The sequence below is a fragment of the Marinobacter sp. R17 genome, from assembly GCF_003789045.1.
Taxonomy (GTDB): Bacteria; Pseudomonadota; Gammaproteobacteria; order Pseudomonadales; family Oleiphilaceae; genus Marinobacter_A; species Marinobacter_A mangrovi.
The window spans coordinates 57,544-114,192 of record NZ_RHGZ01000001.1 but is presented as its reverse complement, the minus strand read 5'-3'; the positions used below and the strand labels follow the sequence as shown (position 1 = coordinate 114,192).

General features: G+C 61.7%; 54 protein-coding genes (2 of these 54 cut by a window edge). 27 read left to right on the top strand and 27 right to left on the bottom strand.

Translation table 11 applies throughout. The features are described from left to right. A protein-coding gene (gene asd, locus EB809_RS00545) for an archaetidylserine decarboxylase (RefSeq protein ID WP_123632620.1) crosses the window boundary here: on the bottom strand, nt 1-748 show its 5' portion. 110 nt of this gene lie to the left of the window's left edge; the window shows 748 of its 858 coding nt (coding positions 1-748); the start codon lies at nt 746-748; its stop codon lies beyond the left edge, outside the window. Nucleotides 749-753: 5 nt separating this feature from the next. Next, on the bottom strand, nt 754-1,569 hold the full coding sequence (locus EB809_RS00540) for a sulfurtransferase (protein ID WP_123632619.1): 816 nt from the start codon (nt 1,567-1,569) through the stop codon (nt 754-756). A gap of 249 nt (nt 1,570-1,818) precedes the next feature. Here EB809_RS00540 and motA point away from each other — a divergent pair, with 249 nt between their 5' ends. Both motA and motB read left to right on the top strand, forming a co-directional pair. Then, nucleotides 1,819-2,670 carry a flagellar motor stator protein MotA gene (gene motA, locus EB809_RS00535; protein ID WP_123632618.1) on the top strand — a complete coding sequence of 284 codons (852 nt, stop codon included), beginning with the start codon at nt 1,819-1,821 and terminating at the stop codon, nt 2,668-2,670. A 39-nt stretch (nt 2,671-2,709) separates the two neighbouring features. Beyond that, nucleotides 2,710-3,669 (top strand): flagellar motor protein MotB, encoded by a 960-nt coding sequence (gene motB / locus EB809_RS00530; RefSeq protein ID WP_123632617.1) that lies wholly within the window; start codon nt 2,710-2,712, stop codon nt 3,667-3,669. 26 nt (nt 3,670-3,695) lie between these two features. Here the strand turns inward: motB and rsgA are convergent, their stop codons facing one another. Then, the gene (gene rsgA / locus EB809_RS00525) at nt 3,696-4,730 is read right to left on the bottom strand and encodes a small ribosomal subunit biogenesis GTPase RsgA (RefSeq protein ID WP_123632616.1); all 1,035 of its coding nucleotides are present in this window, start codon (nt 4,728-4,730) and stop codon (nt 3,696-3,698) included. Between the two features lie 137 nt (nt 4,731-4,867). Between rsgA and orn the strand changes: the two genes are divergently transcribed. Beyond that, nucleotides 4,868-5,413, top strand: a complete 546-nt coding sequence (orn, locus tag EB809_RS00520; RefSeq protein ID WP_123632615.1) for an oligoribonuclease — start codon at nt 4,868-4,870, stop codon at nt 5,411-5,413. Here orn and queG read toward each other — a convergent pair. Next, nucleotides 5,407-6,471, bottom strand: a complete 1,065-nt coding sequence (gene queG / locus EB809_RS00515) for a tRNA epoxyqueuosine(34) reductase QueG (protein ID WP_123632614.1) — start codon at nt 6,469-6,471, stop codon at nt 5,407-5,409. The two genes, orn and queG, sit on opposite strands and share 7 nt — an antisense overlap. Nucleotides 6,472-6,578: 107 nt before the next feature. Between queG and EB809_RS00510 the strand changes: the two genes are divergently transcribed. The 11 genes from EB809_RS00510 to EB809_RS00460 all read left to right on the top strand — a co-directional run bounded on the left by EB809_RS00510 (nt 6,579) and on the right by EB809_RS00460 (nt 19,958). Continuing rightward, nucleotides 6,579-8,129 (top strand): NAD(P)H-hydrate dehydratase, encoded by a 1,551-nt coding sequence (locus EB809_RS00510; RefSeq protein WP_123632613.1) that lies wholly within the window; start codon nt 6,579-6,581, stop codon nt 8,127-8,129. Between the two features lie 50 nt (nt 8,130-8,179). Beyond that, nucleotides 8,180-8,704, top strand: coding sequence for a tRNA (adenosine(37)-N6)-threonylcarbamoyltransferase complex ATPase subunit type 1 TsaE (gene tsaE, locus EB809_RS00505; RefSeq protein WP_223807752.1), 525 nt, complete (start codon nt 8,180-8,182; stop codon nt 8,702-8,704). A 37-nt stretch (nt 8,705-8,741) separates the two neighbouring features. Beyond that, nucleotides 8,742-10,088, top strand: a complete 1,347-nt coding sequence (locus EB809_RS00500) for an N-acetylmuramoyl-L-alanine amidase (RefSeq protein ID WP_123632612.1) — start codon at nt 8,742-8,744, stop codon at nt 10,086-10,088. A 92-nt stretch (nt 10,089-10,180) separates the two neighbouring features. Continuing rightward, the gene (gene mutL / locus EB809_RS00495) at nt 10,181-12,070 is read left to right on the top strand and encodes a DNA mismatch repair endonuclease MutL (protein WP_123632611.1); all 1,890 of its coding nucleotides are present in this window, start codon (nt 10,181-10,183) and stop codon (nt 12,068-12,070) included. A gap of 2 nt (nt 12,071-12,072) precedes the next feature. Next, nucleotides 12,073-13,077 carry a tRNA (adenosine(37)-N6)-dimethylallyltransferase MiaA gene (miaA, locus tag EB809_RS00490; RefSeq protein ID WP_123632610.1) on the top strand — a complete coding sequence of 335 codons (1,005 nt, stop codon included), beginning with the start codon at nt 12,073-12,075 and terminating at the stop codon, nt 13,075-13,077. 179 nt (nt 13,078-13,256) lie between these two features. Beyond that, complete coding sequence (gene hfq / locus EB809_RS00485) at nt 13,257-13,505, top strand: RNA chaperone Hfq (protein WP_123632609.1); 249 nt, start codon at nt 13,257-13,259, stop codon at nt 13,503-13,505. 141 nt (nt 13,506-13,646) lie between these two features. Then, complete coding sequence (gene hflX / locus EB809_RS00480; RefSeq protein ID WP_123632608.1) at nt 13,647-14,942, top strand: ribosome rescue GTPase HflX; 1,296 nt, start codon at nt 13,647-13,649, stop codon at nt 14,940-14,942. A gap of 175 nt (nt 14,943-15,117) precedes the next feature. After that, nucleotides 15,118-16,308: an FtsH protease activity modulator HflK gene (hflK, locus tag EB809_RS00475; protein ID WP_123632607.1), complete on the top strand. Its 1,191-nt coding sequence runs from the start codon at nt 15,118-15,120 to the stop codon at nt 16,306-16,308. Nucleotides 16,309-16,310: 2 nt separating this feature from the next. After that, nucleotides 16,311-17,195, top strand: coding sequence for a protease modulator HflC (hflC, locus tag EB809_RS00470; protein WP_123632606.1), 885 nt, complete (start codon nt 16,311-16,313; stop codon nt 17,193-17,195). A gap of 238 nt (nt 17,196-17,433) precedes the next feature. After that, a complete protein-coding gene (locus EB809_RS00465) occupies nt 17,434-18,621 on the top strand; it encodes an ATP phosphoribosyltransferase regulatory subunit (protein ID WP_123632605.1) in 1,188 nt (395 codons plus the stop codon). 38 nt (nt 18,622-18,659) lie between these two features. Further along, nucleotides 18,660-19,958: an adenylosuccinate synthase gene (locus EB809_RS00460; protein WP_123632604.1), complete on the top strand. Its 1,299-nt coding sequence runs from the start codon at nt 18,660-18,662 to the stop codon at nt 19,956-19,958. A gap of 81 nt (nt 19,959-20,039) precedes the next feature. On the opposite strand, the gene cmoB is transcribed toward EB809_RS00460, so the two are convergent. From cmoB to EB809_RS00430, 6 genes are all read right to left on the bottom strand, one after another. Next, nucleotides 20,040-21,026 (bottom strand): tRNA 5-methoxyuridine(34)/uridine 5-oxyacetic acid(34) synthase CmoB, encoded by a 987-nt coding sequence (gene cmoB, locus EB809_RS00455; RefSeq protein ID WP_123632603.1) that lies wholly within the window; start codon nt 21,024-21,026, stop codon nt 20,040-20,042. Nucleotides 21,027-21,047: 21 nt separating this feature from the next. Beyond that, entirely contained in the window at nt 21,048-21,818 is a 771-nt protein-coding gene (gene cmoA, locus EB809_RS00450; RefSeq protein ID WP_123632602.1) for a carboxy-S-adenosyl-L-methionine synthase CmoA, read from the bottom strand. Further along, nucleotides 21,802-22,197 carry a kinase gene (locus EB809_RS00445; protein WP_123632601.1) on the bottom strand — a complete coding sequence of 132 codons (396 nt, stop codon included), beginning with the start codon at nt 22,195-22,197 and terminating at the stop codon, nt 21,802-21,804. The genes cmoA and EB809_RS00445 overlap by 17 nt, the downstream gene beginning before the upstream one ends. 1 nt (nt 22,198) lies before the next feature. Beyond that, nucleotides 22,199-23,212, bottom strand: coding sequence for a serine/threonine protein kinase (locus EB809_RS00440; protein WP_123632600.1), 1,014 nt, complete (start codon nt 23,210-23,212; stop codon nt 22,199-22,201). A gap of 83 nt (nt 23,213-23,295) precedes the next feature. Further along, nucleotides 23,296-23,718 carry a hypothetical protein gene (locus EB809_RS00435; RefSeq protein ID WP_123632599.1) on the bottom strand — a complete coding sequence of 141 codons (423 nt, stop codon included), beginning with the start codon at nt 23,716-23,718 and terminating at the stop codon, nt 23,296-23,298. Between the two features lie 103 nt (nt 23,719-23,821). Continuing rightward, complete coding sequence (locus EB809_RS00430; RefSeq protein ID WP_123632598.1) at nt 23,822-24,763, bottom strand: DMT family transporter; 942 nt, start codon at nt 24,761-24,763, stop codon at nt 23,822-23,824. Nucleotides 24,764-24,883: 120 nt separating this feature from the next. Between EB809_RS00430 and EB809_RS00425 the strand changes: the two genes are divergently transcribed. Further along, nucleotides 24,884-25,990: an NAD(P)/FAD-dependent oxidoreductase gene (locus tag EB809_RS00425; RefSeq protein ID WP_123632597.1), complete on the top strand. Its 1,107-nt coding sequence runs from the start codon at nt 24,884-24,886 to the stop codon at nt 25,988-25,990. Here EB809_RS00425 and EB809_RS00420 read toward each other — a convergent pair. After that, entirely contained in the window at nt 25,983-26,735 is a 753-nt protein-coding gene (locus EB809_RS00420) for a ComF family protein (RefSeq protein WP_123632596.1), read from the bottom strand. The genes EB809_RS00425 and EB809_RS00420 overlap by 8 nt on opposite strands. Nucleotides 26,736-26,804: 69 nt before the next feature. Here EB809_RS00420 and bioB point away from each other — a divergent pair, with 69 nt between their 5' ends. From bioB to EB809_RS00375, 9 genes are all read left to right on the top strand, one after another. Next, nucleotides 26,805-27,872, top strand: coding sequence for a biotin synthase BioB (gene bioB / locus EB809_RS00415; RefSeq protein ID WP_411711034.1), 1,068 nt, complete (start codon nt 26,805-26,807; stop codon nt 27,870-27,872). Nucleotides 27,873-27,880: 8 nt separating this feature from the next. Beyond that, complete coding sequence (bioF, locus tag EB809_RS00410; protein ID WP_123632594.1) at nt 27,881-29,050, top strand: 8-amino-7-oxononanoate synthase; 1,170 nt, start codon at nt 27,881-27,883, stop codon at nt 29,048-29,050. After that, the gene (locus EB809_RS00405; RefSeq protein WP_190294790.1) at nt 29,047-29,784 is read left to right on the top strand and encodes an alpha/beta fold hydrolase; all 738 of its coding nucleotides are present in this window, start codon (nt 29,047-29,049) and stop codon (nt 29,782-29,784) included. The genes bioF and EB809_RS00405 overlap by 4 nt, the downstream gene beginning before the upstream one ends. Beyond that, nucleotides 29,756-30,595, top strand: coding sequence for a malonyl-ACP O-methyltransferase BioC (gene bioC, locus EB809_RS00400; protein WP_123632592.1), 840 nt, complete (start codon nt 29,756-29,758; stop codon nt 30,593-30,595). The genes EB809_RS00405 and bioC overlap by 29 nt, the downstream gene beginning before the upstream one ends. 15 nt (nt 30,596-30,610) lie before the next feature. Continuing rightward, nucleotides 30,611-31,303: a dethiobiotin synthase gene (gene bioD / locus EB809_RS00395; protein WP_123632591.1), complete on the top strand. Its 693-nt coding sequence runs from the start codon at nt 30,611-30,613 to the stop codon at nt 31,301-31,303. A gap of 48 nt (nt 31,304-31,351) precedes the next feature. Then, complete coding sequence (locus EB809_RS00390) at nt 31,352-31,600, top strand: flagellar basal body rod C-terminal domain-containing protein (RefSeq protein WP_123633017.1); 249 nt, start codon at nt 31,352-31,354, stop codon at nt 31,598-31,600. A gap of 25 nt (nt 31,601-31,625) precedes the next feature. Next, nucleotides 31,626-32,282: a putative metalloprotease CJM1_0395 family protein gene (locus EB809_RS00385; protein WP_123632590.1), complete on the top strand. Its 657-nt coding sequence runs from the start codon at nt 31,626-31,628 to the stop codon at nt 32,280-32,282. 221 nt (nt 32,283-32,503) lie between these two features. Continuing rightward, a complete protein-coding gene (locus tag EB809_RS00380) occupies nt 32,504-34,303 on the top strand; it encodes an acyl-CoA dehydrogenase C-terminal domain-containing protein (protein ID WP_123632589.1) in 1,800 nt (599 codons plus the stop codon). 210 nt (nt 34,304-34,513) lie between these two features. Next, on the top strand, nt 34,514-36,304 hold the full coding sequence (locus tag EB809_RS00375) for an acyl-CoA dehydrogenase C-terminal domain-containing protein (protein WP_123632588.1): 1,791 nt from the start codon (nt 34,514-34,516) through the stop codon (nt 36,302-36,304). A gap of 88 nt (nt 36,305-36,392) precedes the next feature. On the opposite strand, the gene EB809_RS00370 is transcribed toward EB809_RS00375, so the two are convergent. From EB809_RS00370 to leuS, 5 genes are all read right to left on the bottom strand, one after another. Beyond that, on the bottom strand, nt 36,393-37,025 hold the full coding sequence (locus EB809_RS00370; RefSeq protein ID WP_123632587.1) for an endonuclease: 633 nt from the start codon (nt 37,023-37,025) through the stop codon (nt 36,393-36,395). Nucleotides 37,026-37,232: 207 nt separating this feature from the next. After that, the gene (locus EB809_RS00365) at nt 37,233-37,502 is read right to left on the bottom strand and encodes a hypothetical protein (protein ID WP_123632586.1); all 270 of its coding nucleotides are present in this window, start codon (nt 37,500-37,502) and stop codon (nt 37,233-37,235) included. 133 nt (nt 37,503-37,635) lie between these two features. Then, nucleotides 37,636-38,646: a DNA polymerase III subunit delta gene (holA, locus tag EB809_RS00360; protein ID WP_123632585.1), complete on the bottom strand. Its 1,011-nt coding sequence runs from the start codon at nt 38,644-38,646 to the stop codon at nt 37,636-37,638. Beyond that, the gene (gene lptE, locus EB809_RS00355; protein ID WP_123632584.1) at nt 38,643-39,221 is read right to left on the bottom strand and encodes an LPS assembly lipoprotein LptE; all 579 of its coding nucleotides are present in this window, start codon (nt 39,219-39,221) and stop codon (nt 38,643-38,645) included. The genes holA and lptE overlap by 4 nt, the downstream gene beginning before the upstream one ends. Nucleotides 39,222-39,257: 36 nt before the next feature. Beyond that, entirely contained in the window at nt 39,258-41,843 is a 2,586-nt protein-coding gene (gene leuS, locus EB809_RS00350) for a leucine--tRNA ligase (RefSeq protein WP_123633015.1), read from the bottom strand. Between the two features lie 247 nt (nt 41,844-42,090). Here leuS and EB809_RS00345 point away from each other — a divergent pair, with 247 nt between their 5' ends. After that, on the top strand, nt 42,091-42,660 hold the full coding sequence (locus EB809_RS00345) for a zinc ribbon-containing protein (RefSeq protein WP_123632583.1): 570 nt from the start codon (nt 42,091-42,093) through the stop codon (nt 42,658-42,660). An 11-nt stretch (nt 42,661-42,671) separates the two neighbouring features. Here EB809_RS00345 and lnt read toward each other — a convergent pair whose 3' ends face one another. From lnt to miaB, 5 genes are read right to left on the bottom strand one after another with little or no spacing between them, the layout of a single operon-like run. Continuing rightward, nucleotides 42,672-44,183, bottom strand: coding sequence for an apolipoprotein N-acyltransferase (lnt, locus tag EB809_RS00340; protein WP_123633013.1), 1,512 nt, complete (start codon nt 44,181-44,183; stop codon nt 42,672-42,674). Between the two features lie 19 nt (nt 44,184-44,202). Further along, complete coding sequence (locus tag EB809_RS00335) at nt 44,203-45,048, bottom strand: HlyC/CorC family transporter (protein WP_123632582.1); 846 nt, start codon at nt 45,046-45,048, stop codon at nt 44,203-44,205. After that, the gene (gene ybeY, locus EB809_RS00330) at nt 45,045-45,518 is read right to left on the bottom strand and encodes an rRNA maturation RNase YbeY (RefSeq protein ID WP_123632581.1); all 474 of its coding nucleotides are present in this window, start codon (nt 45,516-45,518) and stop codon (nt 45,045-45,047) included. The genes EB809_RS00335 and ybeY overlap by 4 nt, the downstream gene beginning before the upstream one ends. Then, nucleotides 45,515-46,504, bottom strand: coding sequence for a PhoH family protein (locus EB809_RS00325; RefSeq protein WP_123632580.1), 990 nt, complete (start codon nt 46,502-46,504; stop codon nt 45,515-45,517). The genes ybeY and EB809_RS00325 overlap by 4 nt, the downstream gene beginning before the upstream one ends. Nucleotides 46,505-46,561: 57 nt before the next feature. Beyond that, nucleotides 46,562-47,902, bottom strand: a complete 1,341-nt coding sequence (gene miaB / locus EB809_RS00320; protein WP_123632579.1) for a tRNA (N6-isopentenyl adenosine(37)-C2)-methylthiotransferase MiaB — start codon at nt 47,900-47,902, stop codon at nt 46,562-46,564. A 189-nt stretch (nt 47,903-48,091) separates the two neighbouring features. On the opposite strand from miaB, the gene EB809_RS00315 reads away from it, so the two are divergent. Next, nucleotides 48,092-48,421 carry a DUF1820 family protein gene (locus EB809_RS00315; RefSeq protein WP_123632578.1) on the top strand — a complete coding sequence of 110 codons (330 nt, stop codon included), beginning with the start codon at nt 48,092-48,094 and terminating at the stop codon, nt 48,419-48,421. A gap of 18 nt (nt 48,422-48,439) precedes the next feature. Continuing rightward, the gene (trmH, locus tag EB809_RS00310; RefSeq protein WP_123632577.1) at nt 48,440-49,177 is read left to right on the top strand and encodes a tRNA (guanosine(18)-2'-O)-methyltransferase TrmH; all 738 of its coding nucleotides are present in this window, start codon (nt 48,440-48,442) and stop codon (nt 49,175-49,177) included. Nucleotides 49,178-49,181: 4 nt separating this feature from the next. Here trmH and EB809_RS00305 read toward each other — a convergent pair whose 3' ends face one another. The 6 genes from EB809_RS00305 to gatA all read right to left on the bottom strand — a co-directional run. Continuing rightward, complete coding sequence (locus tag EB809_RS00305) at nt 49,182-50,210, bottom strand: nucleoid-associated protein (RefSeq protein WP_123632576.1); 1,029 nt, start codon at nt 50,208-50,210, stop codon at nt 49,182-49,184. Between the two features lie 84 nt (nt 50,211-50,294). Then, nucleotides 50,295-51,956 (bottom strand): sulfate adenylyltransferase subunit CysN, encoded by a 1,662-nt coding sequence (cysN, locus tag EB809_RS00300; RefSeq protein WP_123632575.1) that lies wholly within the window; start codon nt 51,954-51,956, stop codon nt 50,295-50,297. A 42-nt stretch (nt 51,957-51,998) separates the two neighbouring features. Then, nucleotides 51,999-52,907, bottom strand: coding sequence for a sulfate adenylyltransferase subunit CysD (gene cysD / locus EB809_RS00295; RefSeq protein WP_123633011.1), 909 nt, complete (start codon nt 52,905-52,907; stop codon nt 51,999-52,001). Between the two features lie 263 nt (nt 52,908-53,170). Then, nucleotides 53,171-53,560 carry a PilZ domain-containing protein gene (locus EB809_RS00290; RefSeq protein WP_223807751.1) on the bottom strand — a complete coding sequence of 130 codons (390 nt, stop codon included), beginning with the start codon at nt 53,558-53,560 and terminating at the stop codon, nt 53,171-53,173. A 239-nt stretch (nt 53,561-53,799) separates the two neighbouring features. Then, on the bottom strand, nt 53,800-55,251 hold the full coding sequence (gatB, locus tag EB809_RS00285) for an Asp-tRNA(Asn)/Glu-tRNA(Gln) amidotransferase subunit GatB (RefSeq protein WP_123632573.1): 1,452 nt from the start codon (nt 55,249-55,251) through the stop codon (nt 53,800-53,802). Between the two features lie 23 nt (nt 55,252-55,274). Then, nucleotides 55,275-56,649, bottom strand: partial view of an Asp-tRNA(Asn)/Glu-tRNA(Gln) amidotransferase subunit GatA gene (gene gatA / locus EB809_RS00280; protein ID WP_123632572.1) — the 3' portion only. The gene runs 74 nt beyond the window's last position; only the last 1,375 of its 1,449 coding nucleotides appear in the window; the start codon falls outside the window, past its right edge — the gene reads right to left on this strand; its stop codon occupies nt 55,275-55,277.

Below are 56,649 nucleotides of genomic sequence, written 5' to 3'. Positions count from 1 at the left end.
CCAGTCGGAAACGGCCCATCTCGTCCCCTTTATCGAACCGGATCGGTTTGTCGGCACTGTAGTCCACGCTGCTGACCCCGTCCGTGCCCGGTGCCACGACGCCGGCCCAGGTGGTTTCCACGCTGCCGACGATCATCGCGCCGACGTGCACCATGGCCATCGGCCCCCATTCCGTGTCGAACAGGGTGACGACCCGCTCGTTGCGGGCGAACAGGTTGGGTACGTTGGCGGCCGTGACGGGATTGACGGAGAACAGCCGGCCCGGCACGTAGGCCATTTCCTTGAGGGTGCCCGCCAGCGGCATGTGGATGCGGTGGTAGTCCTTGGGCGCCAGGTAGATGGTGGCGAACTCGCCGCCGGCAAACGGTTTGGCGCGCTGTTCGTCGCCGCCCAGCAGTTCGGTCAGGTTGAACGACTGCCCCTTGGCCTGGAAGATGCGGCCGTCCTTGATGGCACCGAGTTGGCTGATGGCGCCGTCCACGGGGCTGGTCAAGGCATCCGGCGCTTCATCGACGGGGCGCATCCCGGATTTCAGGGCCCGGGTGAAGAAGTCGTTAAACGTGGCATAGGATGCGGGGTCGGCATCGACCGCTTCGCTCATATCGACGCCATAGCGCTCGATGAACCAGCGGACGACCCGGTTCTTCAGGGCCGGCACCTGATCGTTGTCGGCCAGTCGTCCGGCCAGTCGCGACAGCCCAAGCTGGGGCGTCAGGTACTGGCTCATCACAAAGAGCTTGTCTCGCATCGGTTCTAGATCTCCACAGGTGTGTCAGGATGGTTGCCCCACTCGGCCCAGGAGCCCGCATAGGCGCGCACCCGCGGATAGCCGAGCACCTTGGCCACCAGGTAGGTCAGGCCGGACCGGTGGTGGGTCTGGCAGTGAGTGATCAGGGTGTTGGCCTCGCCGATCCCCTGGGCAGCGAGCAGCGCACGCAGGTCGTCTGACGGGCGCAGGCGGAAGTGGCGTGCCGGATCCATAAGCCGGGTCCACTCCAGATTGCGGGCACCGGGAATATGGCCTGCCTTGGCAGCGGCAATGCGGGTGCCAAGGTATTCCTCCGGTGATCGGGCGTCCCAGATCACCGGGTCATCTGCGTCCAGGCCATTCAGCACTTCCTCCAGCGTCGCGGTGGGTTCCGGATGCACCACAATCGGATAGTGCCCTGGTGTTGGCTCGGGGGCGTCAGTGGACAGCGGGTGGCCCTCCGCCTGCCAGGCAATCCAGCCGCCATTCAGGTAGCTGTAGCGGGTGTGGCCAATGCAGTCGAGCAGCCAGATAAAACGCCCGGCCCAGCCGCCACCTTCGTCGTCGTAGACCACCACATGGGTGTCCGGGGTCAGCCCGATGCGCGTGGTTAATGCCTGCAGCGCCTCGACCGTCGGCAACTTGCCCGGCGCCGGCGGATAGCCCAGCAGGGTCTCCTGAGGATGCACATAGACGGCCCCCGGAAGGTGCCCGCCCATGTAACGCTGGGGGTGGCAGAGGTCGATCAACAGAAGGTTGTGCCCGGACGCCAGCAGGGGTTCCAGGTCGTCCGGTTCGATAATCAGGGGCAGCGTCTGCATACGCGTCTCAGCGGGCCGTTCGGGGTTTGGGCGCATCTTAACAGATTGGCGGCAGGACGGGTGGCGTTGGCGCCGGACACTGAGCAAGGTGTTTTTTTCGCGATACTTTCAGGCTCTTGCTATGATTCCCGAAAATCAGAAACATCTGAAACGTCTTTTACGCGCGTCCTGTTAGGGTTTCGGAGGCAGTCTCCGATGTAGCCGGTTTGTGCCGGCGGGCAGGCAGTTCAGGGAGCAGTTTTTACCGCTATGGCCTTAATACTCGGTGCGATCATCGTTTTTGCCTGTGTGCTGGGCGGCTTCGTCTTGTCCAAGGGGCAGCTGATGGCGCTGTGGCAGCCGCTGGAGGTGTTGATCATCTTCGGGGCGGCAGCTGGCGCGTTCATCATTTCCAACCCGATGCACACCATCAAGGAAACCGTCGCCGGCATCCTGCGATTGCTGACGGGTTCTCCGTTCAATAAAGCCTTTTATCTGGATTTGCTCAGCCTGCTCTATGACCTGTTTGACAAGTCGCGGAAGCAGGGGGTGATGGCCATCGAGGAAGATATTGATAACCCCGCCGAGAGCCAGATCTTCACCCGTTACCCGGCGGTGATGAAATCGTCCAAGCTGCTCGCCTTCGTGACCGACTACATGCGCATTATCAGCGCCGGGAACATGGCGCCCCACGAGCTTGAAGGCCTGATGGACAAAGAGCTGGATAATCGTGAACTGGAACTGAATGAACCGTCCCATGCGCTGGCCAAGGTCGCGGATGCGCTGCCGGGGCTGGGGATCGTGGCGGCGGTCCTGGGGATTGTCATCACCATGAGTCTGTTGGGTGGTCCGCCCGAGATGATCGGGCATAAGGTGGCCGCGGCACTGGTGGGGACGTTCCTGGGTATTTTTATGGGTTATGGTTTCGTGGGGCCGACCTCCACCGCCATGGAGCACCAGGCGCAATACGAGCTGCGTGCTTACGAGTGTGCCAAGGCTGCCATTCTGGCGACCGTCTCCGGGCAGGCCCCGCAGATGGCGGTCGAGTTTGGTCGCAAGGCGTTACCCAGTGACAAACGCCCTGGTTTCCAGGAACTCAACGACCATGTGCGTTCCAAGTAACCGCACCGGATTCGTCGTAACGGGGCACTGAGGTCCGTCGTGGAAGAGCAACCCATCATCGTCAAACGCGTCAAGAAGGTGTCCGGGGGGCATCACGGTGGCGCCTGGAAAGTCGCTTTTGCCGATTTCGCAACGGCGATGATGGCCTTTTTCATGGTGCTTTGGTTGACCATGACCGCAACGCCGGAGGAAAAACAGGCGATCTCCGGTTACTTCAAGGACCCGGTCGGTTACATGGACGCCGCCAGCCGCAATCCGATCGATCTGGGCGGCAGCGCGTCGGTGGTGGATTCCACCAGCGAGGATGTGGCGGATTCCCAGATCAAGCTGGAAGATCAGACCATTGAGGACATGGCCGATACCCTGGAACAGAAACAGATGCAGCAGCTGTTTCAGGACCTCAAGGACCAGATTGAAAGCAGTGAGACGCTGCAGAAGTTCAAGGACCAACTGCTGATCGACATTACTGACGAGGGGTTGCGGATCCAGATCGTGGACCGCTCCAAGCGTCCGATGTTCGACAGCGGCAGCGCCCGTCTCAAATACTATTCCCAGGATATCCTGTTCGAACTGGCCAAGCCGCTGAGCGAGGTCAACAACAAACTCAGCATTACCGGTCACACGGATGCCACGCCATTTGTCGGGCGCCCCGGCTATACCAACTGGGAGCTGTCGGCGGACCGGGCCAATACGGCGCGGCGGGCGTTGGTTGCCGGCGGCGTGCGGCCTGAGCAGATTGGCAAGGTGGTTGGGTTGAGTGATTCGGTGTTGTTCGACAAGGACCACCCGCAGGCACCGGTTAACCGGCGTATCGCGATTATCGTGCTGAACAAGAAAGCCGAGCAGGAAATCCAGTCCGATTCCGGCGCCAATGCCCAGCCGGTGATCGATCTGACGGCGCCGACCGAGGAACAGTCCCAGGAAGCTCAGAAGAAACTGGAATCCGGCGACTGGTTCAAGCAACCCCCCGAGCCGGATGCCGGTGAGGTGAACTGGTAAGGCTCAGGACGCCTGTCAGCGGCGCCTTACCAGTCTGAATTCTCGATTTCGGTATAGATACGGCGAAAGCTCTGCATGCGCTCCAGGCTGATCTCGCCTTTCTCTTCCGCCTCCAGCAGGGCGCAGCCCGGTTCGGACTGATGCCGGCAGTTGCGGAAACGGCAGGTGCCGATCAGCGGCCGGATTTCACGGAAGCCGTATTCCAGGTGCGCCACATCCATATGCCAGAGCCCGAATTCCCGGATGCCTGGGGAGTCGATCAGGTTGCCGCCGCAATCAAGATGGAACAGGCGGGCGGTGGTGGTCGTGTGGACGCCTTTGCCGGTGCTTTCGGACACGGCGCCGATCCGGATGCTCTCATCCCCCAGCAGTCGTCGGATAATGGACGACTTGCCCACGCCGGACTGGCCGACAAACACGCTGGTCTGTTCTTTCAGCAGGTTGTCGATGGTGCGGTCGTCTTCCGGGGCCTTGTGGGCGGACGTCTGCTCGATTCGATAGCCGAGCAGGGCGTATCGGTCGAGTAGCGCCTCGATATCGGCCCGGTTGCCGTCGTGAATCAGGTCGGTCTTGTTGAGCAGCAGGACCGGCGTGATGTCGCAGTTTTCCGCCGCCACCAGGTAGCGGTCGATGAGGTTGTCGTGGGGTTCCGGCTCAGGCGCAATCACCAGGATGATCTGATCGATGTTGGCGGCCACCGGCTTGAGCTGGCCGAACTTGTCCGGGCGCTGGAGCAGGTTGTCCCGCTCCTGCAGCGCCACGATCACGCCAAGATCGTTGGACCCGGGGCACCAGACGACCCGGTCGCCGGTCACCAGTGACCCCAGGTTGGCCCGGACGTGGCAGCGAATCACCTCGCCCCGGTGTTCGCCTTCCAACGCCTCCACATCAATCTGCTTGCCAAAATGAGCGATGATCAGGCCGCTTTGCTCGTCGCCCAGCTCCCCGGCCTGTAGTTGGCGGTCGATGTCTCGATCCCGGCGTGAAGCCCGCGCAGCGCGTTCTTCCTGGATTTTTTCGATGCGCCACTTCTGCTGCCTGTTAAGCCGACGTTTTGCCATGGAGTCCGTCTTTGTCTGCTGGATTTCTGCCTGTCCGGGTAAGTGTGCCATGATAGCAACGCTCCGGTGCGCCGATTATACGGGGCCGCCGGCGACCATTCACACCGTCTTGGCATCTTTTAAGCAGGAGTACCTTCATGGCTGCAACCGATCGGCTGGTCTGGATTGATCTGGAAATGACCGGACTGGATCCCGACAAGGAGCACATTATCGAGATCGCCACCATCGTCACCGACTCCGATCTCAATACCATTGCCGAAGGGCCTGTGATTGCCATCCACCAACCGGACAGCGTGCTTGAGGCGATGGACGAGTGGTGTACCCGGACCCACGGTGAAAGCGGGCTGACCCAGCGGGTCAAGGACAGCGCCGTGTCGGAAGTCGACGCCGAGCAGCAGACGCTCGAATTCCTGGCGGAGCATCTGGAAAGCGGTCAGTCACCGCTGTGCGGTAACAGCATCGGTCAGGATCGCCGCTTCCTCGTGCGCTATATGCCGGCACTGGAGGCGTTCTTCCACTACCGCAACCTGGACGTCAGTACGATCAAGGAACTGGCCCGTCGCTGGCGGCCGGATGTGCTGGAAGGCGTGAAGAAAAAGGGTTCGCATCTGGCTCTGGACGATATTCGCGACTCGATCGAAGAGCTGCGCCACTACCGCGAGCATTTCTTCCGCCTTCAATAAGGCTCGATGTCGTGCCGGCGCAAAGCCCAATGCACGTGCTCGCGAACCAGGGCCGACGGATGGTCGGCCCGCTGTTTCAGCGCCTCGATCACAGGAATGGTTGACGGCGCGTTGCCCAGTCCCACCGCCAGGTTGCGTAGCCAGCCTTCATAGCCGGTACGCCGAATGGCCGAGCCTTCGGTCCGTTTGAGGAATTCTGCTTCCGTCCACAGGAACAGCTCGGCCAGCTCGCTGTTGTCGAGGTGATGCCGTGGCTGGAAGTCATCCTTGTCCGTTGGTTTGCTGAACTTGTTCCAGGGGCACACCAGCTGGCAGTCATCACAGCCGAAGACGCGGTTGCCCATTGTGGCGCGTAAATGCTCCGGAATAGAGCCCTTGAGTTCGATGGTCAGATAGCTGATACAGCGCCGGGCATCGAGCTGATACGGCCCGTCGAAGGCATCCGTTGGGCAGACGTCCAGGCAGGCCGAGCAGCTGCCGCAGTGTTCTGTGGTGAATGGCTCATCGACCGGCAGCGGCGCACTGGTGAAAATTTCCCCCAGAAAAAAGAACGAGCCGGCTTTCGGGTGGATCAGCATGGTGTTCTTGCCGATCCAGCCCAGGCCGGCGCGCTGGGCCAGCGCCCGTTCCAGAACCGGCGCGCTGTCGACGAACGCGCGGTGGTTGTGCCCGGCCAGCGCCTCGTCAATGCGACGGGCCAACTGGGCAAGGCGTTTGCGGACCAGCTTGTGGTAGTCGCGCCCCAGCGTATAACGGGAGATATAGGCTTTCTCCCGATTCTGCAGCACTTGGGCCGGACTGTCCGGGGAGGGCAGGTAATCCATGCGCACGGAAATGACCCGGCGGGTGCCCGGCACCAGCTCATCGGGCCGATGACGTTTGGCGCCATGGTCGGCCATGTAGCTCATCTCACCGTTCATCCCTGCGTCCAGCCAGGCCTTCAACCGCGCGCCATGGGCGCCGGTATCGGCGTCATTGATCCCGACTGCCTGAAAGCCCAGTTCATAGGCCCAGTCGCGGATTTGGTCGGCCAAATTGTCGAGGGTTGTGGTTAACATTGATTAAGTTATGACCTTTCGGTTCATTTTGCTATGCTTAACAGGCATCTGGCCGGATGAGTTCAACCGGATTCTGTTTATCGGATCATGAGGTGATGGATAGCCCCATGTGTGCTGCTGCTAACGCCAGTTTACCAGAGAGCCTGTACGCTGCGGATGGGGTGCGGGCGCTCGATCGTTGTGCCATTGATGAATGGGGCACACCCGGATTTGAATTGATGCAGCGCGCGGCACGCTCGGCCTTTCGTCAGCTGGCCCGGCACTGGCCGGACGCACGCCGGGTGCTGGTGCTTTGCGGCGCCGGCAATAACGGCGGCGACGGTTATCTGGTGGCGGCTTCCGCCCAGCGTCAGGGGCTTTCGGTGCAGTGCCTGGCAGTGGCCGATCCGGCCAAGCTCAAGGGAGATGCCGCGACCGCATACGAGGCGGCCGAGGACGCGGGAGTCTCCATTAAGCGTTACGACGGTTCATCGGCGGCGCTGCTGACCGATGCCATTGCGGAGGCCGACATCGTCGTCGATGCGATGTTGGGGACCGGCATTACCGGTGCGTTGCGGTCGCCCTTCGATCAGGCCATTGCCGCTCTGAACGAGAGTGGCAGGCCGGTACTTGCGGTGGACGAGCCCTCCGGGCTTGACGCGACCACGGGTTGGATTGAGACGGATGCCGTCAATGCGACAGTCACCGTCACGTTTATTGGCCTCAAGGCCGGGTTACTGACCGGTCGTGGGCCGGATGTCGCGGGAGACGTCGTGTTCGACGATCTGGGCGTCGACCCGGCCGTCTACGACCGGGTGCCGGCAGTGGCCCGGCGTGCGGACTGGTGTATCGAGGCCCGATGGCTGCCGGTGCGCCGACGCGGGGCACACAAGGGGGACTGTGGTCATCTGCTGGTGATCGCCGGCGAACGGGGATTTGGCGGTGCGGCCCTGCTGGCGTCGGAAGCGGCGGCCCGCACCGGGGCCGGTCTGGTAACTCTGGCGACGCGGCCGGAGCATGTCAGTGCCGCCCTGACGCGTTGCCCGTCGCTGATGGTGCATGGCCTGACCCACGGCAACGAACTGGATGCGCTGCTGGCCAAAGCCGACGGCATAGTCTTCGGCCCCGGAGCCGGGCAGGGTGCCTGGGGGCAGCAAATGCTGCAGCGCGTCATGGCTTTTGACGGGCCGGTCCTGATGGATGCGGATGCCCTGAATATGCTGTCGTCACGGGCGCCCGGCAAGCACAACAACTGGATTATGACGCCCCATCCGGGCGAGGCGGCCCGGCTGTTGGGCGTGGCCAATGCCGTGATCAACCGCGACCGGCTAAATGCCGTGGCGCAGTTGGAACAGCGCTACGGCGGCGTCATTTTGCTCAAAGGCGCAGGCACGCTGGTTCTGGCCGACGATATGGAGCGGCCGGCTCTGGTTCAGGGCGGCAACCCGGGTATGGCAACTGGCGGTATGGGCGATGTGCTCTCGGGGATCATCGGCTCGCTGGCGGTGCAGGGATTGAGTCCGTCCCGGGCGGCGGTGATGGGAGCCAGTCTTCATGCGGAAGCGGCGGACCGTGCCGCGCAGGACAAAGGGTTCATGGGATTGTTGCCGATGGATCTGATCGATCGGTTGCCAACGGTGCTCGGTGAGGCCGAGGGCATCTTGCCGCACTGTCGTTAAACCGGCCCGGAAATGGTTCATTAAGATACAGATAAAGGAGTTCGCAGGGCGTGAGCGGGGCGGGAAACACGGTGCAGGAAAATGACCGGATCAGCGTGCGACTGCCGGACGAGTCGGCCACCTTGCAGTTCGGTGCACTGGTGGTTCAGGCGGTTCGCTCCGTCGGTGACGGTGTGGTCCTGCACCTGACGGGCAACCTGGGAGCCGGTAAGACGACGTTCAGCCGTGGTTTTATCCAGGGGCTGGGGCATGCCGGCGCGGTGAAAAGCCCCACCTACACGCTGGTCGAACCCTATGAGGAGCTGGAGCCTCCCGTTTACCATTTCGACCTGTATCGCCTGGGCGACCCGGAAGAACTGGAATACATGGGCATCCGCGATTATCTCGCTGAGGGCGCCTTATGCCTGATCGAATGGCCGGAGCGGGGCGCTGGCGTGCTCCCGGAACCGGACGGCGTGATCGAGTTGGCGCTGGCCGGCGAGGGACGCGAAGCCCGGTTTACGGCAACAACGCCGGCCGGACATCGATTATTGGAACGTTTACGCGCCAGTCTGACCAACGGTTGGCTGGCCTGAAGTTATTTTTTAGGGATTGAGCAGGGTGAATCGCGGTATGCAGCATCTCCTGACCAGAATCACAGTATGGCCTCTGCTGGCGGCGCTCTGGCTCGTGGCCGGTCACGCCCAAGCAGAGACCAACGTACAGGGGGCCCGGATCTGGCCGGCGCCGGATCATACACGGCTGGTGCTGGACATGGGGGGCGAGGTGGATCATTCGATCTTCACGCTCGATAATCCCTCGCGTCTGGTCATCGACATCAAGAACACCCGGCTGAAAACCAGCCTCGGTCGGCTGGATCTGTCCGGCAGCCCGATTCGCCGCATTCGCAGCGCGCCCCGCAACGGCGATGACCTGCGCGTGGTGCTGGACCTCAAACATTCGGTGGAACCCCGGAGTTTCCAGCTGGCCCCCAACGATGAATATGGCAATCGCCTGGTCGTGGATTTGCTCGAACCGGGCGGCGGTCAGGACGAGGCGCCCAGTAAACCGGTGTTGTCCGAGGATCCGAACGGCAAGCGGGACATCATCGTGATGGTGGATCCCGGCCACGGCGGGGAAGACCCGGGGGCCAGTGGGCCCGACGGTACCCACGAGAAGGATGTGGTGCTGCCGCTGGCGCGGCGACTGCAGGCGCTCATCTCGGCCCAGCCTGGCTTCACGGCCAAGCTCACCCGCAACGGTGACTATTACATCGGCCTGCGTCAGCGCACGTTGCTGGCCCGTAAGGAAAATGCGGACCTGTTCATCTCCATCCACGCCGATGCCTTCCGGTCGCCCCAGCCGCGTGGTGCCTCGGTCTTCGCCCTGTCACGGCGGGGTGCGACCAGTGAAACCGCCCGCTGGCTGGCCCGCAACGAGAACCAGTCGGACCTGATCGGCGGCGTGGGTGGTGTCTCGCTGGACGACAAGAGCGAAGTGCTTGCCGGCGTGCTTCTGGATCTGTCCATGACGGCCAGCATCAACGCGTCGGTGGGTGTTGGCGATCACGTCCTCGGCAACCTCCGGCGCGTCACGCACCTGCACAAGCCGGGTGTCGAGCAGGCGGCGTTTGTGGTGCTGAAATCTCCGGATATCCCGTCGATTCTGGTGGAGTCGGGGTTCATCTCCAATCCGCAGGAGGAGCGCAACCTCAAGTCGGCCAGCTATCGCAACAAGCTGGCTCATGCCATCTGGGAAGGGGTGTCCTCCTATTTTGAGGATACGCCGCCTCCAGGGACGCTGCTGGCCTGGCAAAAGCGGCATAACGGCGCCATAGCCTCCTATCGCATTCGCCGGGGCGATACCCTGTCCGGCGTGGCGCGGCGTAATTCGACAACGGTCAATCGCCTCAAGGAGCTGAATAACCTGTCCAGCGACCAGGTGGTGATTGGCCAGATGCTCAAGATTCCCACCTCCTAAGACGTAAAGTTATGGCGGCGGGCCTGAGATCTCGGGCCCGTCTTTGCTATGATGTGCCGCTCAGGAATTCATCGAGAGGCGCACCGTTCCCCATGTCCGAGATCCGACTGCTCAGCCCCCGCCTTGCCAACCAGATCGCCGCCGGTGAAGTCGTTGAACGGCCGGCGTCCGTGGTCAAGGAACTTGTCGAGAATGCGCTGGACGCCGGTGCCGAGCGGGTCGAAGTGGACATCGAGCAGGGGGGCGTCAAGCTGATCCGCGTGCGGGATACCGGCTCCGGTATTGCCGAATCCGACCTGCCGCTGGCATTGAGTCGGCATGCCACCAGCAAGATCGTCGATCTGGATGACCTCGAGGCGGTGGCGTCTCTCGGCTTTCGCGGTGAGGCTCTGGCCAGTATCAGTTCCGTTTCCCGCCTTTCCCTGACGTCCCGCACCGAGGGCAACGATGCGGCGGCCCGGGTGGAGGTTGAAGGGCGTGATATGGACGCTCGTATCTCGCCGGCGGCTCATCCCGTCGGCACCACCGTTGAAGTGCGGGATCTGTTTTTCAATACGCCGGCCCGGCGTAAATTCCTGCGCACGGAAAAGACGGAATTCGGCCACATTGAGGAGTGCGTGCGACGCCAGGCTCTGGCCCGCTTCGAGACCGGCTTTACCCTGCGTCACAATCAACGCGCCATCCAGAGCCTGCGGCCGGCCATGACGCCGCTCGACAAGGAGCGCCGGATCGGCGCCCTGTGTGGCCAGCAGTTTATCGACAACGCCGTGGTCATCGATGCCGAGGTCTCGGGGCTGCGCCTGTGGGGCTGGGTGGCGCTGCCGACCTTCTCCCGCAGTCAGGCGGATCTCCAGTATTTCTTCGTCAACCATCGCGTAATCCGCGATCGTCTGGTAGCCCACGCCGTGCGCCAGGCCTACCGCGATGTGCTGTATAACAACCGGCATCCGGCGTTCGTGCTGTATCTGGAGCTGGACCCGGCTAATGTGGACGTGAACGTTCACCCCACCAAGCACGAGGTGCGTTTCCGGGATGGCCGACTGGTGCATGATTTTATCTTCCGCACCCTGCATCGCGCTCTTGGCGAGGTGAAGCCCCAGGATCACATGCACGGCGCCGTGGCCCAGTCGCTGAGTCGGGAGGCCGGTTATAGCGGGACTCCGGATAGCCAGCCAGCGCCTGTTGCCAGTGCTCCCTACGGCGCGAGCGCCGGTGGCCAGGCCTATGGCGGTCAGAAGCCGGTGGCCTGGGAGGCGCAGGACCAGATGGCGTTCTACCAGTCGCTCAATGCCGGCGGGGGCACGGCAGAAGCCGCAGCATCGCCGGCGACCGCTGTGGCTGAGGCGCCCCAGAGCTTTGCCCAGCCCATGCCGACGCCGCCCCAGGACAGCGAAGCGGAGCCGCCCCTGGGATACGCCATCGCCCAGTTGCATGGCATCTACATACTGGCCCAGACCCGCCAGGGTATGATTGTGGTCGACATGCACGCTGCTCATGAGCGGATCACCTACGAGCGCATGAAAACGGCGCTGGATGCCCAGGATCTGAAAAGCCAGCCGCTGCTGGTGCCTGTGACCCTGGCCGTGAGCCAGCGTGAAGCCGGCGTTGCGGAGAGCCACGTTGAGGAGCTGCAGTCGCTGGGCCTGCAAATCGAGCGGATGGGGCCGGAAACCCTGGTAGTCCGGCAAATTCCTGCGCTGCTGCGGGGGGCAGACACCGAGCAGCTGGTACGCGATGTGGTCTCCGACCTCATGGAACACGGTCAGTCCGACCGGGTGAAAGCTGTCACCAACGAACTGTTGGGCACCATGGCTTGCCACGGCTCGGTGCGGGCCAACCGCCAACTGACCATTCCCGAGATGAATACCCTGTTGCGGGATATGGAAGCCACCGAGCGCAGTGGCCAGTGCAACCACGGTCGTCCGACCTGGACCCTGGTCACGATGGGCGAGCTGGACAAACTGTTCCTGCGTGGTCGCTGATCATGGCGGCTGACACCCAGCGGCCCGCCGCGATCTGCCTGATGGGCCCGACGGCGGCCGGTAAGACGGATCTCGCCCTGGAGCTCTGCGACGCCTTGCCCTGCGACATCATCAGCGTGGATTCGGCGATGATCTACCGGGGGATGGACATCGGCACGGCCAAGCCCTCGGCTGAGGAACTTTCCCTCGCCCCGCACCGTCTTATCGACATCTGTGATCCGGCGGACCGCTATTCGGCTGCGGATTTTCGGGCGGACGCGCTTCGTGAGATGGAGGCGATCAGTCGCCAGGGCCGGATTCCGCTGCTGGTCGGCGGCACGATGATGTATTTCAAGGCCCTGTTGCACGGCATGGCGGATCTGCCCTCGGCCGATCAGGCCTTGCGTGCCCAGTTGGAAGCAAAGGCCGAGCGTGAGGGCTGGCCGGCGCTTCACGAGCAGCTCAAGGCGCTGGACCCGGTCGCCGCCGACGCCATTCACCCGAACAATCGACAGCGTGTGCTGCGGGCCCTGGAAGTGGTGCTGGTGTCGGGGCGCCCGATTTCCCAGGCCTGGGCCGGCGACGGTGCCGGAAGTGACGTGGATTACCCGTATTTAACCCAGTGGCAGGCAGACGCGTCGCCGGACCTGCCGTATAATGTTATCCAGCTATCGATTTCACCGGGCAACCGATCGGTCCTGCACGATCGCATTCGGCTCCGATTCCAGAAGATGCTGGAGCTGGGTTTTATCGACGAGGTCCGGGCGCTGCGTGCCCGCGGCGATCTGCACAGCGGTTTGCCGTCGGTACGATGTGTCGGGTATCGCCAGGCGTGGTCATGGCTGGACGGCGATGTGGATTACGAAACGTTCGTCGAGAAAGGGATTGCGGCAACCCGGCAGTTGGCCAAACGCCAGCTCACCTGGTTGCGAAAGTGGCCGGACCTTCACTGGATCGACAGCGAGGCGTCAGGTTCTTTGTCCCGCGCCTTGAAAATCCTCCAATCTCGCACCACATTGATTACATAACGCTGGGCTATTGTGGCCCGGGTTATACATGCCGGTCTTGAAGAGTGGCCGGTTTCATTGTTCAGGGATGGCCAAAGGCGTGCTCATAACCTCCCTGACTGGAATCCCTGCAAGCAGTCAATGCAGCGGAACTCCGCTTCTACCAGACGATCTGCGATTAAAAAAACAGGAGAACTGATATGTCAAAAGGGCATTCGTTACAAGACCCTTACCTCAATGCCTTGCGCAAGGAGCGCATTCCGGTGTCCATCTTCCTGGTCAATGGGATCAAGTTGCAGGGACAGATCGAGTCTTTCGATCAGTTCGTGATCCTGTTGAAGAACACAGTAAGCCAGATGGTATACAAGCATGCCATTTCAACGGTTGTGCCTGCCCGAAATGTACGTATTCCTCAACAGAGTGCAGGCGAGGGTGAGGGCGAAGCCTGAACCTGACGTGCTGCCGGTTTGACCGGTCGGTTCTGATGATGGGGCCGACCGCCAGTCCGCATCGTTTACTGCCCGCCGGGACTGATCGTCCGATCCGTTCCGATGGGTGGATCCCATTGTTATATCCGGAGTTTTCTCTCTTTGTTTGAGCGCCCTGATGTCGGTGAGCGCGCTGTCGTCGTTCACCTTGAGTTTTCGTCCCATAACGAATCCGAAGACCTCGGCGAATTTATCGAGCTGGTTCGCTCGGCCGACGTGGATGCCGTCGAGACGGTGACCGGCAGCCGGAATCAGCCCAGTCCGAGACTGTTCGTTGGCGAAGGCAAGCTGGACGAGATCCGCTCAGCGATCCAGGCCAGTGAGGCGGATGTGGTCCTGTTCAACCACGCCCTCAGTCCCAGCCAGGAGCGAAACCTGGAGCGGGAGCTGAAATGCCGGGTGCTGGATCGCACCGGTGTGATTCTCGATATCTTCGCCCAGCGCGCCCGGACCCACGAAGGCAAGCTGCAGGTGGAACTGGCGCAGCTGGATCATATGGCCACCCGATTGGTCCGGGGCTGGACGCACCTGGAGCGCCAGAAGGGCGGTATCGGCCTTCGGGGTCCGGGTGAAACCCAGTTGGAGACGGACCGCCGGCTCCTCCGTGCCCGCATCAAGGCCATCCACAAGCGTCTCGACAAGGTACGCCGTCAGCGGGAACAGGGGCGTCGTGCCCGCAAGCGGGTGGATATCCCGACGGTGTCGCTGGTCGGTTACACCAACGCGGGCAAATCCACGTTGTTCAACCGCATCACCACCGCACACGTCTATGCCGCGGACCAGCTGTTCGCGACCCTCGATCCGACGCTGCGCCGCCTGGAGCTGCCGGACGTGGGTCCGGTGGTGCTGGCCGATACCGTTGGTTTCATCCGGCACCTGCCGCACAAACTCGTGGAAGCGTTCCGTGCCACCCTGGAAGAGACCACGGAGGCGTCCCTGCTGCTGCACATCATTGACTGCGCCGACGAGCGTCGGGATGAGAACATCGAGCAGGTCGAGGATGTGCTGCTGGAAATCGGTGCCGACGAGGTCCCGGTGTTGCAGGTCTATAACAAGATTGACCTGCTCGACGACTTTCGGCCGCGGGTCGATCGGAATGAAGAGGGCGTGCCTGTCCGCGTGTGGGTGTCGGCCGTTACCGGCGAAGGCATCGATACGCTGTTTGACGCCATTGTCGAGCGTTTGGCCGAGGATGTGCTGAGCCTGTCGCTGCTGCTCGGTCCGCATGACGGTAAATTGCGGGCCCTGCTGCACGAAGCCGGCGGCGTGGTCAGCGAGGAATACCTGGACAACGGCGACGCCCAGGTCGAAGCCCGTCTCCAGTCCCGTGACTGGCATCAGCTACTGAGTCGGGCCGGTGTCCGGCCGGATCAGGTGCGTTATGCATCCGCGGAATAATCCCGTCGTATAACAGAGAGTCACGGGCTTAAGCCTGATACAGTACGTCATGTCTGCCTGACCACGTCTGCAAATGGTTGGTTCCCGGAGCTTTCGGGCCGGGTTGGTATTGCCCGGGGACGCATTAATCCCTAGTATTTGCAGCCATTCGATGAGTTTGCGAACGGAGAAAGCTATGGCCTGGAATGAACCGGGTGGTAACCGGAACGACAACGATCCCTGGGGCAGTGGGGGGCGTCGTGGCAATGATCAGGGGCCGCCCGATCTGGATGAGGCGCTGCGCAAGGGTCTCGACAAGCTGAACAAGCTGCTTGGCGGCAAGAAAGGCGGCAGCAACGGAGGTGGTTCCGGCGGCGACGGCAGCAGCAGCGGCTTCGGTGCCGTCCTGGCCATCCTCGGTATCCTGATTGTCGGCTATGTGATTTACCAGTCGTTCTATACGGTGGATGAGCAGGAGCGCGCCGTTGTGCTGCGCTTTGGTAAATACCACACCACTGAAAATCCGGGCCTGCGCTTCAAGGTGCCCATCATTGACGACGTCACCAAGGTCCGCGTGACCAACGTCCGGACCGCCGAGTCCGAAGGGCAGATGCTGACCCAGGATGAAAACCTGGTGTCCGTTGATCTCCAGATTCAGTACCGGGTGGAGAATGCCCGTGATTACGTGCTGAACGTGCGTGATTCCAACCAGGCCCTGGCCTTTGCCACCGACAGCGCCCTGCGCCACGAGGTGGGCAGTGCTGGTCTGGACGAAGTGTTGACTGAAGGCCGTGCCGCGCTGGCGATCAACGTCGAACAGCGCCTGCAGAGTTTCCTCGAGAAGTACGGCACCGGTTTGCAGATCGTGAAGGTGAACGTGGAGAGCACCCAGCCGCCTTCCGAGGTGCAGGAAGCGTTCCGCGAAGTGCAGCGGGCCAAGGAGGACGAGCAGCGTCTGGTGGAAGAGGCGGAAACCTACCGCAACAAGGTGGTGCCGGAAGCCCGCGGTCGCGCCCAGCGCCTGATCGAAGAGGCGAACGCCTACAAGCAGGAAGTGACCGAACGCGCCAAGGGTGAAACCGCCCGCTTTGTTCAACTGCTGAACGTATACAAGGATGCACCGGTGGTCACCCGCGACCGGATGTACCTGGATACCATGCAGAAAGTGTTCTCCAGCACCAGCAAGGTCCTGGTCGACACCGAAAGCAGCAACAACCTGATGTACCTGCCGCTTGATCGCCTGGCGGGGAGCAGCAAGAGCAGTTCCAGTGACAGTTCCACGTCGGACTATTCCGGATCCAACACCGACATCCAGAAACTGACGGACCAGGTGCTCGACGAGATCCGTCAGCGTAACAACAGCTCAAGTGTGCGGAGGGGGCGTTAATCATGAGTCCTAAAGCTGTTCTCGGACTGGCCGGCGCACTGATTGTTGTGCTGATAGTGTCATCCAGTGTTTACATCATTCCAGAAACCCACCGGGGCGTGTTGTTGCGCTTCGGCGAATTGATCAAGACGGATATCCCGGCGGGCATCCACTTCAAGGTTCCGGTCATTGATAAGGTGCGTCAGTTCGATGTGCGGGTCATGACCAATGACCTGCCGACTCGCCAGTATCTGACCATCGAGAAGAAGCCGCTTGACGTGGATTCCTACATCGCCTGGCGTATTCAGGATGTTGATCAGTTCTACCGAGCCACCGGTGGTGACGAGTTGCGCGCCATCTCGCTGGTGTCCTCACGGGTTGATAACGGCCTTCGGGACGAGTTCGGTATCCGCACTATGCATGAAGTGGTGTCTGGTCAGCGTGATGAGCTGATGGAAAAGCTCGTCGGCCGGATTGATGACACCTTGATCAAGGAATTGGGCGTCAAGGTGATGGATATTCGGGTCAAGGCGATTGAACTGCCGCAGTCGGTCAGTGACAACGTTTATCGCCGGATGCGCACCGAACGCGAGAAGCTGGCCCAGGAATTCCGGTCCCGCGGTAAGGAATTGGCCGAAGGCATCCGCGCTGACGCCGACCGACAGCGCACGGTGGTGCTCGCTGAAGCCTATTCCAAGGCGGAAACCACCCGCGGTGAAGGTGATGGTGAAGCTGCCCGGATCTACGCCAAAGCCTATCAGGGCGATAAAGAGTTCTACCGTTTCTATCGCAGCCTGACGGCGTACGAGAAGTCCTTCGCCGACAAGAGCGACATGATGGTGATCGATTCCAAGAGCGATTTCATGCGCTACATGGAAAACCTGAGCGGTGCCAAGGCGAGCCAGTAACGGCACGATTGGGATCAGCCCGCACGGCGGGTAAAATAAACCGGAGCATGGAGCCATGCTCCGGTTTTTTTGTGCCCCTCAAATGTGTAGAATTGCCGGGTTTTGTGGTTCCTTTTCGTTTGCCCGATGAGGGCCTCCGGAAATCCCGGTGCCCGGCCGTTGGGCGCGGCATACCGGGACCTTCTAAATTCTGAAGTCTGCCTCAGGGCAGGCGCCAAGAACGGATTTTTAGCGACTCATGACTGCTTCCGACCGCTGGTTACTGCCTGATGGTGTGGAGGATATCCTGCCGCCCCTGGCTGGCAGAATCGAATCCCTGCGCCGCGATATCATGGACATTTACCAGCGCTGGGGTTACCAGTTGGTGATCCCGCCCCTGATCGAATACCTCGAGTCCCTGCTCACCGGCACCGGTAATGATCTGGCCCTGCAAACGTTCAAGCTGACCGATCAGCTGACCGGGCGGATGATGGGGGTGCGCGCCGATATGACGCCGCAAGCGGCACGTATTGATGCTCATACCCTTCGTCAGGATAGCGTGACACGCTTGTGCTACGCCGGGCATGTCCTGCATACCCGGCCCCAGCATATGCTGACCGGTCGTACACCGATCCAGGCAGGTTGTGAGCTGTTCGGCAGCGCCTCTGAGGTGGCCGACCAGGAAGTGATCCGGCTGATGCTGGAAACCCTGCGCATTGCCGGGATTCCCCGTGTTCACCTGGACCTGGCCCATGTGGCCATCTACCAGTCGCTGATGTCGGAAGCGGATTTTGACGCACAGACCGAGCAGGCGATTTTCGACGCCATGCGCCGCAAGTCCATCCCCGAGCTTGATGAGCTGTTAGGCGACAGTGCCGCCGCGACGCCGGCTGGCCGCTTGCGTAACCTGGCGCGCCTGAGCGGCGGTATCGAGGTGCTGGATGAGGCGCGTGACGTGCTGCAGGGCGCCTCTAGCCAGGCCTTGAAGGCGCTTGATGAGCTTTCCCGGGTGGCCGGCAGCATATCGAAAAGCTTCCCGGATGTGGATCTGGGCTTCGATTTCTGCGAGCTGCGCGGGTACAACTACCACACCGGTCTAGTGTTTGCGGCCTATGCGCCGGGCCACGGTCAGGCCGTGGCCCAGGGCGGGCGCTACGACGCCATCGGCCGTGATTTTGGCCGGCCACGGCCGGCAACCGGCTTCAGCGCCGATGTCCGGGCCCTGGTGGCGCTGGGTGAGCGCGCCGGTGTACCGGGACGCAACATGATCTGGGCGCCGGTCAGCGATGATCCGGCCCTGGCAGACGCCATTGCGGCGCTGCGTCAAACCGAGACGGTACTGCAGGCCCTGCCGGATGATTCCGGCGCGACGCCAGAGGCGCGGGGCTGTACTCGGCAACTGATTCAACGGGACGGCCAGTGGGTCGTCGAGTCACTTAACGGATAGGGGCGGCCGCCCCGAAACGGGCGTACTGAGAGAACATCATGGGTAAGAACGTCGTTGTACTCGGCACCCAATGGGGTGATGAAGGCAAGGGTAAGATCGTGGATCTGCTGACGGATCAGGCGGCTGCGGTTGCCCGTTTCCAGGGCGGCCACAATGCGGGCCACACGTTGGTGATTGAGGGTAAGAAAACGGCCCTGCACCTGATTCCCTCCGGCATCCTTCGGGAACACGTAACCTGCCTGATCGGCAACGGCGTGGTGCTTTCCATGGAAGCGCTGCTCAAGGAAATGCGCGAGCTGGAAGAGAGTGGCGTCGCGGTACGCGACCGCCTGCGCGTCAGCCTGGCCTGTCCGCTGATCCTGCCGACCCACATCCGCATTGACGTGGCCCGGGAAAAGGCCCGCGGTAACGACAAGATCGGCACTACCGGACGCGGTATCGGTCCGGCCTACGAGGACAAGGTCTCCCGTCGTGGCCTGCGCGTCGGCGATCTGTGCGATGCCGCCAGCTTCGAAACCAAACTGCGCGAGATCATGAAGTTCCACAACTTCGTGCTGACCGAGTACTACGGTGAGGAAGCGGTGGATGTCGATCAGGCGCTGGCCGACCTGCTGGGCCTGGCGAAGGAAATCCTGCCAATGGCGGCGGATGTCACCGATATCCTGCACGACCTGCGCAAGAAGGGCGAGCATATCCTGTTTGAAGGCGCCCAGGGTTCCCTGCTGGATATCGATCTCGGCACCTATCCGTACGTGACATCGTCCAACACCACCGCCGGCGGTACCGCTACCGGCAGCGGCTTTGGCCCGCTGTTCCTGGACTACGTGCTGGGCATTACCAAGGCCTACACCACCCGTGTCGGCTCCGGCCCGTTCCCGACCGAACTGTTCGACGATTTTGGCAAGCATCTGGCTGAGAAAGGCCGCGAATTCGGCACCACCACCGGCCGTGCCCGCCGTTGTGGCTGGTTCGATGCGGTTGCCCTGCGTCACGCCATCCAGATCAACAGCGTATCCGGTATCTGCCTGACCAAGCTGGACGTGCTGGACGGCCTGGAAACGGTCAAGGTCTGCATCGGCTACAAGACGCCGAACGGAGAGATCCAGCGTCCGCCGATCGGCTGCGACAACTACACCGACATCGAGCCGGTTTACGAAGAGCTGCCGGGTTGGAAAGAGAGCACGGTGGGGCTGACCAGCCTCGATCAGCTGCCGGACAACGCCAAGGCGTATATCCGCTTCCTCGAGCAGCAGATCGAAGCCCCGATCGATATCATTTCCACCGGTCCGGACCGTGTGGAAACCATCGTCATGCGGCATCCGTTCGGCGAGAACTGAGCGTCGCCCGTAAACGGGCCATCGATATGAAAAAGGCGAAGCGTCGAGCGCTTCGCCTTTTTTGTGGGCGCGATATCGGGGTCAGCCCTTGGTGGCCACCAGGGTCGCCCGTTTGGGGCCGGGATAGCCTTCGACCGTTCGGGTCGGGTCGTCCGGATCCAGGAAGTCCTGCAGGGACTGGAATCGCATCCAGTCGGTCGAGCGTTGTTCCTCGGTAGTGGTCACGGACACGTTGACGACCCGGGCGTCTTTAAAGCCGGTGCGATCGAGCCAGCGCAACAAGGTATCGCAGCTGGGCAGGAACCAGACATTGCGCATCATCCCGTAGCGGTCCTCGGGCATCAGGCTGTAGCCTTCCGGGCCATCAACCACCAGCGTCTCCAGAACCAGTTCACCGCCGTCACGCAGGGTGTCCCGCAGCTCCAGCAGGTGATCCAGCGGGGAACGCCGGTGGTACAGCACGCCCATAGAGAAGGTAGTGTCGAAGCACGCCAGCTTGGGGGGCAGGTCTTCCAGGCGCGCCGGCAGCATGTGGACCCGGGGTTCACTGATGTAATCCTTGACGCTGAAGAACTGCATCAGGAACAACAGGCCCGGATCGACGCCAATCACTTCCTCGGCGCCGGCACCCGCCATGCGCCACATGTGGTAGCCCGAGCCACAGCCCACATCCAGTACGCGCCGGCCGTCCAGGTCGCTGATATACGGGGCTACGCGGTCCCATTTCCAGTCGGAGTGCCATTCGGTGTCGATGTGGGTGCCGAAAAAATCGAACGGGCCTTTGCGCCAGGGCATCAGGCCCCGCAGTCCCGTTTCCAGATCGTTTTGCTGGGTCGGGTTTAGCGGCGTTTGCGTGCGCAGGGTTACGGCCGGGGCGTTGAGATCCGCTTCCACTTCGTGCAGCACCGGTAACTCCGATAGTGCGGCGTTCCAGCGTTGCATATCACCATGGGGGGTGGATTCGAAACGCCGGTACAGCTGGTCGGCAATCTGGGCGGCCCACTCCTCCTGACCGTTGGATTCCAGGTCGCTGAGCAGGGGCTGGTAACGGTGTTTCCAGTCGAACACGAGGTACGGTCTCCGGCAGGTTCAGGGCCGTTTCAGGGCCAGCAGGGATACGAAGTTGAAGTTCTGGTACCACAGGGTGACGCGGTCAAAGCCGGCGTCCAGCAAGCGTTCACGGTGGGTGGTGATGGTTTCCGGGATCAGGACCTGCTCGATGGCCGAGCGCTTGCGGCTGATCTCCAGGTCCGAATAGCCATTGGCCCGCTTGAAATCGTGGTGGAGATCGGTCTGCAGGGTCTGCTCCCAGTCCATCTCAAAGCGGATCTTCTCCGACAGGATCAGGGCACCACCCGGCTGCGTCGCCCGGGCGATCCGCCCCAACAGCTCCGGACGCTGATCCGGTTCGATGAACTGCAGCGTGAAGTTCAGGGTCGTCACCGATGCGTTCTCGAGCTGGCTTTCGAGGATATCCTCGCAACGCAGCTCCACGGGCGCGGGGTGGTCGTCCAGCGCAATGAAATGATGGCCGCGTTCGATCATATCCGGCGAGTTGTCGATGCCGATCACCTTGCATTGACGGTCACCGACACCATGGCGCATGGCCAGTGTCGATGCGCCCAGGGAGCACCCCAGGTCGTAGCAGAAGGTGCCGTCCTGGGCGAAACGCTCGGTGATGATGCCGATCATCGGAATCAGGGTGGTATAACCGGGCACGGAGCGTCGGATCATGTCGGGGAAAACCCGGGCCACGGCCGCATCAAAGCGGAAATCGCCACCCTCCGATGCCGTGTCGGTGTAGATGCGGTCTGCCTCGAACAGGGGCTCACTGGATTTCGGATCACTGGGTTTGCCCATCGTCGCCTCCTGTGTGGTCAGATGCTTCCGGAGTGGCTGCTTCAGGGGCAACCTGGGGTGGTCGGGGCGCCACCGTGCAGCGGATGCCCCGGTTCTTGTAATCCACCAGCACGCCCTTGAGGGTGATGTCGGTGTCAGAGCCCACAGCCAGGTAGCCGTCGTAGCACTCGGCATGGAGCTCAGAGGGCTTGGGCGACATTCGATAGTCTTCGCGGGGGCCGACATAGACTGCCCTGAATTCACCGACCTGCACCTTGTCCTTGTCGCGGGTGTGGCTGATCAATCCGGCGGTCTCCAGTGTCAGCACCGTACCGAGGATGGCCACAAGGGCGACGATGATCAGGGCCCGGACACTGTAGCGGCGTTCGTCTTGTGCCATATCAGAAGGGCCCACCCGGATTGATCGGCGGCGCCTGCAGCGCAGCAAGCTGTTCTCTCAAGGCCAGCACCTGGTCGGACCAGAATCGGGGCTGGGCGAACCAGGGAAAGAATTTGGGGAAGGCCGGGTCATTCCAGCGGCGCGCGAGCCAGGCGGCGTGGCTGATCTGGCGGTAACAGCGCAGCGGCTCGATCAGGTAGCGCTCGCGGCGATTGAAATCGCGGAAGGTTTCATAGCCTTCCATGAGCTCACTGAACTGCAGGGAGCGCTCGGTCTCGTCGCCGTTAAGCAGCAACCAGAGATCCTGGATGGCGGGACCCTGGCGGCAGTCGTCCAGATCCACAAACAGCATCTGCTCATCACGCACGAGAATGTTACCGGCATGACAGTCGCCATGCAGGCGTACGGTATCGACGGGGCCGGCCTCTTCCACCCGCTGCCTGGCGTGGGTCAGCAGATCCGGAACCAGTGAGTCCCAGGCCGGTCGCAGGTCGGTGGGGATCAGGCCGCTGTCCGTCAGGTAACGGGCTTCCTTCTCCAGGCCCGTCATCAGGTCCAGCGTTGGACGGTGTTGGAACGGCGTCCGCGCGCCCACGTTGTGCAATTGGCCCAGCCATTGCCCCAGACGCCAGAGCATGTCTGGCTCGCTGGTGTCCGGCGCCTGGCCGCCGCGCTGCGGGAAAACCGCAAACCAGAAGCCGTTGTGTTCGCCGATGGTATCGCCGTTTGCGAGTTTCACAGGTGCGACGATGGGCACCTCTGCATCAACCAGCTCGAGCGAAAAGGCGTGTTCCTCGGCAATCTGTTCCCGACTCCAGCGGCCCGGGCGGTAGAACTTGGCGATGACAGACGGGCTGTCTTCAATGCCCACCTGGTAGACCCGGTTCTCGTAGGAGTTCAGGGGGAAAATGCGGCCGTTGATGTGAAAGCCGGCCTCTTCCATGGCGTCCAGCAGGACGTCGGGCGTCAGGTGATCGTAGGGGTGTCCAGTGGTGTCGAGTCCGGTGTCAGACATAGTTCAGGCGGATCGTGAAGTATGGCGTCGCAATATACCACAGGCCAGGCCGCCACACAGGTCTTCGAGCCTGTGCGGATCGTTCAGTAGGCCAGCTTGCCGCGGGGGTCCATTCGCTTCAGGTGATACCAGTTTTCATCCAGTTCCCAGCGGATCTTGTCGATACGGTCGTCGGCAAGGACCAGATTGCCGGCATGGGCCTGGAGGTGCGCAAATTCGCGTTCGGCCCGCTGCCAGTCACGGTGGTCGTCACTGAGTGAACGCATGCTGGGAAACAGGGTTCGCAGCGCATCCTGGGTGCTGACTTCGTAAGACCGGGGCGACGACATGATGGCCGTATCGCCTTCAACCCGGAGCACCCGGAACTGATAGGGATAGCTGCTCAGTTTCGGGTCATCCTGCAAATGGTTATTCAATGAGATCACTTCGATACCGCGCCAACTCAGCCATCCGATAAAGACGGCCGCGACCAGCATCACGATCAGGAACTGCTTACGATCCGACATCTGTACTGCACTCCTTGCCTGCACATCCATTGGCGTCGGCACGTCCGCCGGATGGATTCATCCCAGAGTATACCGGCTTGGCCGCCTGTTGTGTGTGATTATCCTACCTATCGCCTTCCTGCGATCGGGTCAGTCGATCCGCGACGATTTCCGACTTGGGGCGACGGGATGCTGCCAATAGTCCCGCCAAAACCAACAGGCCGCCGACAGCATGATAGCCTTCGATCGACTCGCCCAGCACGGGCACGGCGATCAGCGCCGCAAAAACCGGGATCAGATAGGCGAACAGCCCGGCCATGCCCGGGCCCAGTGTGCGCACGCCGTTGTTCCACAGGAAATACGCGGCGACGCTGGGCAAGGTACCCACGTAGAGCAGGGCGGACATGTTGCCCACGTTGAGGACAAACCCGCCTTCGTTGTGCAGTTCCCACAGGTAGAACGGCAGGATCATCGGCGTCCCCAGCGTAATCAGAATGCAGAGTAGCGGGAACAGCGGGATGTCCAGTGGCCAACGCTTAAGCAGCACCGAATACAGTGCCCAGCTGCTGATGGACAGGATCATCAGCAGGTCGCCGGGATTGAAGTTCACGTTTAAAAGCGTATCCAGGTTGGCGCGGGTCAGGATCGTCAATACGCCACAGAACGCGAGAATCAGCCCTGCCAGTTGGCGATGATGGGGCAGCGTTCGCAGGATGATGGCGGAAAAGAGCACGATCATCAGCGGCATGGTGGAGCTGACCAGGGCGATGTTAATCGCGCCGGTGCTCTGGGCTGCCAGATAGAGAATGGTGTTGTAGGCGCCGACACTGAAAAAGGCGAGGGCAATGACCTGTTTCCAGTGCGCCCGAAGGATAGGGCGATAACGCCGCACGGCCCGGAAGGTGAACGGTGCAAGGTAGATTGTCGGGATCAGCCAGCGCCAGAACGACAGCGCGAATGGAGGGATCGACTCCGACGTACCGCGGGCAACCAGCGCGTTACCGGCCCAGAACAGCGTCGTCAACACCAGGCCGGCCATGGCCCATTGCCGTCCAGAGTTGCTCACATTCCCTCCCTCTATCTCTCATCCGATGAAAGGTAACGGCGCATAGTAGCATTGTCAGGGGGGCGCGCCGATGCTTGTATGGACGCCACGCAAACAGACTTAAGAGGATCGGCCGATTCGATGAGCGTAGAACAGTTTTCCGTGGATGCGGTCGTCATTGGCGCGGGTGTGGTCGGCCTGGCTGTTGCCCGTGAACTGGCGCTGGCCGGCCAGAGCGTCGTGGTGCTGGAGGCGGGCGATCACTGGGGCGAGGGGACCTCATCGCGCAACAGTGAAGTGATTCACGCCGGTCTCTACTATCCGCCGGATTCCCTGAAGGCCCGGCTGTGCATCGACGGCAAACAGGCCCTGTACCGCTATTGCGAGGAGCGCCGGGTTCCCTGTCGTCGCACGGGGAAGTGGATTATTGCCACCGATCCGCAACAGACCGACGTGCTGGTGGACATCGAAATGCGAGCCAGCGCCTGTGGTGTGCCGTTGCAGCGGGGAACAGGCGAGAGGCTCAGGCAGGCGTTGCCGGACGTGTCCGCCGCCGATGGCCTGTTTTCCCCAACTACGGGGATCGTCGATAGCCACGCGCTGATGCTGTCCCTGTTGGGTGATCTGGAGGCCGCTGGTGGTTATGTCATCTGCCGGGCGCCGGCGGTTTCGGTCATCAGTGACGGTGCGCATCGGGTGCGGGTCGGCGGGGATTCACCCTGCGAGTTGGTGGCCCCCAGGGTGGTCAATGCTGCAGGGTTGGGCGCCATTGCGCTGTTGGACCGTTGGGAGGGGTACCCGGCGTCGGTTCGGCCGCAGGCCTGGTTTGCCCGCGGTTGCTATTTCAGTTACTCGGGGCGCCATCCGTTCGACACGCTGGTTTATCCGGTCCCAGAGCCCGGCGGGCTGGGCATTCACCTGACGTTGGATCTGGCAGGACAGGCACGCTTCGGACCGGATGTGGAGTGGATCGATCATCTCGATTACCAGGTTGATCCGGCCCGCCGTGATCGCTTCGCTGAATCCATCCGCCGTTGGTGGCCGGCGCTGGATCCGGCGCGGCTGCAGCCGGCCTATGCCGGTATCCGGCCCAAACTGGCCGGTCCGGGATCGGGTTTCCAGGATTTTCGGGTCCAGGACGAATACGAGCACGGGTTGGCGTGCGTGGTGCAGCTTCTCGGTATCGAATCCCCGGGACTGACCGCCTGCCTGGCTCTGGCCAGGCAGGTTGCGGACCGTCTCAGATAGCACGCTCCGGAATTTGAGGCGTTCGGGCCAGCGCCCAGACCTGCACGCGATTGACTCCGCCCCGCCGCAGGGCGCTGGCCATCTGTTGCACGGTCGCGCCGGTCGTCATGACATCGTCGACAATGGCGACATGGTCCGGGAGGTCGGTGCCGACCTCGAAGGCGCCCCGCAGATTCTGTAACCGCTGGCGCCGGTTCAGGCCGGACTGGGCGCTGGTCTCCCGCCGACGCCGGACCAGTTCTGAGCGCACCGGAATCTTCAAGCGGTCCGACAGCCACAATGCGATTTCCTCAGCCTGATTAAAGCCCCGCTCCCGCAGACGTTGCCGATGCATGGGAACCGGGACCAGGCAGGTCGGGCGATCGACCTGTGCCTGCACCAACTCCGTCGCCAGCATCTCGGCCAGTGGCCGTCCGAAGGTGCGATGCCCACCAAACTTGAATCCGCTGATCAACTGGTTGACCGGGAAACCGTAGAGCCAGGGGGCCGCGGTGGCCTCAAAGGCCGGTGGTCTGGTCAGGCAGGGGCCGCACAGCTCGCTACCGACCAGCACGCCGGGGTTAACCAACGGAAGCGCGCAGCGTCGACAGGCCAGTGAATTGCGGGGCAGGTCGGCGGCGCAATCCGTGCACAGGCCCGGCTCGCGGGTGGTTGCGAGGCAGGTGATGCAGGGATGTCCGGGACGCGGCCAGTTGTTAACCTTTCGTTGTATGAAGGTTGACAGCGTGGTCAGGCAATTTATCATGCGTTCAATCCTTGAACAGAAAATAAAGGGCGGGCCCAGCCTGGCCCTGATGAGAACCATACAGGACCGATTCCCATGACAGCATCACCGATCCGCCACGACTGGACATTGGACGAGATCCGCGCGCTTTTCGATCTGCCGTTCAACGACCTCGTCTTCAAGGCGCAAAGCGTACACCGGGAGCACTTCGATCCCAACGAGGTGCAGGTCAGCACGCTGCTCTCCATCAAGACCGGTGCCTGTCCCGAGGACTGTAAATACTGCCCGCAGAGCGGTCACTACAACACCGGGCTGGAAAAGGAAAAGCTGCTGGAAATCGAAAAGGTGGTGGCCGAGGCGCGCGCCGCAAAAGACAAGGGCGCGTCCCGGTTCTGCATGGGTGCGGCCTGGCGCAGTCCATCCAAGAAGGACATGCCCTACGTCCTGGACATGGTGCGGCAGGTGAAATCCCTGGGTCTGGAAACCTGTATGACCCTGGGCATGCTCCAGCAGAGCGAGGCCGACCAACTGGCCGAAGCGGGGCTGGACTATTACAACCATAACCTCGATACCTCCGAGAAATACTACAACCACATCATCACCACGCGGACCTACCAGGACCGTCTGGATACCCTGGACAACGTGCGCAAGGCCGGCATGAAAGTCTGTTGTGGGGGCATCATGGGGATGGGTGAGGATGAAGACGACCGGGCCGGCCTGATCATGCAGCTGGCCAATCTGCCGCACCACCCGGAAAGTGTCCCCATCAACATGCTGGTCAAGGTGGCCGGCACACCGCTGGAAGACGTCGACGACCTGGATCCGTTCGAATTCGTGCGCACCATCGCGGTGGCCCGGATCGTCATGCCGGAATCCCACGTACGCCTGTCGGCCGGTCGCGAGAACATGAACGACCAGATGCAGGCGCTGTGCTTCCTGGCCGGTGCCAACTCCATCTTCTACGGTGAGAAGCTGCTCACCACCACCAACCCGGAAGCGGATCACGATCGGCAACTGTTCAAGCGTCTGGGTATTCGTCCCGAGCAGCGCGGCGACGCCCACACGGACGAAGAGCGCGAAGCCGGTCTGGTGGATGCGATGGAAAAAGAACGTAACCGCCACCTGTTCTACGACGCCACCGATCGTCAGACCGCTTGAGGTGACCCGTGCGTGATTTTCGGGCCGAACTGGAACGGCGCCAGGCCGATGGTCTCTATCGCTGGCGCCGTGAGGTACAGACGCCGCAGCAACCGGAGATGGTGGTTGACGGGCGGTCCGTGCTGTCGTTCTGCAGCAATGACTATCTGGGGCTGGCCAACCATCCCGACAGCGTCTCGGCGGCCCGTGAGGCGCTGCTGGACACCGGACTGGGTGGCGGTGCCTCCCACCTGATCTGCGGTCATCACAGCGCGCATCATGAACTGGAAGAGACGCTGGCCCGTTTCACCGATCGCGAGGCGGCGCTGTTCTTCTCCACCGGTTACATGGCGAATATGGGCGTCATCAGCGCCCTGGCCGGGCGTGGCGACACCATCTTTTCAGATCGATTGAACCACGCCTCGCTGATTGACGGCTGCATCCTCAGTCGGGCCCGGGTCCGTCGTTATCCCCACGCTGAGGTTGAGTCACTGGAGGCGATGTTGGCGGAAACCGACGGCCACAAGCTGGTGGTGACCGATGGCGTCTTCAGTATGGATGGCGATGTCGCGCCGCTGCCGGAGATCGCTGCGGCTTGTCGGCGTCACGATGCGCTGCTGGTGGTGGACGATGCCCATGGCTTCGGATGTATCGGAACCGGGGGCCGAGGCAGCGTCGATCATTTCGGATTGAGTGCGGAGGACGTGCCCATCGTCATTGGCACGCTGGGCAAGGCATTTGGAACCAGTGGCGCCTTTGTCGCCGGGTCGCAATTGATGATGGACTACCTGGTCCAGAAAGCCCGTACCTACATCTACACCACCGCCATGCCGCCGGCCATAGCAAGGGCCACCTGCACCAGCGTAACGTTGTTGGAGCAGGGCGATGATCGCCGTGATCACCTGGCGCGACTGATCGCCCGGTTCCGTCGGGAAGCGAGCGCCATGGGGTATACGTTGATGCCCTCAGATACCCCGATCCAGCCCATACTGCTGGGCGATGCGTGGTCGGCGCTGGCCCTGAGCCAGGCGCTGGAAACCCGGGGCATCTGGGTCACCGCCATACGCCCGCCGACGGTGCCCGAAGGCGAAGCCCGGCTGCGGGTGACCTTCAGCGCGGCGCACACGGAAGCGCACCTCGACCGGTTGTTGCAGGCGCTGTCCGAATGCCGGGAAACGCTCTCCGGCACGGCCGCATGACGGTACCTGTCGACCGGCTGACGCTGATCAGCGGCTGGGGCGCGCCGGTCGATATGATTCGGCCGCTTGTCGATGGCTTGGCGAGCGAGGTGACGGCGCTTTCCCTTGATGACTCGCTCCTTGCCGGGGTTCCTTCGTTCGATGCCGCCGCCGATGCCCTTCTCGACCGCATCGGTGATCGCACATGGCTGGTGGGCTGGTCGCTGGGCGGTCTGTTGGCCATGGCGGTCGCCCATCGCGCGCCAGAGCGGGTCGCCGGCGTGATCACCCTGTGCACCCACCCCTGTTTTGTCGCCCGCGAGGCGGGTGATACCGGTATGGCGCCAGACACCTTCGCCGGATTTCGGCAGGGGCTTGAGCGTCAGGCTGCCCGCCAATGGCAGCGATTCATGTTGTTACAGGTTCATGGGGTGCCGGCGGGACGGCAGGCACTGGACCCCTGGTTGGCGTCCGGGCCACCGGCCAGCAACGCCGTATTGACCCACAGTCTGGCGTGGCTGGCCGAGGTGGATCAGCGGCAGGAATGGGCCGAAGTAGCCGCGCCGACGGTGCACCTGTTTGGCCGCCGTGACCCGCTGGTCGATCCGGCCTGCGCCGCCTTGTTGCAGTCGCAAGGGCGACCTGTCCGGCTGCTGGAGCATCTTTTTCACTGGCCCTTCGGCGACGCGGCAACGCAAGTCCGTCGGGCAATCGAGGACTGTCTGAATGAATACCGCGCTGGCCAGGCGGCCTGATCTCGACGCGTCCACGGTTTCACGTCGTGGCACCCGGGCGAGCATTGCCCGGGATTTTGGCGCGGCCGCGGCCAGTTACGACCGGGCGGCCCGCCTGCAACGCCACATGGGGCAACGCCTGCTGGGGTTATTGCCGGCTGATCGAGCCGACGAGGTGACAGACCTGGGCTGCGGCACCGGGCTCTTTCTGGAGCCGTTGCAACGAAAGCTGCAACCGGAGGGGCTGAACGCCATCGATCTGTCTCCGGATATGCTGGATTATGCCCGTGCCCATCGGGCGGTGTCGGCACGCTGGCTGGCGGCGGATGCCGAAGCCATTCCGCTGGCGGATGCGAGTCAGGATGTGGTGTTTTCCAACCTGATGATCCAGTGGTGCGACGATCCGGAGCCGGTACTCAGAGAGGCGTTCCGAATCCTGCGGCCCGGCGGCTGGCTGGTGTGTTCCACACTGCTGGACGGCACCCTGCGTGAACTGGACCGGGCCTGGCAGGCGGTGGATCCCGGACAATCCCACATTAATGAATTTGAATCACCTGCAACGATGCACGATGCGCTGGCGCGCGTCTTCGGCGGTGGTGAGGTCCGGCAGGAGCGCATTGTTCTGGACTATTGCCACCCGGCTGACTTGTTGCGGGAACTCAAGGACCTCGGTGCCTATCACAAGGCGCCAAACAGACGGCGCTCGCTGACCGGTGCGCGCCGTCTCAAGCAACTTTACCACTGTTATCCGCGTCAAGACGGCGGGAGTGTGGCCGCCAGCTATGAAGCTGGTTACCTGATCGCCCGTCGACCGTCAGGCGCTGCTGTATAGGATTCAGACCAGACCATGGCCAAACGAACTTTCTTTGTGACCGGCACCGATACCGGTGTGGGAAAAACACTGGTATCCGCCGTTCTGCTGCGCGCAGCGGCAAAAGCCGGGCTGCGTACCGTGGCGATTAAGCCCGTGGCGTCCGGCTGCGAGGTGACGCCCGAGGGATTGCGTAACGAGGACGCCCTGGCGCTCCAGGCGGCCATGACGGAGGAGCTGCCCTACGATCAGATCAACCCGGTGGCGCTGGAGCCGGCCATCGCGCCCCATATCGCGGCGGTGCAGGCGGGGCGTCAGGTTACCGCACAGCGTCTCGTTGGCCTCTGTCGCGGCATGCAGATGCGGCCGGCGGATGTCATGCTGGTGGAGGGTGCCGGAGGCTGGCGAGTGCCGTTGAACGATCGGGAAACCTATTCCCGGGTGGCCCAGGAGCTGAACACGCCGGTGATCATGGTCGTGCCACTGCAGCTGGGCTGCATTAACCATGCACTGCTCACGGCCGAAGCGATTCGTGCCGACGGACTGCCCGTGGCGGGTTGGGTTGCCAACCGCCTGGCGCCGGAGCCGATGCCGGTTGAAGCGGAGAATCTGGCCTATCTGCGCCAGCATTTGCCCGCACCTATGCTGGGTGATCTGCCGTGGCAGGAAACGCTGGATATCGAGGCGCTGACAAATTGTATCGATTTGAAACCGTTGATTGATAATTGAACAGCGCTCTGCTTCAATGCAGTCATGGTTCAATAGGTGGTCACCATGATGATCAGTAACAACAGTTTCGCGATCGGTGTTCAGGGCGTCCAGGACGGCATGGCGGGGATGGAAGCATCCGCCCGAAAAATCGCCCGTGCCGGTACGGATGGCCCCCAGGGCAGCGCCGAAAGCAGTAACGATCTGATTGAACCCATCGTCGATATGAAGCTGTATGCACGCAACGTCGAGGCCTCTGCGCAGGTGGTGAAAACCGCCGACGAGACGCTTGGGTCGTTGCTCGACGTCATGGCCTGATCCGCATAGCTGATGGAGCCCTGCGGTGACCGTTTCTCTCGGGTCTATTGGAACATCGCTTCCTTACGCCACATCGTCGGCGTCCGGACAACGCTCTGGCGCGCCGTCGAATACGGCGGATGCCAGTCCCGCCAAGGCGGATTCTCCCACCGAAGCCATTAAAGCCCGCGCCCAGGGTGCAGAATCGGATGCATCGCTTGATGATTCAGATCTGGCTGAACTGCGTGACCTGAAGTCGCGCGACCGGGAAGTGCGCGCGCACGAGTCGGCACACCAGTCCGCCGGGGGCCAACACGCCGGCGCCGCCAGCTTTACCTACACCCGTGGTCCCGATGGCGCCCAGTACGCGACCGAGGGTGAAGTCCCGATCGATATCTCACCGGTATCCGGTAACCCCCAGGCAACGATCGATAAGATGCGCACCGTCCGAGCGGCGGCTCTGGCGCCGGCACAGCCGTCGTCCCAGGATCGGCAGGTAGCGGCGCAGGCCATGCAGATCCTGCTGCAGGCCCAGGTCGAAAGGGCGGAGGAAAGCGGTCGCGCAACGTCATCAGCGGGCGCGGAGGAGGGTGACACTCCGGCGTCTGCCAGCCATGCCGCCGGGGCCACCTATCGCCGTGTCGAAGGGCTGACCGGCCTCGAATCGGACGAGCCAGCTACGGCATTCCAGGCAACTGCCTGATCCCTCCCTGTAAGGCCTGCCGCCCCGGCAGAGGCACTCTCCAAGGCATGATACGGATCGCATAAATTGCTCACCGGACTCTTGACACGCGCCCACTTACAAACGTATGTTTCAAACAACCGTTTAATTAACGGGTAGAGCGCCTGCGCCTGCCCATGTGCCAAACCAAGGCCAGTGCTCCGCGGATCCCGCCGGACACGACCGAGAATGAGGTGTAACCCATGCCTGAGTACAAAGCGCCCCTGCGTGACATTAAATTTGTGATGTCCGAGCTTCTGGACAGCGAACAGCATTACGCCAACCTGGAAGGTGCCGAAGACGCGACTCCGGATATGGTCGACGCGATTATCCAGGAAGGTGGCAAGTTCTGTGAGCAGGTCCTGTCCCCGCTGAACCAGGTCGGCGACCAGGAAGGCTGTACCTGGAGCGAAGAGGGCGTCAAGACGCCGACCGGCTTCAAGGAAGCCTACCAGCAGTACGTGGAAGGCGGCTGGCCGTCCATGACTGCCGATCCCAACTACGGCGGTCAGGGCCTGCCGAGCTCCATCGGCATCGTGATCAGCGAAATGGTCGGCACCTCCAACTGGTCCTGGGGTATGTACCCGGGGCTGAGCCACGGTGCGACCAACACCATCGAGCAGCACGGTTCCGAAGAGCAGAAGCAGGTCTACCTGACCAAGCTGATCTCCGGTGAGTGGACCGGTACCATGTGTCTGACCGAGCCGCATTGTGGCTCTGACCTGGGCATCCTGCGTTCCAAGGCCGAACCGAACGCCGACGGTTCCTACAGCATTTCCGGCACCAAGATCTTCATCTCCGCCGGTGAGCACGACATGGCCGAGAACATTGTCCACATCGTCCTGGCGCGTCTGCCGGGTGCACCGGAAGGCACCAAGGGCATCTCCCTGTTCATCGTGCCCAAGTTCCTGCCGAGCGAAGACGGTTCCGTGGGCGAGCGCAACGCCGTGTCCTGTGGTTCCATCGAGCACAAGATGGGCATCCACGGTAACGCCACCTGTGTCATGAACTTCGACGGCGCCAAGGGCTGGCTGATCGGGCCGGAAAACAAGGGCCTGAACTGCATGTTCACCTTCATGAACACCGCCCGTATCGGTACTGCGATCCAGGGTTTGGGCGCGGCGGAACTGGGCTTCCAGGGTTCACTGACCTATGCCAAAGAGCGTCTGGCCATGCGTTCCCTGAACGGTGCCAAGAACCCGGATGGCCCGGCGGATCCGATCATCGTTCATCCGGACGTGCGTCGCATGCTGCTGACCCAGAAGTCCGTGGCCGAAGCCGCACGTGCATTGATCTATCTGGCCGCCCAGCAGGCGGACATCGTGCACCAGGGCAAGACCGAGGAAGAGCGCAAGGCCGCTGACGAAATGCTCGGCTTCCTGACCCCGATCGCCAAGGCGTTCCTGACCGAAATCGGTTACGAGTCTGCCAACCTGGGCATGCAGGTCTTCGGTGGTCACGGTTTCATCTCCGAGTGGGGCATGGAGCAGAACGTTCGTGACGCCCGGATCGGCATGATCTACGAGGGCACCACCGGTATCCAGGCGCTGGACCTGCTGGGCCGTAAGGTCCTGATGAGCCAGGGCGAGTCGCTGAAAGGCTTTACCAAGCAGGTTCACGTGTTCTGCAAGGAAAACGCCGACAACGAACAGCTGAAGGAATTTGTTGAGCCGCTGCAGGCGATCAACAAGGAGTGGGGCGATCTGACCATGAAGATCGGCATGAACGCCATGAAGAACCGGGACGAAGTGGGTGCGGCTTCGGTCGACTACCTGATGTACTCCGGTTACGCGGTCTTCGCCTACCTGTGGGCCCGCATGGCCAAGGTAGCGCTGGACGCCATGGCGGAAGGCACCTCCGAGGAAGCCTTCTACAACGCCAAGGTCCAGACCGCGCGCTTCTACTTCAAACGCCTGCTGCCGCGCTCCAAAGGCCATGCAGAGAGCATGCTGGCCGGCGCCGACAGCCTGATGGACCTGCCGGAAGACCACTTCGCGTTCTGATGTAACGCGCAGGTTGTAAGGCAAGGAAAGCCCGCACTCCGAAGGAGGCGGGCTTTTTCGTAGGCTACCGGTTCTTTGGGGCCGGCGACTCATCCAAAACGGTCTTTTCGACGAAGATCAGGCAGTGAGAGCCGGTCCGGTTTTCGGTTAGAATCCCGATCAATAATAACGATTACATCTGTTCACGCCCGTACAGAGAGGAATTGATTGATGGCAGATTATCAGGCACCCCTGCGTGACATCCGATTCGTCATGAACGAAGTCTTTGACGCTCCGGCCCTGTGGGCCTCCCTGCCCAAAGTGGCGGAAAACGTGGACCCCGAGACCGCGGACGCCATTCTCGAGGAAGCCGGCAAGATCGCCGGTGGCGTTCTGGCTCCCCTGAATCGTGAAGCGGACGAACAGGGCTGCAAGTGGAATGACGGCGAGGTCTCTACGCCGGAAGGTTTCAAGGAGGCTTACCAGACCATCGTGGAAGGCGGCTGGAACGGCCTCGGTGGTAACCCTGAGTTTGGCGGCATGGGGATGCCCAAGACGCTGGTCGCCCAGTTCGAGGAAATGATCCAGGCGTCCAACATGGCCTTCGGCCTGGCGCCGATGCTGACTGCTGGTGCCTGCCTGGCACTGGACGCCCACGGCAGCCAGGAGCTGAAAGAGAAGTACCTGCCCAACATGTATGCCGGCACCTGGTCCGGCGCCATGGACCTGACCGAGCCCCACGCCGGCACGGATCTGGGCATCATCCGCACCAAGGCCGAGCCGAACGATGACGGCTCCTACAACGTCACCGGGACCAAGATCTTCATCACCTGGGGCGAGCACGACATGGCGGAGAACATCATCCACCTGGTTCTCGCCAAGCTGCCGGACGCGCCCAAGGGGCCGAAGGGCATCTCCCTGTTCCTGGTGCCGAAGTTCCTGGTCAATGAGGACGGCTCACTGGGTGAGCGTAACACGCTGGCCTGTGGCTCGATTGAGAAGAAGATGGGCATCAAGGCGTCTGCCACCTGTGTCATGAACTTCGACGGCGCCAAAGGCTGGCTGGTGGGCGAGCCCAATAAGGGGCTGGCTGCCATGTTCACGATGATGAACTACGAGCGTCTGGGTGTGGGCATCCAGGGTATCGGCGCCGCTGAGGCGTCCCTGCAGAGCGCCCGGGAATATGCTCTGGAGCGTCTGCAGAGCCGGGCGCCGACCGGTGCGCAAGAGAAAGAGAAAGCCGCGGATCCGATCATCGTGCACCCGGACGTGCGCCGGATGTTGCTGACCATGAAGGGTTATGTCGAAGGCGGTCGCGCCTTCTCCACCTACGTGGCCCAGTGGCTGGACATCGCCAAGTACGCGGAAGACGACGAACGTCGCCAGCACGGCGAAGCCATGGTGGCCCTGCTGACGCCGGTGGCCAAGGCGTTCCTGACCGATCGCGGCCTGGACGCCTGTGTGATCGGCCAGCAGGTGTTTGGTGGCCACGGCTTCATCCGTGAATGGGGCCAGGAGCAGTTGGTCCGTGATGTACGCATCACCCAGATCTACGAAGGCGCCAACGGCATCCAGGCTCTGGATCTGATGGGCCGCAAGGTGGTCGCCAACGGCGGTCGTTTCTTCGAGCTGTTTGCGGAAGATGTGGGCGCGTTCATCGAAGCCAACCAGAACGATGCAGCCCTGCGTCCCTATCTGGAGCCGCTCGCGGCCTCCCTGGAGCGTCTGGCGGATGTGACTGAAAGCGTGATCAAGGCGTCGGCCGAGAACCCGAACGAAGTCGGGGCAGCGTCCGTGGACTATCTCGACCTGTTCGGCCTGACGGCGCTGGCCTACATGTGGGCGCGCATTGTCAAGGCGGCGGCGCCGAAGGCCGAAGGTGATACTTCCGGTTTCTACACGGGTAAACTGAAGACGGCACGCTTCTACTTTGATCGGATGCTGCCAAAGACCGTGTCTCTGGCCGAGGGCATCCGCAGTGGCAGTGCATCAATGATGGACCTGACCGCGGAAGAGTTCTAATCGCTCTTTGAGGTTGACCACATCAAAAGGGCCGCCTGGTGATCAGGCGGCCCTTTTGTTTGCGATCGGGAAAAGGTGTGCTGATGCGTCAGATATTGCTGTCCAGCAGATCGGGTTGGCTGATGAAGGGATTACCGCTGCCCTGAATGTCCGAGATGCGTTGGTTGCGGGCCAGCTCCTGGTCGTCGGGCGGATCGCCCGCATTCCAGCTCGCCAGCACTTGTGGTGAGGCAATCAGCGGCAGATCATAGGTCTTGACCATATAGGCCACGCCACGCGCCACATCGCCCTTGATGGCATCCGGCGGCTCGATATTCTGGAGGCTTTCGCGGATACCGCATTCGTTGACGTCAACGCGCTCACCCAACTGGGCATATTTGGCACTGCGTCGTCGCATTTCCACCTGGGTTTCCACCGGGATCATATTATGCAGATCCGACGCAATGTAGCGGTAGACGTCGCTCTCCCGCTCACACTGGCTGGGAGACCCACAATGCAGGGCGTTACGCACATGACTCAGCGGGTAGATGTAGCCCGCCGACAACAGGAACGACTTGCCATTGAACGGCTTCTGGCGGAAAAAGGTTTTGCCGCCGTCCTGGTAGAGCTTGTTCCAGAAAATATCGTTGGCCACCGCGTCCGGGTCAGAGAACGTGGTTTGTGAGCTGGCCTGGCCACTCAGCACCAGAGCCACGGTCATCAGGATGTGTCGTGTTTTCATGGTGTCTTTTTAACCTTACTCGCCTTTTATTGTCATTGCCGATTGGGCCTCATGTGCCCGAGAGCACCACGCCTTCCATCCGATGGATGAAGACCGTGTTGTGTACAAAGTTTAGGCAAAGCGGTCGCCCCGTCTGTGAGGCGGTACCGCATTTTCTACAAAAATGGGCAGTCGGCATGGAGTTGGCCGGATCGGCCAAGAGGCAGGCTACTGGTCTTTCAGGCGGCTACGGATCCGCTGGTAACCGTCTTTCAGGTCCTCGCCGATGTCATGGGCGGTGCGATAGGCTTCCTCGGAGGCGTCCGAGGCGTCGTGCAGCAGATCGTCCAGCTTGTGCTTGAACTGATTCCAGTAGTCTTCCATGTCGTCCCATTCGTCCCGCACATCCTGGCGGGCGAGGTGGAGCTGCAGGCGGAGCTCATCCCGCTGCTGTTTCAGGGTATCCGAGAGCTTTTGCAGATCATTTTTCCAACCCATCGTTGTTCCTCCGGCTGGGAATATCAGCGTTGGTTAAACGATGCGCCTGAGGTCGACAAGCTGTCAACAGAAGCCGGACACTGACGGGCTATGTACCCATTTATCGGGCAATTTCTTGTCCTGAATCAAAGATTCAGCGGCGGATCGCCGCCAGTTCGGTGGTAAGCGTGCGCAGGTAGTGCCAGGGAGACAGGCTGTCATAGCCCTTGGCGCTGCGATCGATGTCGCTGCAGCGGATCAGCGCCTGGCGAATCTGGGGCGGGCGCAGTCGCCGGGCGGCCTGTTCGAGTTGGCGCATGCGCTGGGGTTGGCGGATGTTGTTGCTGCGGAAAAAGTCCTTGGCGGTTTCCCGGCGTTGCAGGGCGGACTGAAGTCGGCCGGTCATGCGCAGGTCCCGACTGAGAATGGCGAGGAGGCCCAGGGGGCTATCCTCTTCCTGCTGCAGGATACCGATGATCCGATGGGCCTGCTCGGCCTTACCGGACAGGATGTCACCCACCAGCTCGAACACGCTGAAACGGGCGCTGTCCAGAACCGCCTGGTTCACGATCTCTTCGTCGACGGTCTTGTCCGGCGCCAGTAGGGCGAGTCGATCGATCTCCTGACTGGCGGCCAGCAGGTTACCTTCCAGGCGTTCAGCCAGCTCCGTGAGGGCGCCCTGGGTGAGCGTCAGTCCCTGGGCTCGGGCCCGCTGCTGCAGCCAGCCCGGAAATTTGTCCGCGTCGACCGGCCACACCGGCACATGGACGCCTTTGTCCTGGAGCTGTTTGTACCACTTGCGCCGGATTTCAGCGGCATCCAGGCGGATGCTGATCAGGATCAGGATGATGTCGTCGGGAGGCGACTGGAGCACCTGTTCCAGGACCTTGCGGCCATCACCCAGCTTGCCGGTGGGCAGGTGGATTTCGATGCGGCGACGCTCTGCAAACAGGGACAGGGCGTTGAGCTCTTCACCAACCTGGTTCCAGTCCATGCTGCGGTCGTTATGGAAGATCTGACGGTCGTTATAGCCGGCTTCCCGGGCTTTGGCCCGAATCCTGTCGCAGCACTCCTGTACCAGCAACGGCTCGTCCCCGGACACCAGGTAGACCGGTGCCAGCCCGCGGGACAGGACCTGATCGAGCTGGGCCGGGTTGGTCTTCATTGCGACTCCGCGGGCTGCTGGGTCTGGGACTTTTCGTAGTCGTCCCGGATGACTTTCAGGCGCTCATCGGTGAGCGGCGCGAGCCGGAAGATCACCTGCTGGGCCAGGCGCTGGTGGAGTGTCTCGCGAATCGTCTCTTCCTCGCGGCGCTTGGCCAGGACATTGGTGTCGTCATAGCTGTAGATTTCGCTGGTGCGTACTTCCGCGTCTGCCAGTACCGGTATCTGGTCGTGGCTGACGACGTTGACGTTCAGGGACTGGCGCAAGTCGTATTCGGCGGCCGACGCATCCAGTTGGATGGCGCTGGCCCGCCGGCTCTGTTTGAAGCCGTTGAGCTTGACCCGGTAGGCCGCATCGGCCGGTTCAGCCATTTTGATACCGCCATCGTCAAGTTGCTGGCGAACGGTCTCACACAGCTCGTAGGGCACGCTGCCATCGCATTCCAGACTCAGCGGTTGCAGCGCCTCCGCAACGGGTGGCGCGCCCCGCAACTGGAAGCCGCAACCGCTAATCAGCAGTGCGGCGCCCAGTAGCAGTGGCGTGCGAAATGACAGCTTTTCCGATTTCCTTGCCATGACAGCTCCCGGCCCGGCGATGACTGTATTGTCCGATCAGTTGGCGACGATATTCACCAGCTTGCCCGGCACCACGATCACTTTGCGGACGGTTTTGCCGTCGGTAAAGCGCTGGACGTTTTCATCATCCAGGGCCAGGGCTTCCAGGGCATCCTTGGGCAGGTTGGCCGGCACGTCCACCTTGGAGCGCACCTTGCCGTTGACCTGCAGGACCATCTGGATGGTCGAGCGAACCATGGCGGATTCGTCGGCGTCCGGCCAGTTGGCATCCACCACCGCTTCGGGGTGACCCAGGGCCTCCCAGAGGCTGTGGCAGACGTGCGGCGTAATCGGCGACAGCAACAGCACCGCGGTATCCAGGGCTTCCTGGACGACGGCGCGATCCGAGTTCGCTGTCACTTCCAGCTTGCTGACTTCGTTCAGCAATTCCATCACCGCGGCAATGGCGGTGTTGAACGTCAGGCGGCGACTCACGTCATCGCTGACCTTGGCGATGGTTTCGTGCGTCTTGCGACGCAGGTTGCGCTGGGAGTCGGTCAGGTCTTCAACATTCAGGGTCGGAGCGCTGCCGCCACTGGCGTGCTCGTGGACCATGCGCCACAGACGCTTGATGAAGCGGTGTGCGCCTTCCACGCCACTGTCGGACCACTCAAGCGACTGCTCCGGTGGCGCGGCGAACATGATGAACAGGCGAACGGTGTCGGCACCGAACTGGTCGATGATGGCCTGTGGGTCGATGCCGTTATTCTTCGACTTGGACATCTTGGAGATGCCGCCGGACTCGACGGGTTGTCCATCCTGCTTGTGTTTGGCACTGACGGGCTGGCCCTTGTCGTTGCGCTCGACTTCCACGTCGCTGGGTGAGATCCATTCCTTGCCGCCGTTGGCGTCGTCGCGGAAATAGGTCTCGGCCAGCACCATGCCCTGACAGAGCAGGCGCTTGAACGGCTCGGAGCTTTCCACCAGACCCACGTCACGCATCAGCTTGTGGAAGAAACGCGCGTAAAGCAGGTGCAGGATGGCGTGCTCGATACCGCCGATGTATTGATCGACCGGCAGCCAGTAGTTGGCGGCGGCCGGGTCGAGCATGCCTTCCTTGTAGTCGGGGCAGGCAAAGCGGGCGTAGTACCAGGACGACTCCATGAAGGTGTCGAAGGTATCGGTTTCCAGGGTGGCCGGCTGACCGTTATAGGACGTCTTGGCCCATTCCGGATCCGCCTTGATGGGCGATTTCACACCGTCCATTTCCACGTCTTCCGGCAAGCGGACCGGCAGCTGGTCTTCGGGGACCGGCATTTCGGTGCCGTCTTCCAGCGTCATCATCGGAATCGGTGCACCCCAGTAACGCTGGCGGGAAACACCCCAGTCGCGCAGGCGGTAGTTGACTTTACGCTCGCCGATGCCGGCTTTCTCCAGGTGATCCGCGATGTCCTCGAAGGCTTCTTCGCTGGTCAGGCCGTTGTACTTGCCGGAATTGACCAGATAGCCCTTTTCAGTGAAGGCCGCTTCCTGGATGTCGATTTCCTTGTGGTTTTTCGAGGAAATCACCTGACGGATCGGCAGGCGGTATTTCAGGGCGAATTCGTGGTCACGCTCATCATGGCCCGGCACCGCCATCAATGCACCGGTGCCGTAATCCATAAGGACAAAGTTGGCCACGTAGACCGGGATCAGGTCCTGGGTCAGCGGATGCACGGCCTTGAAGCCGGTATCGATGCCCTGTTTTTCCATGGTCGCCAGGTCGGCTTCGGCCACCTTGCTGTTGCGGCAGCTCTCGACGAAGTTGCCGACTTCCCGGTTGCGTTCAGCCGCCGCCTTGGCCAGCGGGTGCTCGGCGGCCACCGCCATGTAGGTCACACCCATCAGCGTGTCCGGGCGTGTGGTGTAGACCCGCAGCTCGTCGTCACGGCCGTCGAGCGGGAACGTCAGCTCGACACCGGTGGACTTGCCGATCCAGTTGCGCTGCATGGTGCGCACCTGTTCCGGCCATTCGTTCATGGCGTCCAGATCGTCCAGCAGCTCTTCGGCGTAGTCGGTGATCTTGATGAACCACTGGGGAATTTTCTTCTGCTCCACCAAGGCTCCGGAGCGCCAGCCGCGACCGTCGACCACCTGCTCGTTGGCCAGAACCGTCTGGTCCACCGGATCCCAGTTGACGGTGGCCATCTTCTTGTAGACGAGGCCTTTCTCGTAGAGCTTGGTGAAGAACCACTGCTCCCACTTGTAATAGTCCGGCGAGCAGGTGGCCAATTCCCGCTTCCAGTCATAGCCGAAGCCCAGCTGGCGCAGCTGGTCCTTCATGTATTCGATATTGGCGTAGGTCCACTTGGCAGGCGCGGACTTGTTCTTCACCGCCGCGTTTTCCGCGGGCAGGCCGAAAGCGTCCCAGCCCATCGGCTGCAGGACGTTCTTGCCCTGCATGCGCTGGTAACGGCTGATGACATCGCCGATGGTGTAGTTGCGGACATGCCCCATGTGCAGCTTGCCGCTGGGGTACGGGAACATGGACAGGCAGTAGTACTTCGGTTTGCCGGGCTCTTCCTTCACCGAGAAGGTGTCATTGGTTTCCCAGAACTGCTGGGCCTTTTTCTCGATTTCCTGCGGGCGATATTGCTCGTCCATTCCTGCCATTACTGAGGTTACCCTGTTGTCGGTCGGTGTTGGCCATATCGGTTCAATACGCGTGACGCTGGCGTTTCCGTCACGGGGAGACCGCGCATTTTAACGCACACGAGGCCCGACAGGTAGCCTGCCGCGTATGATCCGGCTCCCATACCGCAAACGGACCTCGGCAGTCGCGCACAGAGTGTGCCAAACTGAAGCCAGGAAGGGTGTATCCACTGATGGTTTTCCGTGCGAGGAGATGGTCATGAGTGAGAACGACGAGAAACCGGCCTTTACCGGACAGGCTCTGAAAGTCTACAACCGCATGCTCGAGCGCGTGGTGAACCGCCTCAATCAGATGGAGCGCAAGAGCTGGGACAGTTTGCGTGACGCGGTTGATGAGGCGGTGGAATTCGAGAACGGCCTGGAGGAGTTGACCCGGGAGGAGGTTGACTTGCTCGCGGCCTATGTCCGTCGGGATGTCTCCCACCTTATGCACTTCGTGGGTGAAACCGGCGAGGGGGTCGGGGAGTGGTTGCGGCTGGATCTGGCGCTGATCGAGCATCAATTGCTGGATCTGCTGTTTTCAGTGGCCGACAAGACCCGTCTGGATACCCTGGAGCTGGACCACAAGCTGCATCATCAGCCGGGACAATACATCAGTGGCGAGATCGCCACGGCCGGCGTGCTGCGTTGCGTGTCCTGCGGTCACATGGTCTGTCTGGTTGAAACCAGCCACATCAAGCCTTGTGAGGCGTGTGGCTCGCACTACTTCGAGCGGGTGACCGCGCGCTGGCCCCACGATCCGGAAGTCAGCGGCGATACGGCAGAATAGTCCTCGGAGCCTCAGCCGGCGTGGGTCTGGCGACTCGGCTCCGGTATGATCCGGGGCCGGGCAAACACCACCAGGATCATGGCCAGGATCAGGATCGGCCAGGAACCGGTCGTCATGAAAGGCGTGGCACCCGTCACTGGATAGATTTCCCCGCGCATAACCCCTTTCTTGAACTGTGGAATCCGATCAATGATCCGGCCGTGATCGTCGATGATGGCGGTCACGCCGTTATTGGTGCCACGCAGCACGAAACGACCGGTTTCCAATGCGCGCATCCGAGCAATCTGAAGATGCTGCAGCGGTCCGATGGAATGACCAAACCAGCCATCGTTGCTGATGGTGATCAGCAGGTCGGTGTCGGCGGCGTTGCGTGCCACGAAATCCGGATAGGCAATCTCGTAACAGATGAATGGCATCACCCGATGGCCATTGGCGATCAGCGGTTGCTGGTCGGACGGTCCCGGTGAAAAGCTCGACATAGGCAGGTCGAAGAAGCCGATCAGCCCGCGCAAGTATTGCTGCAGCGGGACGTATTCCCCGAAAGGCACCAGCTTCTGCTTGTAATACATGCCGTTGCCATTACCGATCGCCATGATGCTGTTGCGGAAGGTGAAGTCTTCCAGCTTGTCACTGAAACCGTACCAGGGAATGCCGGTGATCAGCGTGGATTGGGGCCCCAGTCGGCTCGCCAGGTTTTCGATCAACGGGCCGGCCTGGTCCTGGGTCACGGGGATGGCGGTTTCCGGCCAGAGGATCAGGTCCTGGTTCCAGTCGTCCTCGGTCAGATCCAGGTAAGTGACGATCTGTTTCTTGAGAAAGTTCGGGTCCCATTTGATCTGTTGCGGGATATTGCCCTGCACGGCGGTGATTCCCATCGGGGTGTCGTCCCGCTGGGTCCAGTTGAGCCCAGCCAGGGCCGGACCCGCGATCCAGGGCAGTATGGCCAGAACAGCGGTGACCGCGGCGGTGACCTTGCGACGGTGGGCCAGCACTACGCAGGCGCCGAACAGCGCTGTTGCCGAGGCGACAATCAGGAACGTCACTCCGTGCACGCCCGTCACCGGAGCATAGCCGGCGAGAGGGCCATCGACCTGTGCCGTGCCGAGGTAGAGCCAGGGGAAACCGGTCAACAGCCAGCTGCGGACCCAGTCGCCAATAACCCAGAAGGCGGGAAACAGAATCAGTCGACGGGCCGGGCGGTCACCGGCCAGCTTGCCCCAGGCCCAGAAGGTGAGGGCCGGAAATAGCGCCAGTCCGGCTGCGAACAGGGCCGTGAGCACCACTGCCAACGGCGCCGAGGTGTTGCCGTACTGGCTGATGGAAATATAGACCCAGGAGGCGCCACTGCCGAACAGGCCCAGCCCGAACAGCCAGCCTTTCAGGAGCAGCCGGTGCGGGCCGCCGGGCATGACGGCAGCAAGGATCAACAGGATCGACAGCGGTGCCAGCCACTCGTAGCCGAAGGGCGCAAACGTCAGCGTCTGTAGCCCGCCGGCCACCACCAGCGCCAGTAATCGGAGCATGCGCACGAGGGGGCTTGGGTCAGGACTCACGGCGGCGGACCTGAATCAGTCGTATGACACGATTGTCCGCGTTCAGGATGGTGAACTGGAAACCGCCAAACTCAATCTCTTCGCCGCGCCGGGGCAGGTGGCCGAACTCCCGGAGGACGAGGCCGCCAATGGTGTCGAACTCCTCTTCGTCCAGCTCCGTGTCGAAGAAGGCGTTGAAATCATCCACCGGCGTCATGGCCTTGACGGCATAGCTGCCATCGGCCCGGGCCTTGATGTGGGTCTCCTCGTCGAAATCGTGTTCGTCCTCGATCTCGCCGACGATCTGCTCCAGCACGTCCTCGATGGTGATCAGCCCGGCGGTACCGCCGTATTCATCCACCACGATGGCCATGTGGTTGCGGGTTTCCTTGAATTCCTTGAGCAACTGGTTGAGTCGCTTGCTCTCGGGCACGAACGTGGGCGGGCGCAGGATCTCGCGGATCTTGTTCCAGCTCAGGTCATTGTTCATCGCCAGCGGCAGCAGGTCCTTGGCCAGCAGGACGCCGATCACGTCGTCCTGGTTGTCGCCAATGACGGGAAAGCGGCTGTGGGCCGACTCGACGATGTCATTGAGGAACGTCTTGGGCTCGGCACTGGCCTTGACGGTGACCATCTGCGAGCGGGGGATCATGATTTCATCGGCGCGCATGTCGGTGACCTGCATGGCCCCTTCGATGATGCTCATGGCATCGGCGTCGATGATGTTTTCGGATTCGGCATCCCGCAGGACTTCCAGGATGTCGGTGATGGATTCCGGCTCGTTGGAAAAAGCCTGGGAAATGCGTTCCAGCCAGGACTTACCGCCCTGACTGCGACTCGAGTGATCGTCGCTCATGAGTCTTGATCCGTGTCCTCTGCAAGATAGGGGTTGCTGAAGCCCAGTTCCGCAAGCAGGCGGATCTCCAGGGTTTCCATGATTTCAGCATCCCGGTCATCGATATGATCATACCCCTGAAGGTGGAGCATGCCATGAATCACCATGTGTGCCCAGTGGGCGTCCAGAGTTTTGCCCTGTTCCGCGGCCTCGCGGGCCACGACGCCTGCGCAGACCACCAGATCGCCGGCCAGAGGAACGGTGATCCCCTCTGGCTGCTCAAACGGAAAAGACAGCACGTTGGTCGGGCGGTCTTTCTGGCGATACTGGCCATTCAGCGTGGCGCTCTCGTCCTCGTCGACGATGCGCAGCGTCACTTCGGACTCCTCCTGTCCCTGCCAGCCCTGGTTAGCCCAGCGGGTCAGGCTTTCGACGTCAGGAAGGCCCGATTGTTCCGAGGCGATCTGGATATCCACCGCCAATCGTGTCACGAGGTCTTGCCTCCGGCGGCGGCTTCATCGTGATCGTCATAGGCTTCCACGATCCGCTGGACCAGCGGGTGGCGCACCACATCCCGGGCATCGAAGCGGGTGAAGCCGATGCCTGTCACCTTGCTCAGCACGGCGGCCGCATGCACGAGGCCGGAGTGCTGGCCCCGGGGCAGGTCCACCTGAGTGGTGTCACCGGTAATCACCGCCGTTGAGCCGAAACCGATCCGGGTCAGGAACATTTTCATCTGCTCCCGGGTGGTGTTCTGGCTTTCGTCCAGGATGATGAACGCATTATTCAGGGTTCGGCCGCGCATGAAAGCCAGCGGCGCGATCTCGATCACGCTCTTCTCGATCAGCTTGGTGACCTGCTCGAAGCCGAGCATCTCATAAAGCGCGTCGTACAGGGGGCGCAGGTAAGGGTCCACTTTCTGCGCCAGGTCGCCGGGCAGGAAGCCCAGCTTCTCACCCGCTTCCACGGCCGGGCGCACCAGCAGGATTCGCTTGACCTGTTCGTCTTTCAGCGCTTCCACGGCACAGGCGACTGCCAGCCAGGTTTTACCGGTGCCGGCCGGCCCGATGCCGAAATTGACGTCGTGGGAACGGATGCTGTGCACGTAGCGCTGCTGGTTCTTGCCGCGAGGACGGGCCTGGAGCTTCGGCGTCTTGATGATAATCTGGCTGCCATCGAAGGCCTTCTCGTCCGGCAGGCGCTCAAATCCGGATTCCCGGATGTACAGGTGCACCATGTCCGGTGAGATATCGTCCAGCGCCTCGGTTTCCCGGTAAAGGTGACGCAGGACTTCAGCAGCGGCGTTGGCGTGCTCGGCTTCGCCTTCGACCCGGAAATGGTGGCCGCGGTAGCCGATGCGAACGCTCATGCGCCGCTCGATGTGTTTCAGGTGCTCGTCGAATTGGCCGCACAGGGTGGCCAGCCGGCGAGGATCGGCAGGTTTCAGATCAAACTGTTTCGCGTCGTCGCTATTCAAGCAGTCCTCACGGATAAAAATTGGAATGACCGCGCCGGAGTCACCGACGCGGATCGATCAGTACAACCGGTCGTCCACCGGTCTGCCCCTTAATGAATTGGGGAGCGCTTCGACAATTTCAACGTCGATGAAGTGGCCCACCACATCGGGATTGTCGGTGCGGAAGTTGACGATCCGGTTATTCTCGGTGCGCCCGGCGTATTCGCCCGGATCTTTCTTGGACAGGCCCGTCACCAGGATGCGCTGGGTCGAGCCCACCATACGGCGGCCGATGTCCTGCGCCTGCTGGTTGATCCGCTGCTGCAGGATGCTCAGGCGCTGCTTCTTGACGTCCATCGGCGTGTCGTCCGGCAGATCGGACGCCGGTGTGCCCGGGCGCTGGCTGTAAATAAAGCTGAAGGACACGTCGAAGCCGATGTCCTCAATCAGCTTCATGGTGGCCTCGAAGTCGCGGTCGGTCTCGCCGGGGAAGCCGATGATGAAGTCCGATGAAAAGCTGATGTCCGGCCGGATTTTGCGCAGGCGGCGCAGCTTGGATTTGTACTCCAGTGCCGTGTGTCCACGCTTCATGGCCGCCAGGATGCGATCGGAACCGCTCTGGACCGGCAGGTGCAGGTGGCTGACCAGCTCGGGTACGGTTTCGTAGACGTCGATCAGCGCATCGGAGAACTCCACCGGATGGGAGGTGGTGAAGCGGATGCGGTCGATGCCGTCGATGGTGGCAATCATGGTGATCAGCTCGGCCAGGTCGATCGTGTCGCCGTCGTAGGTTTCTCCCTGGTAGGCATTGACGTTCTGGCCCAGCAGGTTGACCTCACGCACACCCTGGGTGGCCAGGTGCGCCACTTCGGCAATCACGTCATCCACCGGACGGCTGACTTCCTCGCCGCGGGTGTAGGGTACTACGCAGAAGGTGCAGTACTTGGAGCAACCTTCCATGATCGACACGAACGCCGAGGCGCCTTCCGCTCCCGGTGAGGGCAGGTTGTCGAATTTCTCGATCTCCGGGAAGCTGACGTCCACCACGCCCACGCCGCCCTTGCGGGATTCCTGAATCAGTTCCGGAAGGCGGTGCAGGGTCTGCGGGCCGAACACCATGTCGACATAGGGCGCCCGGTCGATGATGGCCTGACCTTCCTGACTGGCCACGCAGCCGCCGACGCCGATCACCAGTTCCGGCTTGCGGGACTTGAGCTGCTTCCAGCGTCCCAACTGGTGAAACACCTTCTCCTGCGCCTTTTCGCGGATCGAGCAGGTGTTCAGCAGCAGGATGTCTGCATCGTCGGCGTTGTCGGTCATTTCGACGTCTTCGCCGGATTTCAGCAGGTCGGCCATACGGGATGAATCGTACTCGTTCATCTGGCAGCCGTGGGTCTTGATAAACAGCTTCTTGGTCATGGAACTCGACAGATCGTTGGATGAAGGTAAACGGGCTATTATAACGGTCTGATCAAACGGCAACCAGAGGCGACAGGGTGATTACGTACGGGCCCTGTCCGGGAAGCGCCCGTTGCCGCGGCATCGTGTTACCATACGCGCCCTTTTGTGGGCCCGAAAGTGGGCGTGAACATCGCCGGAGTTGTCTGAATGGTTGCCAAGAAGTGCTACAAGATCATTTTCTACAATCAGGACGAGGTCTTCGAGATCTACGCGGGGCACGTGTATCCCAGCGAAATGTTCGGCTTCCTGGAAGTGGAGGCGCTGACATTCGGTGAGCGCAGCCAGGTGCTGGTGGATCCTTCCCAGGAAAAGCTGCGGACCGAGTTCGAGGGTGTCCAGCGCACCTACATTCCCATGAACGCCATCGTGCGGATTGACGAAGTCGAACCCGAAGCGGCCGAGCATCCGCTGGGGCGGGTCAAGAGTGGCGTCACGCCGTTCCCCGGGAACCCTGGCCACAACCGCAACAAAGACTGAGCGACGCTGTCACCTGCCATGACCCCTGAAAGACTCGCCCGCATCAAGGGCACCCTCGAACGCCGTCAGCCGGACCTGCACGTGCTCACGGACCAGATCCACAAGCCACGCAACGTGTCCGCCATCATACGCTCCTGCGATGCCTTCGGCGTGGCCAACATGCACGCGGTCTGGCCGCGGGAAGGTTATCGCGCCTTTCGCAAGACCGCCGGCGGCAGCCACAACTGGGTGACCACGCATACCCATCCGGATATGGCGGCCGCAATCGGTGAGTTGCGCGGCAAAGGGCGACAGATCTATGCCGCACAGTTGTCCGAGCGAGCCATCGATTATCGGGATGTCGACTTCACAGTGCCTTGCGCGTTGGTGCTGGGCAATGAGCTGGATGGCGTGTCAGCAGAAGCGGCGGCTGAAGCGGACGAGCACATCGTGGTGCCGATGATGGGGATGGTGGAATCGCTGAACGTGTCGGCGGCGTGCGCCATTATCCTGGCAGAGGCCCAGCGTCAGCGTTCCGAAGCGGGTATGTTCGATCGCCGGCGGATGCCGGACGACGAATACGAGCGCCTGCTGTTCCGCTGGTGTCAGCCGCAAATCACCCGCTACTGCGACGACCGCAATCTGCCGTACCCGCCTTTTGACGTGGACACCGGGGAGTTGATCGACGGGGTGGGCTGGATGACCGAAGTCCGGGATATCCGGCGCAACCGGGAGCGGGCGCGGCCTGAAGATTTCGCCACGCCGCCCGGTAAATAATCCCTTATTCGCCTTTCTCTTCGCGGTTTTCCAGATACCGCTGCAGCTGTTCCCGCAGGGCTTTGGGCAGGCGCGTGATGGTCAGCGCGTCGCTATCCCGGTCGTAGTAAACCGCCTGGTTCACCAGATCCGACGAGAAGGACACGCTCATCCCACCGCCGGACCCGGAGATTCTCACCAGCTTCTTGACCTTGCGGTGATCCGGGTGCAGCACCGCATCGTTGGGGATTTCCTGGGTTTCCGACGCGAACTGGCGGAAGCGATCAGGCTGCTCTTCGTCCAGGTAGCCTGACAGGGCATCGATGGCTACCGGCTCGCCCAGGGCGTGTTGCTCCTTGCAGAATTCATAGGCCTTGGAACGGACCTGGCCGGCTTTCTCCGGCTCCTCGGTCTGCGCGGCGAAGGCCTCGACGGCGTTCAGGAACGTCGTGGTTTCCTTCTCGACGTCCACCTGGTTGGTGAAGCCGCCCAGGCGGATGAACAGTTCCCCCGGCTCAGCCGTGCCCCGGGCATGGACCAGCGTCAGGAAGTTTTCCGAAGGATGGTCCCCAAGCCAGTCGTCCACTTCCAGGCGCAGGGCCAGGTTCAGGCGTGACAGGCTCAGCACGTCCATGGCGTCCAGGTTCTGCTCGTGATCCAGGCGCAGGGCGCTGTCGCTCTCCAATGCAAACAGGTAGATCACTTCGCCGTCGGCCAGGGCTTCGTGGACCAGCATCAGGTGACCGAAGTATTCCTCCTGACAACCGGTCAGCAGTTCCTGCCACTGGCCGAACAGCTTGTCGGTCAGACTTTCGAAGGTCTGCTTGCCCTCGAGGTAATCCCGAAACCAGGCGCTGGCCGGGCTGGTGCCAATATCGTCGGTAAAACGGCCGTATTTCTTGCCGGGTTTGGCGTTGAACAGCCGTTTGAGCTGTTTATGAAGGCCCTCGTAATCGCCGCCGGGCTCGGACAGGGTTTTGCCGGGGCGCACCTGGGCCTCGTGTCCGGGTTGCATCTGGCTGGCAAAGGTAATTCGCAGCTGTTTAATCGCCATGGCTGTCCTCTGGAAACGCAAAACGGCCATGACCCGTCGTAACCGGTCATGGCCGTGTTCAGTGTTGTCTGGGGCGAGAGCTTATCAGATCCGCTGCTTGCCGATCAGCTCCTGGACCAGTTTGTCGGCGGTGTCGGCAACATCACTGTCCGCTTCAGCATTCGCACCGACGGCCGCGATGTCGTCGCCAATGTTGACGGCAATGGCAATCAGGCCGTGTGCGGTGAGGACCTGGGCGCCGCGGCGACGATCGTCGGCGTTGCCCGCATTGTCTTCCGTCAGCACGACACTGGTTTTGCCCAGGTCGAACAGTTTGCGTTCGATGGCCCGTGCCAGTTCCGGCGCCTGAGTGCCAGTGCAGCCGATGATCAGCGGCTTCTGGGACAGGCGACGTTCACGCTCCTCGGCCGTGACCGGTTGCAGGGCGTCTTCGCTGGACTTGGACAGTCCGCTGATCATGCCTGCACCAATGGTGACGTTGGTCAGGCGGTCGATGATGATGAACGCCCCGGTCGCGCGGTTGCGCGGATACGGATCGAACGCCACCGGCTGGCTCAGGGTGACTTCGCACAGGCCAATTTCGTTCAGTTCCAGGTTGTCGCGGTCGCTGTCCTTGTCGAGCGTGTTGACATCGATCTGATGGTGCACGGACGTGACCGAGCCGGACGTGAAATTCGGTCCCAGCTTGATGTCGTAGAGGCGGTTCTGGGCCATCGGCTGGTCGATCATCCACACGATATGGGCGTCGAACTTGTTGCTGACCAGCGGTTCATCGCCCGGCTTGACCAGCATGTCGCCACGGCTGACGTCGATTTCATCTTCCAGGGTCAGGGTCACGGCCTGATCAATGTAGGCGCTGTCCAGGTTGCCGTCGAAGGTGACGATTTCCTTGACCTTGCTGGTACGGCGTGAGGGCAGGGCCATGATGTCGTCGCCCGGGCGAATCACGCCGGAGGCGATGGTGCCGCTGAATCCGCGGAAGTTCAGGTTGGGTCGGTTGACGTACTGCACCGGGAACCGGAAGTGCTCCATGTTCTTGTCGCGGGAGACTTCCACGGTTTCCAGGATTTCCATCAGCGGCTGGCCGGTGAACCAGGGGGTGTTTTCGCTGCGGTTGACGACATTGTCGCCTTCCAGCGCGGAAATCGGCACGAACCGGATGTCCTGCAGGCCCAGCTTTTCGGCGAATTCGAGATAGTCCTTCTTGATTTCCTCGAACCGCTCTTCGCTGAAGTCCACCAGGTCCATCTTGTTGATGGCGACCACGATGTGCTTGATGCCCTGAAGGGATGCGATGAACGAGTGGCGGCGCGTCTGGGTCAGGACCCCGTGACGGGCGTCGATCATCACCACGGCCAGCTGCGCGGTGGAGGCGCCGGTCGCCATGTTCCGGGTGTACTGCTCGTGGCCCGGGGTGTCGGCGATGATGAACTTGCGCTTGTCGGTGGAGAAATAGCGGTAGGCCACATCGATGGTGATGCCCTGTTCCCGCTCGGCCTGAAGCCCGTCCACCAGCAGGGCGAGGTCCAGCTTCTCGCCGGTGGTGCCCAGCTTGGCGCTGTCTGCCTTGAGGCTGGCCATGTGATCTTCGTAGATCATCTTGGTGTCGTGGAGCAGGCGACCGATCAGGGTGCTCTTGCCGTCATCCACACTGCCGCAGGTCAGCAGGCGCAGCAGCTCTTTCTCTTCGTGCTGTTTCAGGTACGCGTGAATATCTTCAGCAATCAATTCAGACTGGTGTGACATGGTTCTTTTCCCGTAGATGCTGTCTGGCTGTCGGCGTTTGGCTTAGAAGTAACCTTCGCGTTTCTTCTGCTCCATGGAGCCCGCGGAATCGTGATCGATCACACGGCCCTGGCGTTCGGAGCTCTTCGCCAGCAGCATTTCCTGGATGATGTCGGTCAGGGTGTCGGCCTTGGACTCGATGGCGCCGGTCAACGGGTAGCAACCCAGGGTCCGGAAGCGCACCGATTTCATCATCGGCTTCTCGCCCTCTTTCAGCGGCATGCGGTCGTCGTCCACCATGATCAGGGTGCCGTCGCGCTCGACGACGGGGCGTTCGGCGGCGTAGTACAGCGGAACAAGCTCGATGTTTTCGAGATAGATGTACTGCCAGATATCCAGCTCAGTCCAGTTGGACAGCGGGAAAACCCGGATGCTTTCACCCTTGTTGATCTTGCCGTTGTAGATGTTCCACAGCTCGGGACGCTGGTTTTTGGGATCCCAGCGATGGTACTCGTCCCGGAAGGAGTAGACCCGCTCCTTGGCGCGGGATTTCTCCTCGTCGCGACGAGCGCCCCCGAAAGCGGCATCGAACTTGTACTTGTTCAGGGCCTGCTTCAGGGACTGGGTTTTCATCACGTCGGTGTGCTTGGCACTGCCGTGGGTGAACGGTCCGATGCCGGCATCAACGCCTTCCTGGTTGATGTGGACGATCAGATCCAGATCGTACTTTTTGGCCTGCTCGTCCCGGAACTTGATCATTTCCTTGAACTTCCAGGTCGTGTCTACGTGCATCAGCTTGAACGGGATCTTGCCCGGATAGAACGCCTTGCGTGCCAGGTGCAGCATCACAGACGAGTCCTTGCCGATGGAGTAGAGCATGACCGGGTTATCGAATTCAGCGGCCACTTCCCGAATGATGTGGATGCTTTCAGCTTCCAGTTGCTTGAGATGCGTCAGGTTATAGGTGGTCATGATCCAGTTACCGGTTGCATGGGATGCCATTGATGATATGCGATTCGGGACGTCATTCGACGACCGCGGGCCAGGTTCCCGCTTTTCGCTGGAACAGGCGCGCCGTGTGGGCCGGGTATTCCGGGAGCGGATGCGTCCAATCTTGGAGCGAAACTATACCAGAGGTGAGGTCGCTATAAGAAGGCGGGGGATTATAGTTTAGAGATATAACAATATGCCCGTTGGCGAGCTGTCATCCCGGGAAAAGCGATGGCTGAACCGAATCAGTCGTCGGCCAGTTTGCGGCTGACAAACTGGTCCACGTAGTCGTGCCCGTTGCCTTCAAAATGGCTGAATTGCAGTCCCAGGTGGAAAAGCTTGCGGGAGATCCGGCGCAGGTGCACCACATGGCAGCGGGCGGCCACGTTCACGGATTGCACGGTGACGACCGGGACGGAGAAATGGACGTCCAGAGCCACGGGATCCTTTGGGGCAATGGTTCGGTGGTCGCTGATGAGGGCATCAATCCGGTCGCTTTCACACTCGACCATCATGCCGGCCCGGGACAGGTTGGCCGTTTGGCAGGTCAGGCTGTTGCCTTCCTCATTGGTGACGGTGACGGACAGCCGGGTTGATATGCGTTGCTGTTGTCTCAGGTTTGGTTTGCCACCCATGGTTTTTAGCCCGCCAAGTGTGGACGGAAATGGATCTAGTGCACTGCCCATAATGCGCTCTGAATTCCGGATCGACGTGCGGACCGATCTCTGTCGTCTTTGCATGTCATCTTATTTTACAAGTCGTCGCTAACAGCCTGAAAGCATAGACCGGTCTGCAAAATTGGGCAAGAAGTGTGTCGTGAACGCCGTCGCATTTGCGAGTGCGCAAGGCCCGCCCGGTTGAGCGGGCCTGCGGCTCAGCCTTCCAGCTTTTTCTGCAGGATTTCGTTAAGCAACTTGGGGTTGCCCTGGCCTTTGGAGGCCTTCATTAGCGGGCCCATGAAGCCGCCCATCAGTTTCTTGCGCTTCTTGGGATCGTCTTCGGCGCGATACTGGGCGATCTGGTCGCCCATGTCGGCCAGCACGCTGTCCACCAACTTTTCCAGTTCGCCGGTATCGGACACCTGTTTCAGGCCTTCCCGATCGATGATGGTGTCGACGTCGGCCTCATCGCCGTTCCAGAGCGCTTCGAAGACCTTCTTGGCACCGGATGAGGACAGGGTGTTGTCGGCAATGCGCTGCACCAGCGTGCCGAGGCGTTCGGCGGATACCGGGCTCTGTTTGATGTTCAGTTCGGCAGCATTGAGCCGCGCGCTGAGCTCACCCAATATCCAGTTGGCGGCCAGTTTGGCGTCACCGCCGGTCTTGGCCGTTGCCTCGAAGTAATCGGCCGTCGCGGCGTTGTTACTCAGCAGGCCGGCATCGTAGTCGGAGAGGCCGTAGTCTGCCTTGAAGCGAGCTTCCTTGGCGTCCGGCAGTTCCGGCATGGCCGAGCGGAGGCTGTCGATGAAGGCGTCGTCGATCTCCACCGGCAGCAGGTCAGGGCAGGGGAAGTAACGATAGTCGTTGGCTTCTTCCTTGGTCCGCATGGAGCGGCTTTCGTCCCGGTCGCCATTATAGAGCCGGGTCTCCTGTACGATTTCGCCGCCGTCTTCGAGGATATCGATCTGGCGTTCGACTTCGTGATGGATCGCGGCTTCCATGAACCGGAACGAGTTCAGGTTCTTGGTCTCCGTACGGGTGCCCAGTTGATCGGTGCCCTGCGGTCGAATCGAGACGTTCACGTCGAAACGCATTGAGCCCTGGGACATATCGCCGTCGCAAATACCCAGCGAGGTCACCAGACCATGCAGTTTGCGGGCGAAGGCGACCGCCTCTTCGGCAGAGCGCATATCCGGCTCGGTGACGATCTCGATCAGCGGTGTGCCAGCCCGGTTGAGGTCGATGCCGGTCATGCCGTGGTAATCCTCGTGCAGGGACTTGCCGGCGTCCTCTTCCAGGTGCGCGTGGTGGATGCGAACCCGCTTCTCGGCGCCGTTTTCCAGGCGGATGTCCACGTGGCCCGGCCCGACGATGGGCTGTGCCAGCTGAGTGGTCTGGTAGCCTTTGGGCAGGTCCGGGTAGAAGTAGTTTTTCCGTTCGAACACGGAGCGGCGGTTGATCTCGGCATCGATGGCCAGGCCGAACATGGTGGCGTAGCGGAAGGCCTGCTCGTTGGCGACCGGCAGGGTGCCTGGCATTGCCAGGTCAACGGCGCTGGCTTGGGTGTTGGGCGCCGCGCCATAAGCGGTGCTGGTGCCGGAGAAGATCTTGGTCTGGGTGGCGAGCTGAACGTGGATTTCCAGCCCGATCACAACTTCCCATTGCATGATGTGTCGTCCTTCCTTCTGGTTCAGCCCGCAGGCGTCAGGGTGTGCCAGTCAGTGGCTTGCTGGAACTGATGGGCGGCGTTGAGCAGGCGAGCCTCATCGAAGTAGTTGCCGATCAGTTGCAGGCCCACCGGCAATCCATCGATCTGGCCGGCCGGCACCGACATGGCCGGCACGCCAGCCAGGTTGATGGCGATGGTGTAGATGTCCTCCAGGTACATCTTGACCGGGTCGTCGGTCTTGGAGCCGATGCCGAACGCCGGGGTCGGCGCCGCAGGGCCCATAATAATGTCGACGGACTTGAACGCTTCGATGAAGTCCTGCTGGATCAGGCGACGGACTTTCTGTGCCTTGAGGTAGTAGGCGTCGTAGTAGCCGGCAGACAAGGCGTAGGTGCCGACGAGGATCCGGCGCTTGACCTCTTCCCCGAAGCCTTCGGCGCGGGTGCGGGTGTAGAGGTCCATCAGGTCCTTGGGAGCCTCGCAGCGATACCCGTAGCGCACGCCGTCAAAGCGCGACAGGTTGGCGGAGGCTTCGGCGGGCGCAATGATGTAGTAGGCGGCGATTGCCAGGTGCGTGTTGGGCAGGGAAATTTCCTGCACAGTGGCGCCCAGCTTTTCGTATTCGGCGATGGCGGCGCGTACCTGCCCGGCCATCCTGTCGTCCAGCTGATCCGTGAAGTATTCCTTCGGGAGACCGACTTTCAGGCCCTTGAGTGGCTCGTTCAGGTTTGCCGTGTAGTCCGGCACCGGACGATCGATGCAAGTGGAGTCCTTGGGGTCGAAGCCGGCCATCACGTTCAGCATCAGGGCGTTGTCTTCGGCCGTGCGGGCCATGGTGCCGCCCTGGTCCAGACTTGAGGCGAAGGCGATCATGCCGTAGCGCGAAACGCGGCCGTAGGTCGGTTTGAGACCGGTGATGCCACACATGGCCGCCGGCTGGCGAATGGAGCCGCCAGTATCGGTGCCGGTCGCCGCGGGCACGAGTCGCGCCGCAACAGCCGCGGCGGAGCCACCGGAAGACCCACCCGGAACCAGGTTGTCCCCCCAGGGGTTTACCGTGGCGCCGTAGTAGCTGCTTTCGGTGGAGGAGCCCATGGCGAACTCGTCCATGTTGGTCTTGCCCAGGCACACGGCGCCGGCGTCTCGGAAGCGGGCGGTGACCGTGGCGTCGTAAGGCGGAACAAAATTCTCCAGCATGCGCGAGCCGCAGGTGGTGCGAACGCCGTCGGTGCAGAAGATGTCCTTGTGGGCAAAGGGTATCCCGGTCCAGGGTGTGGCCTCGCCCCGGGCGCGACGGTCGTCGGCCGCCTTGGCGTCTTTCAGCGCTTCGTCTTCGGTGACCGTAATAAAGCTGTTATAGCGGGTATCGTCCTGGCGGATCCGATCGAGGAAATGC

Excerpts from the sequence above, each read along its gene's own strand:
- EB809_RS00465 (WP_123632605.1), top strand. The coding sequence starts at position 17,434 with ATGACTGCTTCCGACCGCTGGTTACTGCCTGATGGTGTGGAGGATATC.
- EB809_RS00420 (WP_123632596.1), bottom strand. The coding sequence starts at position 26,735 with ATGATAAATTGCCTGACCACGCTGTCAACCTTCATACAACGAAAGGTT.
- motA (WP_123632618.1), top strand. The coding sequence starts at position 1,819 with ATGGCCTTAATACTCGGTGCGATCATCGTTTTTGCCTGTGTGCTGGGC.
- EB809_RS00380 (WP_123632589.1), top strand. The coding sequence starts at position 32,504 with ATGCCTGAGTACAAAGCGCCCCTGCGTGACATTAAATTTGTGATGTCC.
- EB809_RS00365 (WP_123632586.1), bottom strand. The coding sequence starts at position 37,502 with ATGGGTTGGAAAAATGATCTGCAAAAGCTCTCGGATACCCTGAAACAG.
- bioC (WP_123632592.1), top strand. The coding sequence starts at position 29,756 with ATGAATACCGCGCTGGCCAGGCGGCCTGATCTCGACGCGTCCACGGTT.
- hfq (WP_123632609.1), top strand. The coding sequence starts at position 13,257 with ATGTCAAAAGGGCATTCGTTACAAGACCCTTACCTCAATGCCTTGCGC.
- cysN (WP_123632575.1), bottom strand. The coding sequence starts at position 51,956 with ATGTCACACCAGTCTGAATTGATTGCTGAAGATATTCACGCGTACCTG.
- cmoA (WP_123632602.1), bottom strand. The coding sequence starts at position 21,818 with ATGGGCAAACCCAGTGATCCGAAATCCAGTGAGCCCCTGTTCGAGGCA.
- cysD (WP_123633011.1), bottom strand. The coding sequence starts at position 52,907 with ATGACCACCTATAACCTGACGCATCTCAAGCAACTGGAAGCTGAAAGC.
- mutL (WP_123632611.1), top strand. The coding sequence starts at position 10,181 with ATGTCCGAGATCCGACTGCTCAGCCCCCGCCTTGCCAACCAGATCGCC.
- holA (WP_123632585.1), bottom strand. The coding sequence starts at position 38,646 with ATGAAGACCAACCCGGCCCAGCTCGATCAGGTCCTGTCCCGCGGGCTG.
- miaB (WP_123632579.1), bottom strand. The coding sequence starts at position 47,902 with ATGACCAAGAAGCTGTTTATCAAGACCCACGGCTGCCAGATGAACGAG.
- EB809_RS00305 (WP_123632576.1), bottom strand. The coding sequence starts at position 50,210 with ATGGCGATTAAACAGCTGCGAATTACCTTTGCCAGCCAGATGCAACCC.
- EB809_RS00510 (WP_123632613.1), top strand. The coding sequence starts at position 6,579 with ATGTGTGCTGCTGCTAACGCCAGTTTACCAGAGAGCCTGTACGCTGCG.
- trmH (WP_123632577.1), top strand. The coding sequence starts at position 48,440 with ATGACCCCTGAAAGACTCGCCCGCATCAAGGGCACCCTCGAACGCCGT.
- EB809_RS00500 (WP_123632612.1), top strand. The coding sequence starts at position 8,742 with ATGCAGCATCTCCTGACCAGAATCACAGTATGGCCTCTGCTGGCGGCG.
- miaA (WP_123632610.1), top strand. The coding sequence starts at position 12,073 with ATGGCGGCTGACACCCAGCGGCCCGCCGCGATCTGCCTGATGGGCCCG.
- rsgA (WP_123632616.1), bottom strand. The coding sequence starts at position 4,730 with ATGGCAAAACGTCGGCTTAACAGGCAGCAGAAGTGGCGCATCGAAAAA.
- lptE (WP_123632584.1), bottom strand. The coding sequence starts at position 39,221 with ATGGCAAGGAAATCGGAAAAGCTGTCATTTCGCACGCCACTGCTACTG.
- EB809_RS00315 (WP_123632578.1), top strand. The coding sequence starts at position 48,092 with ATGGTTGCCAAGAAGTGCTACAAGATCATTTTCTACAATCAGGACGAG.
- gatB (WP_123632573.1), bottom strand. The coding sequence starts at position 55,251 with ATGCAATGGGAAGTTGTGATCGGGCTGGAAATCCACGTTCAGCTCGCC.
- bioD (WP_123632591.1), top strand. The coding sequence starts at position 30,611 with ATGGCCAAACGAACTTTCTTTGTGACCGGCACCGATACCGGTGTGGGA.
- EB809_RS00540 (WP_123632619.1), bottom strand. The coding sequence starts at position 1,569 with ATGCAGACGCTGCCCCTGATTATCGAACCGGACGACCTGGAACCCCTG.
- EB809_RS00425 (WP_123632597.1), top strand. The coding sequence starts at position 24,884 with ATGAGCGTAGAACAGTTTTCCGTGGATGCGGTCGTCATTGGCGCGGGT.
- EB809_RS00345 (WP_123632583.1), top strand. The coding sequence starts at position 42,091 with ATGAGTGAGAACGACGAGAAACCGGCCTTTACCGGACAGGCTCTGAAA.
- EB809_RS00405 (WP_190294790.1), top strand. The coding sequence starts at position 29,047 with ATGACGGTACCTGTCGACCGGCTGACGCTGATCAGCGGCTGGGGCGCG.
- EB809_RS00370 (WP_123632587.1), bottom strand. The coding sequence starts at position 37,025 with ATGAAAACACGACACATCCTGATGACCGTGGCTCTGGTGCTGAGTGGC.
- hflC (WP_123632606.1), top strand. The coding sequence starts at position 16,311 with ATGAGTCCTAAAGCTGTTCTCGGACTGGCCGGCGCACTGATTGTTGTG.
- EB809_RS00445 (WP_123632601.1), bottom strand. The coding sequence starts at position 22,197 with ATGGCACAAGACGAACGCCGCTACAGTGTCCGGGCCCTGATCATCGTC.
- EB809_RS00440 (WP_123632600.1), bottom strand. The coding sequence starts at position 23,212 with ATGTCTGACACCGGACTCGACACCACTGGACACCCCTACGATCACCTG.
- hflK (WP_123632607.1), top strand. The coding sequence starts at position 15,118 with ATGGCCTGGAATGAACCGGGTGGTAACCGGAACGACAACGATCCCTGG.
- orn (WP_123632615.1), top strand. The coding sequence starts at position 4,868 with ATGGCTGCAACCGATCGGCTGGTCTGGATTGATCTGGAAATGACCGGA.
- lnt (WP_123633013.1), bottom strand. The coding sequence starts at position 44,183 with ATGCTCCGATTACTGGCGCTGGTGGTGGCCGGCGGGCTACAGACGCTG.
- EB809_RS00375 (WP_123632588.1), top strand. The coding sequence starts at position 34,514 with ATGGCAGATTATCAGGCACCCCTGCGTGACATCCGATTCGTCATGAAC.
- leuS (WP_123633015.1), bottom strand. The coding sequence starts at position 41,843 with ATGGACGAGCAATATCGCCCGCAGGAAATCGAGAAAAAGGCCCAGCAG.
- queG (WP_123632614.1), bottom strand. The coding sequence starts at position 6,471 with ATGTTAACCACAACCCTCGACAATTTGGCCGACCAAATCCGCGACTGG.
- EB809_RS00435 (WP_123632599.1), bottom strand. The coding sequence starts at position 23,718 with ATGTCGGATCGTAAGCAGTTCCTGATCGTGATGCTGGTCGCGGCCGTC.
- EB809_RS00290 (WP_223807751.1), bottom strand. The coding sequence starts at position 53,560 with ATGGGTGGCAAACCAAACCTGAGACAACAGCAACGCATATCAACCCGG.
- EB809_RS00460 (WP_123632604.1), top strand. The coding sequence starts at position 18,660 with ATGGGTAAGAACGTCGTTGTACTCGGCACCCAATGGGGTGATGAAGGC.
- EB809_RS00335 (WP_123632582.1), bottom strand. The coding sequence starts at position 45,048 with ATGAGCGACGATCACTCGAGTCGCAGTCAGGGCGGTAAGTCCTGGCTG.
- EB809_RS00390 (WP_123633017.1), top strand. The coding sequence starts at position 31,352 with ATGATCAGTAACAACAGTTTCGCGATCGGTGTTCAGGGCGTCCAGGAC.